This window comes from Gemmatimonadota bacterium (assembly GCA_009838645.1).
GTDB lineage: Bacteria > JAAXHH01 > JAAXHH01 > JAAXHH01 > JAAXHH01 > JAAXHH01.
This window is the reverse complement of record VXRC01000038.1, coordinates 115343-173013: the sequence shown is the minus strand read 5'-3', so window position 1 is coordinate 173013 and position 57671 is coordinate 115343. Positions and strand designations below refer to the sequence as shown.

At 64.2% G+C, this 57671-nt stretch carries 46 protein-coding genes (2 of these 46 running past the window's edge); 17 read left to right on the top strand and 29 right to left on the bottom strand.

Annotation, left to right across the window (positions count from 1 at the left end; translation table 11 throughout):
• The 3 genes in view from F4Y38_11150 to F4Y38_11140 are tightly spaced (at most 17 nt apart) and all read left to right on the top strand, a layout consistent with a single transcriptional unit that may run on beyond the window.
• Positions 1 to 2658 carry the 3' portion of a hypothetical protein gene (locus F4Y38_11150; GenBank protein MXY49834.1) on the top strand. The gene continues 69 nt to the left of window position 1, outside the view, so 2658 of the gene's 2727 nt are visible here — the last part of the coding sequence; the start codon falls outside the window, past its left edge; the stop codon is at positions 2656 to 2658.
• Positions 2645 to 6106, top strand: coding sequence for an AAA family ATPase (locus F4Y38_11145; protein ID MXY49833.1), 3462 nt, complete (start codon positions 2645 to 2647; stop codon positions 6104 to 6106). The genes F4Y38_11150 and F4Y38_11145 overlap by 14 nt, the downstream gene beginning before the upstream one ends.
• Positions 6107 to 6123: 17 nt before the next feature.
• On the top strand, positions 6124 to 7155 hold the full coding sequence (locus F4Y38_11140; GenBank protein ID MXY49832.1) for a hypothetical protein: 1032 nt from the start codon (positions 6124 to 6126) through the stop codon (positions 7153 to 7155).
• Between the two features lie 11 nt (positions 7156 to 7166).
• Here the strand turns inward: F4Y38_11140 and F4Y38_11135 are convergent, their stop codons facing one another.
• The 7 genes from F4Y38_11135 to lpdA form a co-directional block, all read right to left on the bottom strand.
• Positions 7167 to 7913, bottom strand: a complete 747-nt coding sequence (locus F4Y38_11135; protein MXY49831.1) for a hypothetical protein — start codon at positions 7911 to 7913, stop codon at positions 7167 to 7169.
• Between the two features lie 27 nt (positions 7914 to 7940).
• The gene (locus tag F4Y38_11130; protein MXY49830.1) at positions 7941 to 8120 is read right to left on the bottom strand and encodes a hypothetical protein; all 180 of its coding nucleotides are present in this window, start codon (positions 8118 to 8120) and stop codon (positions 7941 to 7943) included.
• 121 nt (positions 8121 to 8241) lie between these two features.
• Entirely contained in the window at positions 8242 to 9126 is an 885-nt protein-coding gene (locus F4Y38_11125; protein MXY49829.1) for a phytanoyl-CoA dioxygenase family protein, read from the bottom strand.
• The gene (locus tag F4Y38_11120; GenBank protein ID MXY49828.1) at positions 9123 to 9569 is read right to left on the bottom strand and encodes a hypothetical protein; all 447 of its coding nucleotides are present in this window, start codon (positions 9567 to 9569) and stop codon (positions 9123 to 9125) included. Before F4Y38_11120 ends, F4Y38_11125 begins: the two co-directional genes overlap by 4 nt.
• A gap of 275 nt (positions 9570 to 9844) precedes the next feature.
• Positions 9845 to 11548: a hypothetical protein gene (locus F4Y38_11115; GenBank protein ID MXY49827.1), complete on the bottom strand. Its 1704-nt coding sequence runs from the start codon at positions 11546 to 11548 to the stop codon at positions 9845 to 9847.
• A 173-nt stretch (positions 11549 to 11721) separates the two neighbouring features.
• On the bottom strand, positions 11722 to 14220 hold the full coding sequence (locus F4Y38_11110) for a thioredoxin domain-containing protein (GenBank protein ID MXY49826.1): 2499 nt from the start codon (positions 14218 to 14220) through the stop codon (positions 11722 to 11724).
• 10 nt (positions 14221 to 14230) lie between these two features.
• A complete protein-coding gene (lpdA, locus tag F4Y38_11105; protein MXY49825.1) occupies positions 14231 to 15625 on the bottom strand; it encodes a dihydrolipoyl dehydrogenase in 1395 nt (464 codons plus the stop codon).
• Between the two features lie 117 nt (positions 15626 to 15742).
• Here lpdA and F4Y38_11100 point away from each other — a divergent pair, with 117 nt between their 5' ends.
• The 5 genes from F4Y38_11100 to mltG are packed head-to-tail and all read left to right on the top strand — an operon-like array spanning position 15743 to position 20621.
• Entirely contained in the window at positions 15743 to 16993 is a 1251-nt protein-coding gene (locus F4Y38_11100) for a M20 family metallopeptidase (protein ID MXY49824.1), read from the top strand.
• Between the two features lie 6 nt (positions 16994 to 16999).
• A complete protein-coding gene (locus F4Y38_11095; GenBank protein MXY49823.1) occupies positions 17000 to 18055 on the top strand; it encodes a hypothetical protein in 1056 nt (351 codons plus the stop codon).
• Positions 18056 to 18101: 46 nt separating this feature from the next.
• The gene (locus tag F4Y38_11090; GenBank protein MXY49822.1) at positions 18102 to 18989 is read left to right on the top strand and encodes a TauD/TfdA family dioxygenase; all 888 of its coding nucleotides are present in this window, start codon (positions 18102 to 18104) and stop codon (positions 18987 to 18989) included.
• Positions 18990 to 19026: 37 nt separating this feature from the next.
• A complete protein-coding gene (gene ruvX / locus F4Y38_11085) occupies positions 19027 to 19629 on the top strand; it encodes a Holliday junction resolvase RuvX (protein ID MXY49821.1) in 603 nt (200 codons plus the stop codon).
• Positions 19626 to 20621: an endolytic transglycosylase MltG gene (mltG, locus tag F4Y38_11080; GenBank protein MXY49820.1), complete on the top strand. Its 996-nt coding sequence runs from the start codon at positions 19626 to 19628 to the stop codon at positions 20619 to 20621. The genes ruvX and mltG overlap by 4 nt, the downstream gene beginning before the upstream one ends.
• A gap of 45 nt (positions 20622 to 20666) precedes the next feature.
• On the opposite strand, the gene F4Y38_11075 is transcribed toward mltG, so the two are convergent.
• Both F4Y38_11075 and F4Y38_11070 read right to left on the bottom strand, forming a co-directional pair.
• Positions 20667 to 21434, bottom strand: a complete 768-nt coding sequence (locus tag F4Y38_11075) for a glucose 1-dehydrogenase (protein ID MXY49819.1) — start codon at positions 21432 to 21434, stop codon at positions 20667 to 20669.
• 300 nt (positions 21435 to 21734) lie between these two features.
• Complete coding sequence (locus tag F4Y38_11070; GenBank protein ID MXY49818.1) at positions 21735 to 23150, bottom strand: hypothetical protein; 1416 nt, start codon at positions 23148 to 23150, stop codon at positions 21735 to 21737.
• 2 nt (positions 23151 to 23152) lie between these two features.
• Between F4Y38_11070 and F4Y38_11065 the strand changes: the two genes are divergently transcribed.
• Genes F4Y38_11065 through hrpA form a run of 3 tightly spaced genes read left to right on the top strand, consistent with a single transcriptional unit; the run spans position 23153 to position 30028 of the window.
• Entirely contained in the window at positions 23153 to 24697 is a 1545-nt protein-coding gene (locus F4Y38_11065) for a glycosyltransferase (GenBank protein MXY49817.1), read from the top strand.
• Between the two features lie 7 nt (positions 24698 to 24704).
• The gene (locus tag F4Y38_11060) at positions 24705 to 25904 is read left to right on the top strand and encodes a NupC/NupG family nucleoside CNT transporter (protein MXY49816.1); all 1200 of its coding nucleotides are present in this window, start codon (positions 24705 to 24707) and stop codon (positions 25902 to 25904) included.
• A complete protein-coding gene (gene hrpA / locus F4Y38_11055; GenBank protein ID MXY49815.1) occupies positions 25904 to 30028 on the top strand; it encodes an ATP-dependent RNA helicase HrpA in 4125 nt (1374 codons plus the stop codon). The genes F4Y38_11060 and hrpA overlap by 1 nt, the downstream gene beginning before the upstream one ends.
• Here hrpA and queC read toward each other — a convergent pair.
• Positions 30023 to 30709 (bottom strand): 7-cyano-7-deazaguanine synthase QueC, encoded by a 687-nt coding sequence (gene queC, locus F4Y38_11050; GenBank protein MXY49814.1) that lies wholly within the window; start codon positions 30707 to 30709, stop codon positions 30023 to 30025. The genes hrpA and queC overlap by 6 nt on opposite strands.
• A 165-nt stretch (positions 30710 to 30874) precedes the next feature.
• On the opposite strand from queC, the gene F4Y38_11045 reads away from it, so the two are divergent.
• The 3 genes from F4Y38_11045 (at position 30875) to F4Y38_11035 (ending at position 35080) form a co-directional block, all read left to right on the top strand.
• Positions 30875 to 31849: a carbon-nitrogen hydrolase family protein gene (locus F4Y38_11045; protein ID MXY49813.1), complete on the top strand. Its 975-nt coding sequence runs from the start codon at positions 30875 to 30877 to the stop codon at positions 31847 to 31849.
• 125 nt (positions 31850 to 31974) lie between these two features.
• A complete protein-coding gene (locus F4Y38_11040; protein MXY49812.1) occupies positions 31975 to 34056 on the top strand; it encodes an NAD(+) synthase in 2082 nt (693 codons plus the stop codon).
• Positions 34046 to 35080, top strand: coding sequence for an isochorismatase (locus tag F4Y38_11035; GenBank protein MXY49811.1), 1035 nt, complete (start codon positions 34046 to 34048; stop codon positions 35078 to 35080). The genes F4Y38_11040 and F4Y38_11035 overlap by 11 nt, the downstream gene beginning before the upstream one ends.
• Positions 35081 to 35105: 25 nt before the next feature.
• Here the strand turns inward: F4Y38_11035 and F4Y38_11030 are convergent, their stop codons facing one another.
• Complete coding sequence (locus tag F4Y38_11030) at positions 35106 to 36125, bottom strand: ferrochelatase (protein ID MXY49810.1); 1020 nt, start codon at positions 36123 to 36125, stop codon at positions 35106 to 35108.
• 128 nt (positions 36126 to 36253) lie between these two features.
• On the opposite strand from F4Y38_11030, the gene F4Y38_11025 reads away from it, so the two are divergent.
• Positions 36254 to 37009 carry a chlorite dismutase family protein gene (locus tag F4Y38_11025; protein MXY49809.1) on the top strand — a complete coding sequence of 252 codons (756 nt, stop codon included), beginning with the start codon at positions 36254 to 36256 and terminating at the stop codon, positions 37007 to 37009.
• Between the two features lie 38 nt (positions 37010 to 37047).
• Here the strand turns inward: F4Y38_11025 and F4Y38_11020 are convergent, their stop codons facing one another.
• The 7 genes from F4Y38_11020 to F4Y38_10990 all read right to left on the bottom strand — a co-directional run bounded on the left by F4Y38_11020 (position 37048) and on the right by F4Y38_10990 (position 43396).
• Complete coding sequence (locus F4Y38_11020; GenBank protein ID MXY49808.1) at positions 37048 to 37599, bottom strand: RNA methyltransferase; 552 nt, start codon at positions 37597 to 37599, stop codon at positions 37048 to 37050.
• 116 nt (positions 37600 to 37715) lie between these two features.
• The gene (pyrF, locus tag F4Y38_11015; GenBank protein MXY49807.1) at positions 37716 to 38528 is read right to left on the bottom strand and encodes an orotidine-5'-phosphate decarboxylase; all 813 of its coding nucleotides are present in this window, start codon (positions 38526 to 38528) and stop codon (positions 37716 to 37718) included.
• Positions 38513 to 39463, bottom strand: coding sequence for a dihydroorotate dehydrogenase (locus tag F4Y38_11010; protein MXY49806.1), 951 nt, complete (start codon positions 39461 to 39463; stop codon positions 38513 to 38515). Before F4Y38_11010 ends, pyrF begins: the two co-directional genes overlap by 16 nt.
• Entirely contained in the window at positions 39460 to 40356 is an 897-nt protein-coding gene (locus F4Y38_11005) for a dihydroorotate dehydrogenase electron transfer subunit (GenBank protein MXY49805.1), read from the bottom strand. Before F4Y38_11005 ends, F4Y38_11010 begins: the two co-directional genes overlap by 4 nt.
• Positions 40357 to 40397: 41 nt before the next feature.
• Positions 40398 to 42188 carry a tetratricopeptide repeat protein gene (locus tag F4Y38_11000; protein ID MXY49804.1) on the bottom strand — a complete coding sequence of 597 codons (1791 nt, stop codon included), beginning with the start codon at positions 42186 to 42188 and terminating at the stop codon, positions 40398 to 40400.
• A 1-nt stretch (position 42189) separates the two neighbouring features.
• Positions 42190 to 42672, bottom strand: a complete 483-nt coding sequence (locus F4Y38_10995) for a response regulator transcription factor (GenBank protein ID MXY49803.1) — start codon at positions 42670 to 42672, stop codon at positions 42190 to 42192.
• A gap of 286 nt (positions 42673 to 42958) precedes the next feature.
• A complete protein-coding gene (locus F4Y38_10990; protein ID MXY49802.1) occupies positions 42959 to 43396 on the bottom strand; it encodes a single-stranded DNA-binding protein in 438 nt (145 codons plus the stop codon).
• 245 nt (positions 43397 to 43641) lie between these two features.
• Here F4Y38_10990 and F4Y38_10985 point away from each other — a divergent pair, with 245 nt between their 5' ends.
• Both F4Y38_10985 and F4Y38_10980 read left to right on the top strand, forming a co-directional pair.
• Positions 43642 to 44868, top strand: coding sequence for a YjgP/YjgQ family permease (locus tag F4Y38_10985; protein MXY49801.1), 1227 nt, complete (start codon positions 43642 to 43644; stop codon positions 44866 to 44868).
• A gap of 67 nt (positions 44869 to 44935) precedes the next feature.
• The gene (locus F4Y38_10980; protein MXY49800.1) at positions 44936 to 46018 is read left to right on the top strand and encodes a YjgP/YjgQ family permease; all 1083 of its coding nucleotides are present in this window, start codon (positions 44936 to 44938) and stop codon (positions 46016 to 46018) included.
• Positions 46019 to 46162: 144 nt separating this feature from the next.
• Here the strand turns inward: F4Y38_10980 and F4Y38_10975 are convergent, their stop codons facing one another.
• From F4Y38_10975 to F4Y38_10925, 11 genes are all read right to left on the bottom strand, one after another.
• A complete protein-coding gene (locus F4Y38_10975; protein ID MXY49799.1) occupies positions 46163 to 47305 on the bottom strand; it encodes a methionine adenosyltransferase in 1143 nt (380 codons plus the stop codon).
• 65 nt (positions 47306 to 47370) lie between these two features.
• The gene (locus F4Y38_10970; GenBank protein ID MXY49798.1) at positions 47371 to 48393 is read right to left on the bottom strand and encodes an NTP transferase domain-containing protein; all 1023 of its coding nucleotides are present in this window, start codon (positions 48391 to 48393) and stop codon (positions 47371 to 47373) included.
• Between the two features lie 134 nt (positions 48394 to 48527).
• On the bottom strand, positions 48528 to 49202 hold the full coding sequence (locus tag F4Y38_10965; GenBank protein ID MXY49797.1) for a hypothetical protein: 675 nt from the start codon (positions 49200 to 49202) through the stop codon (positions 48528 to 48530).
• A gap of 11 nt (positions 49203 to 49213) precedes the next feature.
• Positions 49214 to 50113: a hypothetical protein gene (locus tag F4Y38_10960; protein ID MXY49796.1), complete on the bottom strand. Its 900-nt coding sequence runs from the start codon at positions 50111 to 50113 to the stop codon at positions 49214 to 49216.
• A 2-nt stretch (positions 50114 to 50115) separates the two neighbouring features.
• On the bottom strand, positions 50116 to 50796 hold the full coding sequence (locus F4Y38_10955) for a hypothetical protein (GenBank protein MXY49795.1): 681 nt from the start codon (positions 50794 to 50796) through the stop codon (positions 50116 to 50118).
• A 5-nt stretch (positions 50797 to 50801) separates the two neighbouring features.
• Positions 50802 to 51647 carry a hypothetical protein gene (locus tag F4Y38_10950; GenBank protein ID MXY49794.1) on the bottom strand — a complete coding sequence of 282 codons (846 nt, stop codon included), beginning with the start codon at positions 51645 to 51647 and terminating at the stop codon, positions 50802 to 50804.
• Positions 51648 to 51778: 131 nt separating this feature from the next.
• On the bottom strand, positions 51779 to 52918 hold the full coding sequence (locus F4Y38_10945) for a hypothetical protein (GenBank protein ID MXY49793.1): 1140 nt from the start codon (positions 52916 to 52918) through the stop codon (positions 51779 to 51781).
• A complete protein-coding gene (locus F4Y38_10940; GenBank protein MXY49792.1) occupies positions 52918 to 54717 on the bottom strand; it encodes a methylaspartate mutase in 1800 nt (599 codons plus the stop codon). The genes F4Y38_10945 and F4Y38_10940 overlap by 1 nt, the downstream gene beginning before the upstream one ends.
• Before the next feature lie 4 nt (positions 54718 to 54721).
• Positions 54722 to 55015 carry a hypothetical protein gene (locus tag F4Y38_10935; GenBank protein ID MXY49791.1) on the bottom strand — a complete coding sequence of 98 codons (294 nt, stop codon included), beginning with the start codon at positions 55013 to 55015 and terminating at the stop codon, positions 54722 to 54724.
• 63 nt (positions 55016 to 55078) lie between these two features.
• Complete coding sequence (locus F4Y38_10930; GenBank protein MXY49790.1) at positions 55079 to 55930, bottom strand: phytanoyl-CoA dioxygenase family protein; 852 nt, start codon at positions 55928 to 55930, stop codon at positions 55079 to 55081.
• A 142-nt stretch (positions 55931 to 56072) separates the two neighbouring features.
• Positions 56073 to 57671: the 3' portion of a sulfatase-like hydrolase/transferase gene (locus F4Y38_10925; protein ID MXY49789.1), read on the bottom strand. It continues 12 nt past the right edge of the window; 1599 of the gene's 1611 nt are visible here — the last part of the coding sequence; its start codon lies off the right edge, out of view; the stop codon is at positions 56073 to 56075.

Genomic DNA, 57671 nt, shown 5'->3' with positions numbered 1-57671 from the left:
GCGGCGGGACGGGCTTCCTGGCCTACCGCGCAGATCATGCCGCTGTCCGCATGGCTGGCGGAAACGTGGAAAAATGGACTGTTTTCCGATTGCCCGGCAACGGCGGACCTCGCGGCAGACCCGACGGCAGGCCTGACGACGGAACCGACGGCCGCCCGCCTGCTCAGTCGGGCCGAAGAACAGTTGATCTGGGAAGACGTCATCCGATCCAAGGCCGAAGGCTCCCTGCTGGACGTTTCCTCGACGGCGGAGGCCGCCGCCCGATCCTGGGACCGCCTGTGCAGCTGGGCGATACCGCTCGACGCCGCGGCGTGGAATGAATCCGAGGACGCCCTGGCTTTCCTGTCCTGGGCCCGGGCGTTCCAGACCCGTTGTCAACGTAACGGCTGGATTTCGAGCGCCGAGCTTACCGCGTCTGTCGCGGATCTCATCGACCGCGGCGCGGCACCGGTCCCCGGGGAAGTTGGATTCGCTGGATTCCTCGAGCTTTCACCGGTGCAGCAACGCCTGATCGAAGCCCTCAGACAACGCGGCGTAAAGGTCCGGGAGAGCGCGTACACCGATGAAGCCGGCGACGCCGCGCGCGTGGGCTTTGCCGATGCCGGCCGGGAAATCCGCGCCGCCGCCGAATGGGCGCGCCGCTGCCTGGAGAGCGATCCGAACGCGCGCGACCCGGCGTTCCGGATCGGCATCATCGTGCCCGCCCTCAGCCAGCAAAGAGACGAGATCGAGCGCGTATTCGGCGAAGTGTTGCACCCCCGCAACCGATTGCGGACGGACCTCGACCCGATGCGGTGCTTCAACATCTCCCTCGGACGGCCGCTCGATGAATACCCCGTCATCCAGACGGCGTTCCTGTTTCTTGGATTCGACCCCGGAGATCTCTCCGTCGAATGCGTCGGCCGCATGCTTCGATCCCCCTTTCTGCCCGGATCCTCGGAGGAGATGACCAGCCGCGCCCTGCTGGACGCGGACCTGCGCGCCGGCGGCGCCACGGAGGTCTCCCTTTCGGATGTCATCGAACTGGCCCGGAAGCGAAGAGACAGGGGCGGGGACGGGGGCGGGTGTCCCGGACTCGTAACGCTCCTCGAGACCTGGTCGGAAAAGTACAGAACGCTTCAGCCTTCGCGGCTGCCCGGCGACTGGGCGCCGGCCCTTTCCGCCTTCCTTCGCGACATCGGATGGCCCGGAGACCGCACGCTCGACAGTATCGAATACCAGACCTTGGAAGTCTGGAGCGAATTGCTCTCCGATCTGGCCAGCCTGGACGACGTGTCCGGGTCCGTTCCGCTCCACGGGGCGGTGGACCTGCTGAGGAACCTGGCTGCGGCCAGGCAGTTTCAACCGGAATCCGCACCGGCCCCCGTCCAGATCCTGGGCGTATTCGAAAGCTCCGGCCTCCGTTTCGACCGGCTCTGGTTGATGGGCCTGCACGACGGCGCCTGGCCGGCCGATCCCGTGCCCGACCCGTTCATTCCGGTACGCCTTCAGCGCCGCTACGGCCTGCCCGGGTCTTCGCCGAACCGGGAACTCGAGTTCACCCGGATGCTCACCGGACGCCTTCTCTCGTCCGCGCCTTCCGTCGTCGTCAGCTATCCCGAGCGGGAGGAGGACGCGGACCTGGCCGTCAGTCCGCTCGTCCGCATGCTGCCCGAAACCTCGGCCGCCGGCCTGGGGATCCCGCCGCCACCCGGCGACGAGGAAGGGATACGCGACGACGAGGAAGGATCTCCCGCCGATTCCACGCTGGAGATCCTGCACGACCACTACGGACCGGCGTGCGACGACGTGGCGCTCCGGGGCGGGACCTTCCTGTTCAAGCTGCAGGGGGCCTGCCCGTTCAAGGCCTTTGCCGAACTGCGGCTCGGCGCAAGGGCGCTCGAGGAGCCTGAGCCTGGCCTGACCGCGCTCGACCGAGGAAGGCTCATACACCACGTGCTCGAACGGGTCTGGAGACGGCTGAAGTCTCACGGGCACCTGATCGCGGCGACGGAGGAAGGGCTGACGGATCTGGTACGCGGGCACGTCGAACCCGAAGTTCGGCGGATCCTGGGAGGCCGGTTCCGTCGCAATCCCCGTCTTGCGGAAATCGAGCAGGCCAGGCTGGTGCGCATCATCGGAGATTGGTTGGAACTGGAACGTCAGCGGCAGCCATTCACAGTGGTCGACCAGGAGGAGAGACGGTCGGTTGAAGTCGGCGGCATCGAGGTGAACATCCGGGCGGACCGGGTGGACCGCCTGGAGGACGGGAAGCTGGTCATCCTGGACTACAAGTCCGGGGAATGCGGTCCCGCCGACTGGGCGGGCGCGAGACCGGACGAACCCCAGCTGCCCATATACGCCGTTTCCGCGGAAGCCGCGGTGGCGGGCGTCCTGTTCGCGAGGCTGCGGACGGGAGAACCGGCATTCAGGGGGCTGGCCGAATCCCCGGATATCGCGCCGGGGGTCCGGGTACCGGAAGGGCAGCCGCCGATCACCCAGACCATAGACGCCTGGCGGGCGGTGCTGGACGAGCTCGGCCGCGACTACCGGGAAGGCCGGGCGCACGTGGATCCCAAGGACCCCGCAAAGACCTGCCGGTACTGCGAACTGCCGTCCCTGTGCCGGATCAGCCAGGGGACGGAAGAAGTGGAGGAAGCTGAAAATGACCGTGGTTGAACCCGCTGCGGACCAACAGCAACGTCTCGAAGCGCTCGATACCGCCCGGTCTTTCATCGTCCAGGCGCCCGCGGGGTCCGGCAAGACCGAATTGCTCATCCAGCGGTTCCTGGCCTTGCTGGCACGGGTGGACCGGCCGGAGGCCGTCGTGGCCATTACCTTCACCCGCAAGGCGGCTGCGGAGATGCGCCATCGCATCGTCGCGGCCCTGGGAAGCGCCGCCGGACCGCGGCCCGCGACGCCGCACGAAGCCCACACCTGGAAACTCGCGCGGGAAGCCGTTGCCCGAAACGACCGGCTGGACTGGCGGCTGGCCGAGCATCCGGCGCGCCTGCGTATCCAGACGATCGACTCGCTCTGCGCCATGCTGGTGCGCAGGATGCCCTGGGTCTCCCGCATGGGCGCGGCGCCCCGGCCGGTGGACGACGCGGGACACCTGTACGCGCGCGCGGCCCGGCGTACGGTGTCCATGCTGGATGCCGACGGGGCGCCGCCGGCGGTGTCCGGGGCCGTGGCCGAACTGCTTGCCCACCTGGACAACCACTTCGGGAGAGTCGAGCGGTTGCTGAGCATCATGCTGGGCTCCAGGGACCAGTGGATGCGGCACGTGGCCCATCGTGGGCACCGCAGAGCGTTGCGTGAATCTCCGGCGCTCGGCGGGCCCACCTCAGAGGACGACACCGCCACGTCCGGCGATGCTCCGGCACCCCGCGCGCCCGAAGCACTTCGAGCCCACCTGGAGGCCTCCCTTGAGGAAGTCATCGAAAGCGCCCTGGAACGGGTCCGGAACGGGTTCCCGGAGCGTTTCAAGGAAGAGACCGTTGCCCTCGCCCGTTTCGCGGCATCGAATCTGCGTGCGAGTAACCGGGCGAGTGCGATCGACGCATGTCAGGAGATGACCGGGTTTCCCGGGTCGGATGCCGAATCCCTTCCCTGCTGGACCGGAATCGCGGAGATGTTCCTGACCGGGCGGGGAACCCGGCGCCAGGCCCTGAACGTCAACCACGGTTTCCCACCGACCGATGACGGACGGGCTGCCAAGGAACGGCTTGCCCGCATCGACCTGGACCCGGAAACCGCCGAATCGCTGCACGAACTGCGCACACTGCCCCCTCCGCGTTTCGATGAAAGGCAGTGGGACGTCCTGAACGCGCTGATGCTCCTGCTGCCCGTGGCGGTGGAGCAGCTCAGGATCGTCTTCCAGGAAGAGGGATGTGTCGACTTCACGGAGATCGGCATTGGCGCGCGGGCCGCCCTGGGTCCGGACGAGGCGCCCACCGACCTGGCCCGCAGCCTGGACGATCGCATCATGCACCTGCTCATCGACGAATTCCAGGACACCTCCCAGAGCCAGTACGGCCTGCTCACCCGCCTGATCAGGGACTGGCGCCCGGATGATGGCCGGACGCTGTTCCTGGTGGGCGATCCCATGCAGTCGATCTACGGGTTTCGCGAAGCGGAGGTGGGGCTTTTCCTTCAGGCCCGGAAGAACGGCGTAGGCGCAGTCCGACCGGTCCCCCTCGCGCTTTCGGTGAATTTCCGTTCGCATCCACCCGTCGTGGATTGGGTCAACCGCGTGTTGCGCGAAGCATTCCCCCTGAGCGAGGACTTCCTCTCGGGCGCGGTGACCTACGAACCCTCCGAGGCGTTCAAGGCCGATGATTCCGACAGTTGCGTCCGCTTCCATCCCTTCCTCGACCGCGACCAGGAGGCCGAAGCCGAACGCGTCGTCGAGATCATCACCGAGGCACGGGCGCGGCGACCGGAAGAGACCATCGCCGTGCTGGTCCACGCCCGCAGTCATCTGGCCGGTATCGTTTCCGCCCTGAGAAGGCACGGGGTGAGATTCCGCGCCGTGGAGATCGACGCCCTGGGGGACCGTCCGGTGGTACGGGACCTGCTGGCGCTCACGCGGGCGCTCCTGCATCCCGGCGACCGGGTGGCCTGGCTGGCCTTGCTGCGCGCGCCGTGGTGCGGCCTCACGTTGACGGACCTCGAAGCCCTGGCCGGAGGCGACGTCCCGTCCGCGGTGTGGGACCTTCTTCAGGATCCCGCGCGGCGGGAGCGGCTGTCACCGGACGCACGGTCCAGGATCGACCGAATTTTGCCCGTACTCGCCGATGCCTTCGCCCTTCGCGCCCGGTTGCCCGTCCGCCGGCTGGTGGAAGGCGTCTGGTCCGCACTGGGCGGGCAGGCCTGCCTGGAGACCCGGACCGAGCGCGAAGACGCTTCCGCATTTCTCGATCTCCTGGATCGGGTTCAGGACGGCCTGGGGATTCCGGACGAGAGAGCCTTCGCCGATGACGTCGCCCGCCTTTTCGCGCCTTCCGACATCGAAGCCGCCGGGGACGTACAGCTGCTGACCGTTCACCGGGCCAAGGGGTTGGAGTTCGATACGGTCATCCTGCCCGGCCTGGGCCGTCTTCCGCGGTCGGAGGACCCGAGGCTGCTCATGTGGCACGAATACGCCCGTGGCGGCCGGCCCCGGCTTCTGCTGGCGCCTATTCGCGCCACCGGCAGTGAAAAGGACCCGCTCTACGCCTACCTGGCCCACATTGAAACGCAAAAACGCGAGAACGAAAGGACCCGGTTGCTCTACGTGGCCGCCACCCGGGCCCGGAAATGCCTGCATCTGCTCGGGCACGCCGTACCCGATCCGGAGAAAGAATCCCTGAAGACGCCGGGTTCCCGGACGCTGCTGGCGAGGATCTGGCACGCCGTTGAGCCGGAGTTCATGGAAGCGCTGAAGGACTACGAGGGAAAAGACCCGGAACGCGACACGGCCACGGCGAAACTCCGGGGGGTGCCGCTCCGCCGCCTGGTTGCGGGTTGGACGCCCGACCCGCCGCCCGAAGACATCGACTTCAAACCGCTTTACGATCCGACGGATCCCGACGGCGACGAGTCGGGTCATCCCACCTTCGAATGGGTAACCGAACTTCAGCGCCGGGTGGGCATCGTCGTGCACCAGATGCTCCAGCGCATGTACGCACCGGATCTCCTGGACTTCGACGATTACAGGCTTCGCACGGCGCTCCGGCTGGAAGGGCTGGCCGGCGAAAAGCTGGACGAGGCGGTTTCCCGGGCGCTGGCCGCCCTGGCGAACACGGTTGCCGACGAAAGAGGACGCTGGATTCTGTCCCGGCACCCGCACGACGAAAGAGAACTCGCCCTTACCACCGTCCTCGACGGCAGGATCCAGCGATACGTCGTGGACCGGACTTTCGTGTTCGAAGGCAGGCGCTGGATCATCGACTACAAGACCAGCGCCCATACCGGCGGGGATCTCGAGGGCTTTCTGAATAACGAACAACAACGGTACCGGAGCCAGCTGGAAGGCTACGCGGGCGTTCTGCAGTCGCTGGAATCCGGGCCGGTCAACCTGGGCCTGTATTTCCCTATGCTGCAGGGGTGGCGGACGTGGACGTACCCGGGGAACCCCCATTGAAACCCGTTAAGGATGCAATGCCTGATCACACTTTCCCGCTGATCGAAGTCGAGGGCAGCGGCTACGAGATGGGTTATCAGCACGGCGCGCAGGCTGCCGGTCTCGTCCAGCGGTACTTGCGATGGATCGAGCGGTTGACCGGGATGTCCCGGGATACGCTGTGCCGGAACGCCATGTGTTTCTGGCCGCGGATGGAGCACCTGAGTCCGGCCTTTTCGGAAGAGGTTCGAGGGCTGGCGGCGGGTGCGGGCATCAGCCTGGAAGAAGCGGTCCTGTGCCAGGCCCGCGCCGAGGCCGCGCAGCAGTCGGTCGGGGCCTGCACCGCCTTCGCGCTGACGCGGTCGGCCACGGCCGATGGAAACACGCTGGCGGGACAGAACCAGGATCTCGAACCGGAATACGCCGACGTCGCACTGCTGTTACGGGTCAAACCCGGCGACGGCCGGCCCCGGGCGTTGATGTTCACCTTTGCCGGCCAGCTGGGCTATTCCGGAATGAACGAGCACGGCGTGGCCCATTTCGCCAACGCCCTTTATGGATGTACCTGGAGGATGGGGCTGCCCCATTACCCGATCAAGCGCCTGGTCCTGGAACAACGGACGGTCGAAGACTGCGTGGAGCTTCTTTCTCGGCACCGCACCTGTTCGGCCGCCAACCTGGTGTTGTGCGACGGACAGGGACAAATCGATACCGTGGAAATACGGCCCGAGGGGATTGCCCGGTACCGGGACGCCCATCCGGACGCCTGCCTGCACACCAACCACTACCTGACCCCCGCGTTCGCCGGTCACGAAACCGGATTCCTGCCGGATTCGTGTCCCCGACTGGACCGTATCCGGCACCTTGTCGAGGCGCGTTGGGGGACGATCACCGTCGACACGATCATAGAAATCCTGGCCGATCACGAAAATGATCCCGGCGGGATCTGCCGGCACGGCGCGGTCGGGATGCACTCGATTTCAGGGTACATCGCCGAACCCGAAAAACGGCTGCTTCACGTCCGGCGCGGCCACGGTTGTCTGGGTACGTGGCAGGCGTACGAAGTGTGAGGCATCCGCAATCACGCATCGGCGCTGCCGGGTGTGTGAATTGAACGGTACGCTCCGTCCTTCAACACCGGAACGCAACGGCTCGCGTCCAAAGCCGCGGCAAGCCGCACATCCTCCGCGAATCCCCTGCCGATCAACTCTTTGCCGGAACCCGATCCACAAAGGACCGATTCCAGATCGTCCCTGAACGCCTCGAAAACCCGGGCGGCGGTTTCGGCTTCGGGCGAACGGGTGCCTTCCAGCGCATGGATGACGGCCCCCGCGCCGATCAGATCCTCGATCGCGGGTCTCAGGGTCTGTTGTTGCTTCCAGCGCTCTCCCGCGGGGATGATACTGATGCCGGTCTCGTATTGCCGCAGTACGCCGGCAAGGGCCGTTGCGTTCCGGATACAACCGGCGAATGTGGGCGTATCGCCGGTCGACAAAGATAGCGCGGACCCGTTGGGCGAGGGCAGAACAAGCGCAGTGCCGGCGGGTATGTCCAGCAGGGAGGAGGGGGACAGAGAATAGCCGCCCCCTTCGAATTCCCGGTTGGCATTGGCCAACAGCGCATTCCGGGACCTGGCGTAGGCCGCCGCCGAATGGTCCTTGGTACGAAAAGGGTAGACCAGCGCGCCGTTTCCCGCCGCGATGTCCACACTGGTGGTAAACGACAGGACGTCGACGATGACCACGGCCCGGCTGACGGGCAGCAGTTCCTGAAGCCCCTCCAAGCCCCACTCGCACCGGATATCGAACGAACCCTGGTCAAAGTACATCGAAAGCTCGCGGTCAGGCTGGCCGGCCTATGCGCTCGACTGTTCTTCGCGCGGGTTGTTGCGCAGATACCGGTTCAACTTGTGGGTCTCGTAACGAAAGTCGTCGATGTGCCTGGCGATCGTCGACAGCAGGATGACCACCTCGTGCAGCTCGCCACGCAGTTCATTCAGTACCTCGTTGGTCTCTTGCACTTCCGTGTTTCGCATGAATGCTCTCCCGATTCGGTGCAGACTGGTCTCAGGAATGGGTGCGTGCGGGAACGTCAGCCGGTGCGGACGCCGGGATGCCATCGTTAAACAGGATGTATAGTTACTATATAGTTTATTATTATTTCGAACGGAAGTTTAATTCATTTTTTTTTGTTACAACAGGGGAAGATGCACCCGGTCCGGCCTGAACCTGCTGACCCGCGGTCTCCAGCGTGAAGGTCTTCCTGCCATCCAGACCGCACGCCACCGGATAGGTTTTCTCCCTGGGGCCGCCTTTGCCGGGGACGTAGCGGACATGGGGCGGAAAGTAGGCGTATAGCGCCGTATTGCGTGGTTGGGAGGACCGGTTGGGACCGGACCCGTGCACCATTAGACTGTGGAAAAAGAGCGCGCTGCCGGCCTTCAGCGGCACCTCGATCTGACGGGCATCCTGCAGGTCGCGCTCGTGCGCGGTTTCCGCATCCTGTGCCTGGGCGATAAGACCCCAGTCTCTCAACCCCCAGGTGTGGCTGCGCGGGATGACTTTGAAACAGCCGTTCTCGGTCGTGGCGTCGTTCAGGGCAATGCTGACGGTCACGAGCGCGGGCGGTTCGATGGGCCAGTAGGCCGAATCCTGGTGCGGCGCATGGGCAGAACCGTGAAAGGCCGGCTTGAGCATCAGGGTGCTGCGGAAGAGCAGCAGGTCGGGACCGAGCAATCCACCCACTACCCGGAGCAGCCCGGGATGAACGGATAGATCGCGAAAGAACGTCGAGATCTCCCGCGTTTTTTCGATTTTCCTCAGCACGGGCAGACCGTCCGGCCGGTTCGCGCCCTTCGCGTAGGGCTCGCGCTGAAAACGCGAGGATGCCGGATCGCCGGCGGACTCGAGTTCCGCCGACAGTCGGTGCAGGCGTTCGATTTCCTCGTGGCATGCGGCCAGTTCGTCTACCGACAGCACGCCTTCGACGATCAAGTATCCCTCTTCCTCGAAAAAGGCCTTTTGTTCAGCCAGGCTCATCATCGTTGTGTCCCCTTTATTCTGGACCGTCCGAATATCCAGTAAGCCAGCGCGGAAAGACCGACGAGATCAAATGCGAAAACAGGCAGACGGTATATGGCCACTTCGTCGTAACGCATTACGGCGCCGCTGGCTCCCATGGCGGCGACGAGGAACGAGAAGGCCACGAGCCGCTTTGACCACAGGTTCACGGCCAGCGGGGCGGCCAGGATACCGAACAGCGCGGCATGGAATATGATGAACCCAGCATACCCGTTTCTCGTGGCCTGGGCGATCTCCCATTCATACCGGTAGTGCCAGACCATCAGCACGTGGGCGAAGACGATCAGCGCAACCGGCGTCATGTGTAACGGCCGGTGCCGGCCTGCGGCCACCAGTGCCATGTTCGCGGTCAACCCGGCGTAACCCGTAATCGCGGCGAGAAAGGTAATCGTTTCGATATGCATCGTTCGCGGTGGGTCCTGTTTTGCCGGGAACGTGTATACGTATGGCACGACCGATTTAATGCATCTTTTTCGGCGTTTCGGAGTCCAATAGAGTAGTACAGTAGTACAGGCGGACATCGAACAAGTGATTGCATCACGGCCACGATCGATTGCCCGCCAATGATCAAGGATTCGATATGTCTCCGGCGCCTCGCGGGAGCATATCCAATCATTTCAGCGACGGCATTCCTTGCCGCTTCCCATGCGGCCGCCCAAATGCCGTCGCTTTCTTTTTGCTAAATCCTGCGCATGGCCCGCGACCTGGCGCCCGGAAGCGTCAGGCCCTCCTGGTCCGCCCACATGGTCAGCACGTTCCAGCCTTCCTGCGCGCGGCCGCTATGGGCGTCCGTGGGCCGGCTGTTGCTGCGACCGCGCACCTGACGGATATACTTCCTGTTGTTGAGCAGTTCGATGGTCAGCACGTTTCTGGTCGTTCCGGACCCCAGGTATTCGACCTTCATGGACCAGATGGACCGGGTCCCATTCGCGCAGGAGGTCAGGTACGAGGCCACGCAGTGCTTCATATGCTTGCCCTCGTAAGCCAGGTCCCGGCTGTTGCAGATCTCTTCGATGCGCCAGGTCCTGATCTCCCCCGCCCTTTCGTCCTCGTCCACCCACGTGTAACCATCTACCCCGCAGGATGCCCACTGGCGGGGATTCCTGGGCTGGGATCGATTCAACCCGCGGTGCCAGGCGTCCACCCGCCGCAGCATGGACTCGGGCGTGCGGCCCTTCATGGTGAAATCCGGTTCGGGCGGATCGATGAGACGAACGCTTCCGTCCGGCTCCCTTCGCTCCTGGGCGGCCGTCCGCCGGTGATGGACGTAGTCGACGATCGGTCCCACGTGCGCCACGTCGAGCATGGTATGGTTCACGAAGAAGTGCAGCACGGTCTCCCAGAACGGCCCGTCCTCGAACCTTTCCCCGAGCATCGAATCGCAGACCGCCTCCGCCAGCAGGTCGTCGCCGCCCATCCCGATCACCTGGGCCCAGCGAAGGGCTGCGTCCACCGTGTATCCGGCCGGTGCGGACACGATATACGCATGGGCCATGCGCTTGGTGTAGCGCAGTGGTATGTTGGCCTTGCGGATGTTCTGTCCGGTACCGACATGAACGAACCATTCCTGCCGGGTCTTCGCCTCGGAATCCATGCCCGCGAAAAAGGCCGTGTCCATGCACGCGGGCACGTCGTATTCGGCCAGGAGATGTCGCGCCAGCGCGCCGAACTGCCGCCGACCGTTGTGACTGTCCGGTTTCCATGACTCGACCTCTCGGATCCAGCGGCCGTGCCAGGCGGCCAGCGACGCCAGCCCGTCCACGAAATTGTTGGCCGGCTGCGGTCCGTATTGGGGCACCACCGGCTTGAGATGGAACAGTCTGGCCTGTCTTTCGACGTGGAGGAGGAGCGTCAGGAAGGCGGAACGGGCCTTCGGATCAAGCGGCGCGTTCTGAAAGAGATGGCGCACCCGGAGCAGCACGGGACTGGTGAGTTCCCGGTCGTCGACCTCGCCGGCGGCGATCCGCTTCAGCAGGTCTTTCCGGCGCCTGCGGTGCTGGCTGGCGGACGACCGGTCGGCCTTCTCCCGGCTGCGCGCCTGCCGCCCCAACCGGACCTCCTGCCGGCGTTGCGCCTTGCTCTTCTGCAGGCCGTCCCCGGCGCCGTGCGCCCGGCACCAAGCCTGGTACTCCGCGACCGTACCCAGACCCAGGGCGGTGATATGCGCCTCGAGTTCCGAATTTATCCGGTGCTGTTTCGTGGTCTTTTGCGACGAGGCCAGTTCCCGACGCCGCTGCGGCAGGGTCTTGTTGAGCCGGACGTTGAATCCGTTCTCACGGCACCAGGCCGTGTAGGCTTCCACCGTATCCAGGTGAAGCGAACGGAGATGCCGGCGCATGGGTGCGCTCAGCCGCGGGTCGGCCTCGAGATGGGTCTCAGGCATGGCGAATCCTGTGAAAGTCCGGTCTTCCCGTTACTGTACACCATTGCGGATGTATTCGGCAACTGCTTTCAAGTCCCAAGCGGCGCCGACGGCGGGTTCTGGTCCACCTGGTCCGGGTGTAGGGTTCCAGTCCAACCGGCGCCTGCGGCGGGTTCTGGTCCTCCCGGAGCCTCTCACGGATCGAGCGGGACGGACAGGGCCTTCTCATCCGGCGCAAGGCAGACGGCGTCGTTACAGGCCTGGTAGTACAGGGTCGCGTACAGTCGCACGCCTTCCGTGGGGGATCCGCCTTCCGCGAGAGATCCGGGCTCCGAGAGAGATTCGGCTTCCACTTCGATTCGGGCGCTCAGCTGGATCTCCCCCTGGTACACTTCCACCGGAACATCGGTGAAGCCGAACCGTAACGTATCCGCCGGTGGATAGGAGACCGCGGCGGTCCGGATGGGCAGATCCGCGTTGAACGTCAGGGCCGTGGGAACCAGCCCCGGTACGTCGGTCTTGCCGCCGATAATGTGCCAGCCGTCCTCGATATGGATCGAAACGGTCGCTTCAAACACCCCGTCGCGCGGGCCCGGCACGGCGTTCAGGTAGGCCTCGACCTTCGCGTTGCCGCCGAATTCCGTCTCGGCACCGCTGACCGAGGCATGTGGCCCGCCGACCTCAGCATTGGGTCCGCCGGACCCGCCGTCTGTTCGTACAGCATCCTCTTCACCGTGCAGAAAATCCTGCAGTGCAAGGATCATGGAGGTGAACTGTCCGGGGACCTCCTTCATCGACGCGGCGTAGGCGCCGAAAAGACGGGCGGCCCGTGCACGGTACCGCGGATCGCCGGTGTGGCGCGCGAGTGAAAGCAGCACCCGTGCGGCCACGCCGTTCCCCGATGCCCGGGCCCCATCGAAGGCGTTCCTCGCGCGCAGGAGCTGGTATTTCTCGGCTTCCCCGAAGTAATACCCGCCGGTATCCGAATCCCAGAAACGCTCGTTCATCCGGGCTGTGAGCGTTTCGGCGGCGACGAGCCAGCGGGAATCCGCACTGGCCTCGTACAGACTGAGCAACCCTCCGATCAGGCAAGCATAATCCTCCTGGAAAGCGCGTCTGCGAACCGCACCGTCGGAATAGATCCGGTAGAGGCCGAGTTCGTCGTCCCAGAGCCGGTCGAGCATGAAGTCCGCTGCCCGCGCGGCCGTTTCGATGTACCGCCCGTCTCCGGTCACAAGCCCCGCGTAGGCGAAGGCGTCGATCATCTGGCCGTTCCAGGCCACGATCACCTTTGGGTCCACCACGGGACGCTTGCGCTTCGACCGCGCCGACCGCAGCACTTCGCGCACGGATTCCAGGCCGGCGAAAGGTCCGGTCGGGTCCGCTTCCTCCCGGACGTACAGGACGCCGGATCCGGCGGGAACGTCTGCGACGCCCTCCGACGCGTCTTCGGCAGCAGCACTTCCGTCTGCCGCACTTCCGTCAGCCGTCCTGCCCGTGACGCCCGTCGTACGGGTGGCGGCCACCCCGGGCATCGGCACCAGTCCATACCTACCCAGAAACACGTCGGCGTCCGCGCCGAGCGTCTCCCTGATCTCCGCCTCGGTCCAGAGGTAGTACCGGCCCTCCACAGCGTCGGTCTCGGAATCCACCGATGCGTGGAAAGCACCGTCGACGGACCGCATCTCCCTCTGGACGAAGGCGAGCACGTCTTCGGCGACCGCCCGGTAGGCGACGTCGCCGGTCATGGCAAAGGCCAGCAAGTAGACCCGGGCGAGATCCGCCTGGTTGTACAGCATCTTCTCGAAATGGGGGATGCGCCAGGCGGAATCCGTGGCGTACCGGTGAAATCCACCGCCCACGTGGTCGTAGAGGCCGCCCTGCATCATGACGTCCAGGGTGTGGGTGGCCATGGACAGCAGGGACCCGTCGCCGGTGCGTTTGTATTCCTTCAGCGCGAGTTCGATACGCAGGGGCGCCGGGAACTTGGGCGCGGGGCCGAATCCGCCGTTTACGGCGTCGTAACGCGTCTTCAGATGGGACCGGGCGCCGGACAGGATGGCGTCATCCGGTTCCGCCGTCCCGTCGGCCGCGACCTGGTCGCGCTGAAACGAGCGGATTGCTTCGGCCACCCGGCCCGCCTGTTCGACCAGGTCGTCCCTGCGGGTCTCCCAGGCCTCCCTCAACAGGTTCAGTATGCGGGGGAAACCTGGCCGGCCGGGGAGATCTTCCGGCGGGAAATAGGTACCGGCGAAAAACGGCTCGAGGTCCGGCGTGAGGAACACCGAATTGGGCCAGCCGCCGCCGCCCGTGATGAGCTGGGTGGCCGTCATGTAGATCTCGTCTATATCCGGCCGTTCTTCCCGGTCTACCTTGATGTTTATGAAATGGGCGTTCATGACCGCGGCGATGTCGGGGTCGGAGAACACCTCGCGCTCCATGACGTGGCACCAGTAGCAGGTCGCGTAACCGACGGACAGGAAGATGGGTTTCCCCTCCCCGCGGGCGCGTTCGATCGCCTCCGCGTCCCAGGGATGCCAATCCACCGGATTCCGGGCGTGGGCGCGCAGATAGAGACTGGTTTCTCCGGACAGCCTGTTTAAGGGAGGTCCGGGTCCGGCATCGCAACCCAGGACCACAGTCCCGGCGATGAGGACGAAGGCGGCGTGGCAAAAGCGGGCCGAGCAAGGCATGCGGGCAGCCCTAGATGTGGATCGCCGCGCCTTCCATCCCGGCGGCGGCTTCCATGACCAGTTCCGACAGCGTGGGGTGGGCGTGAATGGTCTTGTGGAGTTCCCGGGTGGTCGATTCCAGCGTGCGCGCGGTGCAGATCTCCGCGATCAGTTCGGTGGCGTCCGCCCCGATGATGTGCGCGCCGAGGATCTCGCCGTATTTCGCGTCCGCGATCAGCTTGACCATGCCGTCCGTCTGGCCGGCGGCCACGGCTTTGCCGCTGGAGCGATAGGGCATTCTGAAAACCTGGATTTCGCGTTCCGCGGCGGCCTGCGCCTCGGTCAGGCCGACGCTGGCGACCTGGGGCTGGCAATAGGTGCACGCGGGGATGTTCTCGCGATCGATGAGCGCCGATGGATGGCCCGCGAGCCGCTCCACCAGGTTGATCCCTTCCGCGGACGCCTTGTGGGCGAGGAGGGGCGGACCCGTGACGTCGCCGATGGCGTACACGCCGGACACCGTCGTCCGGCACTCGTCATCCACCCTGATGTAGCCCCGGTCGGTCTCGACGCCGACTTCTTCGAGCCCGATATCCTCGACGTTCGCGTCGCGGCCGATGGCCAGGAGCGTGACGTCGGCTTTCAGCGTCTCTTCTTTCCCGTCGACGGTTACAGTCACCGAGGTGCCGCCCGAACCCGATTCGGCCGAATCGACACGTGCCCCTGTCTTGATCCCGATGCCCAGTTTCGCGAAGCTCTTTTCCAGCGTTTCGCTGATCTCTTCGTCTTCCAGGGGCAGCAGGTGAGGCAGCATCTCGACGATGGTGACCTCGGTTCCGTAGGCCGCGTAATAGTAGGCGAATTCCACGCCGATCGCACCGCCGCCGATGATGGTCATCGACCCGGGCGGCTCTTCGATCAGCATGGCCTCGGTACTGGTGATGATCCGATTTCCGTCCACCGGGACGGCCGGGATCTCCTTGGAGCGCGAACCCGTCGCCAGGACGATCGAACGGGCGTTAACGGTCTGCGTCTCACCCTTGCCGTTCGTCACGTCGACGGAAGTGTCCGAAGCCAGGCGGCCGCGGCCGCTGACGAGATCCACTTTGTTCTTCTTGAGGAGGAACTTGATGCCGCTGGCCAGTGTGTCGGCGGCCTTGCGGCTGCGCTGCACGGCCTTGCCCATGTCGAATTGCAGGTTGTCGCAGGAAATGCCGTAATCTTCGGCGTGGCGCAGGGTCAGTACGAGCTCGGCGTTCTTCAACAGCGCCTTGGTGGGTATACACCCCCAGTTCAGGCACACGCCGCCGGGCTTGTCCTTCTCGATCACCACCGATTTCAAGCCCAGCTGGGCCGCCCGTATCGCCGAAACGTAGCCCCCGGGGCCGCCGCCGACCACTGCCACGTCGTAGATCTCTGATGCCATGTCTGACTCCGGTAAAATGAATGAATCCCAACTGTCCCTGAAGCGCTGGTATAACTAACGCCCACGGCCCTGTATGTCAAGATAATTCTCTTGTCTGCCAGGGATTTACGTTGTATCATGAGAAGGAGCGGAGGACAGGTGTATACGGGCCTCGTAGCGCGTACCGAAACGGCCGGACACATGACCCTGGAAGCCATCACCAAGTCTATCGCACACGGGCGAATCACCGAGCTGATCGAAGAGTTGGTCGCCATTCCGTCGGTCACGGGAAACGAACGGGCACTGGGCGACATGCTCCAGGGGTGTTTCGGCGAGATCGGTCTTGCCGGGATTCACCGGATTCCGGTGGAGGATTCGGGCGACACCCTGGCCGTGCGGATTCCCGGTCGAGGGAACGGCCGAGGGAACGGCCGCGCGTTCATGCTCAATTTCCACCAGGACACCTTCGACGCGTGCGACGGTTGGGAAACGGACCCGTGGTCGCCCGTGGTCAAAGACGGATGCATGTACGGGCTCGGCGCACACGACATGAAGGCGGGTGCGGCGGCCGTGCTCGTCGCGGTGGAGGCCATCGTCCGGTCCGGGACTGAACTGGCCGGCGACCTGATCGTCTCCGCCACCACCGACGAGGAGAACTGGTCCCGGGGCGCCCACGCCCTGATCGACAGCGGGCTGCTCGAGGGGTGCGAAGGCTGCCTTATACCCGAACCGACGCCACCGGGGCGTCTGCGCATCGGTTCGCGGGGCCGGCACGTGATCAAGATCGACCTGGCGGGTAGGACGGCCCACGCCGCGTACACGGGAGAAGGCGTCAACGCCGTTCATGACGCCGCGAAGATCATCACGGCCCTGGACCGGATCGAACTGGGCTGGAACGAGGAGTTCGAACTTGGCGGTACAATCTGCGTCATCGAAATCAGCGGGGGAAGGAACATCATCCTTGTACCGGAACACGCGCAGGTCGTCCTCGACCGGCATATCCTGCCCGGACAGTCGATCAACGAGGCCGCGGAGGACGTCGAGGCGCTGATCCGGTCTCTGTCGATCGCGTCCGAGTGGCGCGTCACGTGGGACGACCGTCCCACGCCCGCGCCGGCGCCTTACATCGTGGATCCCGGGTCGAAGTTCGTCCAGTCCACCCGGAAGCGGGTCGAGGAGCAGCTCGGTCGGCCGGTGCGATATGCCCTGGCAAGGAGTGTGGCCGACACGAACCACTTTGCCGTGACCGGGTGCATCCCGACGCTGGTGTACGGCCCCGAAGGGGGAAACACCTGCCAGGCCAACGAATTCGTCAGTATCGAGTCCACTCTACGTGTCGCACGGGCCTATTGCGGCATCGTGATCGACATGCTGGGAGTCATGCGTTAGCCCATCATGTTTCAACGCCTTCTCATCATCGCCCTCTTCGTTGTGGTCGCGATCCTGCTCGTCCGAACAATCGCGAACTGGTTCAACCGGGGCGGCTGGATCGGCCGGGGACAGTCCGAAATAAAGGGCAGTTGGGCGGTGGTCGAACCGCTGGGCAGGCTCGGCAAGGCCGCCGAAAACACCCTGAAATCGTCGTTGAAGCTCGAAGACGGGGATGATCTGCAGAAGGTGGCGGTGCTGTTCGACGTGGCGCACCGGACCGTCCATAGCCTTCCTCTCGATGCCGCCGAGTTGCGTATCCTTGCCGATGAGGCGTCCGAGCCTATACGCGGCGTACTATACCGGGACGAGGCTGTATACGCGCCCGGCTGGTTGCTGTTCGCCGCGGATCTCGTGCAGGATGCCCATCCCGCTATGTATGCGTACGAGGTCAAGCGGCTCACCCTAACGGCCTACCGGAAAGTCTTCCCGTCGGACGAGGAGACAGTACTCCCCCCGGAGCGGACCCTGGCGCCCGTCGCGTACGGGACGCCGCCGCCGGTCGGCGATCAGTACGGCCACCTGGGCGGCCTGGGTGCGGAATATACCCGGGACGCGGCCTATGTCTCCCTGCTCGAGTGCCCGGTAGAGGCGCTGCCCGACGAGGCCATGGTGCCCTTGTTGCAGTTGCTGTTCAAGACGGAGGACGAACCTGTACCGGATGGCGAGACCCAGGTAGACGAACTGCTGGCGCGGTACGAAGACCGGCTTTACACGGCGGCCGTCCACGTCATGATCCGGCCGGAATCGTCTGCGTCGGCCAGACCGCCTGCAACGGACGGGAAGACCAGACCGCCTGCAACGGACGGGCAGTCCGGACCGCCTGGGTCGCCTAGACCCGGCGCCTATTCGCCGGCGCTGTTCCGGGTGATCGGCGCGTGGCCGCGGTCATCCGCGGAACCGCTTTTCCGAGCGGCCCTCGAATCGGGTTGGAACGACTGTGCGCGCTTTCTGCCCGAATCGGGATGGGCGCGGGACCTGAAGGCCGTGTTTCGAGACAGTCCCTACGGCGCTCCGGCATAGGACGGCGTATTTGAGATGGCGCCTTGAGAAACGGAAGGTGACCGCCATGCGAATTTCCACGAAACCCCTGCCCGGATTCGGCATGGAGATATCCGGCGTCGATCTGTCGGAACCCCTGGAACCGGAAGTCATGCTGGAAATCCTTCAGGTGTTTCACGTTCATGGACTGATCGTGATTCCTGACCAGGAAATGACCTTCGATCGCTACGACGCCTTCACAAAGGAGTTCGGCGCGCAGAAACCGCATTTCCTGGATCACCTGCGCCACGAAAACCATCCGGCCATACTCAACCTCTCCAACATTTTCGAAGACGGGCGTCCGATCGGTGTCTACGAAGGCGCGGCCTTCTGGCACACGGACGTGGCGTACCAGGACCCGCCTAACAGTTCCACGGTCGTTTACGGCCGGCAGTGGCCGGAAGGGGGCTGTCCGACCTACTTCGCCGACCAGATGACCGCCTACGACGATCTGCCCGTGAAGATGAAAGACACCATCGACAACCTGTCCGTACTGCATCACTACGGGAACCGGGCGGACATGAACGAGGAATCATCGACCTCGGCGGAGAAACTGACGCTGGACCAGAAGGACCGGGTCGAAAACGTCTACCATCCCCTGGTCAAGCGCCACCCGGTCACCGGCCGCAAAGCGCTCTACGGCGTCTGCGGCAGCTCATTCGGCATCGTCGGCATGCCGGACGACGAGGCCTTCGACCTGCTGGATGCGCTGGCCGCCCACGCCATCAAGCCGGAATACGTAACCGAGTACGACTTCAGGGTGGGCGACGCGGGTGCGTGGGACACTTTTTCGACCCTGCACAAGGCCACGGTGCTGAAACCGGCCACCGGTCCCCGCGACAGCCGACTGCTCTGGCGAATCAGCGTGACCGGACTGCCGCCGATGATCGAACGGGAGAGGGCGGTAGAGCACTGAGCGGCTTCCGTCGCCACATCAAACAGGCAAGATTGTCATGCCCAGGAAAAACAGACCCAACAGCGCCACGACGCCGCGACGTCAGAAGTCGAAGCGCGGCCGGCAGTCAGGCCTCCGGGCTCATGCCGCCGATGGCCTGACAGGTGATTTCGCAGATACCGTCGCTCCCTCGGGAACCGGAACGGGCCAACCTCCGGCGGGGCGGGTGCTCGCCGTGGATTTCGGAGAGCGACGCGTCGGCCTCGCCCTGAGTGATTCGGCCGGTCTGATCGCCCAGGGGCTGGAAACGCTCCAGACGGCAGACACGGTCGAAGCCCTGGCATCCATCGTGGATTTCGTCGAGGAACGGCAGGTGCGGGAGATCATCCTGGGATTGCCGGTCCATATGGACGGAACCGCGGGCGAAATGGCCGGGAAGGTCGAGGCGTTGGCAGACGAGCTGCGGAGGAAGGTGTCCTGCGATGTACGTACGTGGGACGAACGGTTGACCAGCGTTTCGGCCCGTCGGGCCATGCATGAAATGGGCAGCACGACCCGGGGAAACAAGGGCAGTCTGGACCGGATCGCCGCCACGCTGCTGCTGCAGAACTATCTGGATTACTGCCGGGGGAAGGCAATGGAACCGGATTCACGCGCATGAAAAAGCTACTTGCCGTTTCCATCGTCCTCGTCGTGCTGATCGGAACGGCCGTGCTGGTCGCGGTCTACCAGTTCTCCAACCTCGCGGTCGAGCGCGATACCGTCGTCCAGTACACCGTCGAACCCGGCATGACCCTGTCCGACGTCGCCGGGGACCTGGAAGACCGGGGCGTGGTACGTCACGCGATCCTGTTCGAACTGCTGGCGCGTTACAGGGGGGTCGGGCACGGCATAAACGCGGGACGATACGAAATCGAGACCTACATGGACGCCGGCCAGATCCTGAGCATGCTCGTCGAGGGCAAGATCGTGGTCAATCGCGTCAATGTCCCGGAGGGCCTGACCATCCCAGAAACGGCCCGGATCCTGCGGACGAGGATCGGCATCGATTCCACCGCGTTCGTACAACGGTCCGTCGATCCGGAGGCCGTGCGATCGCTGGGAATCGAAGCGCCTACCCTGGAAGGATACCTGTACCCGGCGACCTACAACATGTACCCGGACATGACGGTCGATGACATCCTCAGGCAATTGACGTCGCGACATCTGCAATCCATCACCGAGGAGTACCGTAAGCGGGCGGAAGAACTGGAGTATAGTCTACACGAGATCGTCACCCTGGCTTCCATCATCGAGCAGGAAGCAATGGTGGACGATGAAAGGGACATCATTTCGGGGGTATTTCACAACAGGCTGCGGAGGGGCATGCGACTGGAGGCCGACCCCACGGTCCAGTACGGGATCGGCAGGCCGAACATGAGACTCTACGAGAAGCACCTGTCCCACCCCTCGCTCTATAACACGTACCTGCATGCCGGGCTGCCGCCGGGACCGATCTGCAGCCCTGGCGAGGCGTCCATTCGCGCCGCGCTCTACCCGGAGGACGTGCCCTATCTCTTCTTCGTAGCCCGCGGGGACGGCAGGCACATCTTTTCCGAAACCAACCGCGAGCACAACCGGGCCCGGGCCCAGGTCAGACGGCTGCGGAATTGATCCCGACAAGCGGAACTTATCTTATTCTAGGATCGCTGCGCGCCGTCACACGGCCGTGTAACCGCCGTCCACGACCATGGTGTGGCCCGTTACCATGGCGCTCGCGTCGGACGCGAGGTAGATGATCGAACTGGCGATTTCGTCCGGTTCGGCCAGCCGTCCCAGCAGGATCTTCTTGATATTAGCCCGGAACCCCGGGTTCTCCATCGCCTTCTCTACCATGGGGGTTCGCGTCATGGTCGGCGCCACGGCGTTCACGGTGATGCCGTGCTCCGCCCACTCGGCGGCCATGGACTTGGTCAGCGTGCACACGCCGCCCTTGGCCGCCGTGTAGGCCGCCCGCAGCGGACCGCCGACGACGCCCACCTGGGAGGATATGTTGATGATGCGCCCGCCGCGGCCCCGTTCGATCATGTGCGCGGCGAGGGCCTGGCTGAGGAAGAAGACGCTTTTCAGGTTCACGTCGATGATCTCGTCGTACACTTCCTCGGTGACTTCAAGCACCGGCATGATCCGGTTGCACCCGGCGTTGTTGACCAGGATATCGATGTCTCCCGCGTCCGCAAGCACGTGGTCTACAAACGTGCGGATCGAGTCCAACTTGCCTACGTCCACCGTATGAACGACGCAGTCGCGGCCCATCGACCGGATCTCGGAAGCCACCGGCTCCAGGTCGGCCCGGGTGCGGCTTCCGATCGCCAGGTCGGCGCCCGCGCGGGCGGCCCCCAGCGCGATGGCTTTGCCGATGCCCTTGCTCGCGCCGGTGACAATCATTTTTTTGCCTTCCAGGGAAAACAGGGATGTATCGGACATTGAATCCTCCGGTCAGATTGGTCTGGCTTAGTCATGCTTGGACAGGCTTGGTCAGACTTGGACAGGCTCGGATATGCATAGGATACACGTGGGCCGTTGGCCGTGGAAACCACGCGGTAAACAGGCTGAGTACGGCGGAGGAGTGTATATCCAGGAGCTGTTTCCGTCAATCGAATTCGGCCGTCGCCGCCGCACCGTGCGGCGCCTTAGCCCTTGCATCCTGCGCTGGCGCCGGTTACTTTACGCCGGTGCGCCGCCATGGTTGCGCGCCTCTGGTTTAACCTTGTAATCCCGTGTGCTTCAGGAAGCCGGTTTCAGCAGTTTTCGCCACGATCTGTCCCTCACCGACCGCGCGATCAACAGGCCGTAGAAGGGGACGTACTGCACATAGCGGACCCAGATTTCCTCTTCCCAGTTTCCAGTGAGGACGAAACCGATCACGACATGGTACGAAAGGGCGGCCAGGCCGGATAGCAGGATCCATGCAGGGTTTGGGTAAAGGCAGAGGAAAGGGATGATCCATACCAGGTACCAGGGCTGCACCGTGGGCGTAAGCACGAGGTAGCCGCCGAGCAGCACGAAGGCCGAACGGAACGGATCGGTTATCCTGACCGCGCAGTACGCGACCAGGACGGCGAAGAGCAATGCCGCGATGATCTTGGACGCGTTCAGCGAATCCGTCAGGTAAAAGAAGATCGAGAAGAGACTGTCGTTGAACCGCCATTTGTCGCCGTAGACCAGGAGTCCGCTGAACAGGTCCGGGCCGGCGCCGAGGTAGGGCAGGTAGCCGGCGAGCAGCAGGGCCGGTATCAGCCAGAACGGCCTGATGCCGCGTATTTTCCGGTAGAAGGACGGGACAAGCATGGCGGTGAACCACTTGGCGAGCATGGAAAGGGCAAGCCAGGCAACCGCCCGGACCGGACGGAGGCCGTCCACGGTCAGCAACGCGGCGAGCATGAGGACGACCGGCAGCGAGTCGTTGTGGCCGCTGCCCGCGATTTCGACCAGGACGAGGGGATTCCAGGCATAGATGAGCACGCGCTCCCGCGGTAGGTCCCGGCGACGGAGCATCAGGACCGTAAGGATGATCACGCCCACGTCGCACAGGGTGAAAATCAGTTTCATCGAAGCGGGACTGTACCACAGATACGCCGCGGCCATGTAAGCCGCCTGCATCAGAGGCGGATAGACCGTGGGGACGTCCTTGTTGTTGATGCCCTCATGGTATTCATCGCGCAGGTGGGCGATTTCGTCGCTGTCTGGAGCATATACGTAGGGGTTGACGCCCTGGAACTGCATCCTGGCGTCCCAGAGGTACCGGTAGATGTCGTCGGACAGGGTGGGGGGACTGAACTGCAGGATGACGCGGCAGAGGATGGCCGCGGCCAGGATGAACCAGAACGTATTCCGGCCCGACGACGCACCGGCCTTGACCTGGTGGACGACGGCGACCGTATACACGATGAATGCCGCGGCGAAGGGGATCCAGAACAGCAGCAGGACGTCCGGCAGGATCACCCAAGAGGACAGGAAAGCAGGCAGGAATGCGTCGGGGTCGTACGGTCCGCTTTGTCCGCCTGGTCCGATCAGACTCTCCCGCAGATCCCCGATGGCCGCTATGACCGCACAGGCGGCCACGAGCAGGAGACCGGGGATGGTGATCAGGGCAGGCAGGCCGGTGAATCCGGACAGGATGCGGTAAGCAGAAACGGACATGTATGAGCTATCTCTCGCTAATCTTCATACTTCTCTACTTCCTCGTCCTGTTCCTGCTCGCGGTCTACGGGGTCCACCGGTACCTGATGGTGTATCTGTACTACAAATATAAGGACCGGGCAAGGCGTGTAAAGCCGGAAGCCCTGGGAGAACCGCCCCCGGTCGTTACCGTGCAGTTGCCCCTCTACAACGAACAGTACGTGGTCGAAAGGCTGATCGACGCCGTCTGCCGCATCGACTATCCCCGCGACCGGCTGGAAATACAGGTACTGGACGATTCGACCGACGAAACCCGTGATCTTGCGTCCCGTTGCGTCGAGCGTCACCGGGCGGCCGGCATCGATATCCACTACCTGCACCGGAAGGAACGCACCGGATACAAGGCGGGCGCGTTGCAGGAGGGGCTCGAGGTGGCGCGCGGCGCGTTCATCGCGATTTTCGACGCCGACTTCATCCCTCCGCCGGACTTCCTCAGGAACACCATGCACCGGTTCCGCGACGAGCGGGTGGGCCTGGTACAGACCCGGTGGTCCTATCTCAACCGGGGCTACTCGATCCTGACCCGGGTCCAGGCGATCATGCTGGACGGCCATTTCGTCATGGAACACGGCGCCCGGAACCGGTCGGGGCGGTTTTTCAACTTCAACGGGACGGCGGGGATCTGGCGTCGTGAATGCATCGAGGCGGCCGGCGGCTGGCAGCATGACACGCTGACCGAGGACCTGGACCTGAGCTACCGGGCGCAACTCCGGGGCCAGCGCTTCGTATTCATGGAGGAAGTCTCCACGCCGTCCGAACTCCCCGTGGAGATGAACGCCTTCAAGACCCAGCAGCACCGGTGGTCCAAGGGGTCGATACAGACCGCGAAGAAAATGCTGCCACCGGTATGGCGCAGCGCGCTGCCCTTCCGCTTCAAGCTGGAGGCGACCTATCACCTCACGAACAACATGGCCTACCTGCTCATGCTGCTGCTCTCGGTCCTGATCTTCCCGTCCATCGTGATCCGGGTGCAGGCGGGATGGATCAATTCCTTCTGGATCGACCTGCCCTTTCTCTGCGCGGCCACAGTTTCCGTATCGCTCTTCTACCTGTTCGCGCAGTTCGAAATAAACCGCTCCCGGTGGATATGGTCCCCCTTTTACCTTCCCGTACTCATGTCCATCGGTATCGGCATCTGCCTCAACAACACGCGGGCTGTCCTGGAAGCGCTGCTGAACCTCAAGTCGGGTTTCCAGCGTACGCCCAAATACGGTATCCTCGGAAAGGCGGACCAGGCGGACCAGGCGGGCCAGATGGACAAGGGCGACCAGTCGGCCCCTTTGAACCAGGCGACTCGGGCGGCCTCATGGCGTGACCTGCGCTACCGGGGCAACCGGAACTGGCTACCCGCGCTGGAACTGCTGTTCGCCGTGCATTTCGGCCTGCTGATCTACTACACGGCCATCAACGGCATTTACGCGTCCATCCCCTTCCTGTGCCTGTTCTTCGCCGGTTACCTGTACGTCGGCCTAGCCTCACTGTGGCCGGGAACCGCCAGCCAAGGATAGCCCGCCCATGGAACGTGTCTTCGGCCTCTTCGGACTGGTCGTCCTCCTGGCCATCGCCTGGATTCTTTCGGAGAACCGCAGCCGGCTGAACTGGCGGCTCATCGGCAGCGGCCTGGCGCTTCAGGGCCTGCTGGCTCTGCTTCTGTTGCACACGGCGCCGGGCCAGGTGGTGTTCGACGTGGCCCGGCTGGCCGTCAACAAGGTGATCGCCTTCTCCAACGAGGGCGCGCGGTTCGTCTTCGGCGACCTGGTGGAAGCCGCGCTGTTCGGTTTCTCCGTGCTCCCGATGATCATCTTCGTATCCTCCATCACCTCGATCCTGTTCTACCTGGGTTGCATCCAGTGGATCGTCCGGCAAATGGCCCGCGTCATGGTGCGCGTCATGGGCGCTTCCGGATCGGAATCCATGGCCGCGGCGGCGAACGTCTATCTCGGGGCATCCACCGCACCGCTCGTCATTTTGCCCTACCTGAAGACCATGACCCGGTCCGAGATCATGGCCGTGATGACCTCCGGCATGGCGACCGTGGCGGGTTCCGTGCTGGCCGCCTACGTCGCCCTGGGCGCCGACGCCGGCCATCTCCTGGCCGCCTCGCTCATGTCGGCGCCCGCGGCGTTGGTCGTCGCCAAGATCATGACCCCCGAGACCGAAACCTCCCGCACCATGGGCGTGGTGACCGTAGACGTTCCGAAACCGGGAGTCAACTTCATCGATGCGGCCTGTAGCGGCGCGTCGGACGGGTTGAGACTGGCGCTGAACGTGGCGGCCATGCTCATCATAGCCATCGCCTTCGTCAGCCTGTTCAACTGGGTGGTGGGGCTCGCCCCCTACGTGGGCGGCGAACCACTTTCTCTTGAACGGATGCTCGGATGGCTCTGCGCGCCGCTGGCCCTGTTCATGGGCGTGGCGTGGGAAGACGCCCAGGCCGTGGGCATGTTGATCGGCAAGAAGACCATCCTGAACGAATTCCTCGCCTACCAGGACCTCAGCGCCATGCAGGCCCAACTGTCGGAACGGTCGTTCGCCATCGCCACGTACGCGCTGTGCAGCTTCGCCAACTTCGGGACCATCGCGATCATGATCGGGGGGATCGGCGGACTGGTGCCGGAACGGCGCAAGGACATCGCCCGGTTCGGTATCCGGTCCATGATCGGCGGCGCCCTGGCCGCCAACATGACCGCCACCGTGGCGGGCCTCCTGATGTAGTGGATACCTCCACGGACCATAGGCTGGCGGCCGAGATACGGGACCTGCTCCCCCGTTGCACGCTCAAGGATCGGCGGGACATCCAGCGTGGGCTGAAGAGGTCGCGCGGTGCGCGCAGCAGGAGCGGTTCGCGCGGCGGGAGCGGTTCGCGCGGCGGGAGCGGGGACCAGGGCCGGCTTCGCAGGTTGAAGGACCAGGCGGCCGCGTCGGTCCGCCTCGTGGAGGCGCGCCTTCGCTCAGACACGTCCTTCGACATCGATCCCCAACTGCCCATTTCAACCCGGAAAGATGAAATCCTCGAAACCCTGCGCGGCCACCCGGTGGTCATCGTGACGGGGGAGACCGGTTCGGGCAAGACGACGCAGCTGCCCCGGATCTGTCTCGAAGCCGGCCGGGGCGTATACGGCCGCATCGCGTGCACGCAGCCCCGGCGCGTCGCCGCCTTGTCGGTCTCGCGCCGCATCGCCGAGGAACTGGGCGCGACCTGGGGGCGGGAAGTCGGATGCAAGATCCGGTTCACGGACGAGACCGTGGCCGAGACCCGCATCAAGATGATGACCGACGGCATGCTCCTCGCCGAGATACAGCACGATCCGGACCTGCTTGAATACGACACGATCATCATCGACGAAGCCCACGAACGCAGCCTGAACATCGACTTCCTGCTCGGTTACCTGCGTCTGCTGATCCGGCGCAGGAAGGACCTCAAGATCGTGGTCACCTCGGCAACGATCGACGCCGCCGCTTTCTCGAACGCCTTCGGTCAGGCGCCGGTCGTCGAAGTATCCGGACGCCTGCACCCGGTGGAGATCCGATATCTGCCCCTCGAGGATACCCGGGGCGAAGCCGAAGTATATACCTATGTCGATGGGGCGGTGGACGCGGTCGACCGCATCATGGAAGAACCCGGCCGGGGCGACATCCTGGTGTTTCTCCCCACGGAAAAGGACATCCATGAGACGCGCAGGAGACTGGACGGCCGGTCCTACCGACACACCGACGTGCTTCCGCTTTTCGGTCGGCTGACCTACGCGGACCAGCAGCGGGTCTTCCGTCCGGGGAGCAAACGGCGCATCGTCGTAGCCACGAACGTCGCCGAGACTTCGCTGACCATACCGCGCATCAAGTACGTCGTCGATACCGGTCTCGCGCGGATCAGCCGTTACGCCGCGCGCACCCGCACCCAGCGCCTGCCCGTCGAACCCATTGCGAGAAGCAGCGCCCTGCAGCGGGCCGGACGGTGCGGTCGCGTGTCGGGAGGCGTCTGTCTTCGGCTCTACAGCGAGGCCGACCTCGAAAGCCGGCCGGAGTTCACCACGCCCGAGTTGCAGCGCGCCAATCTCGCCGAGGTCATCCTGCGCATGCTGGCGCTGAAACTGGGCGACGTCCACGCCTTCCCCTTTCTCGACCCGCCCACGCCCCAGGCGATCCGGGACGGGTTTCAGTTGCTCGCCGAACTGGGGGCTATCGACCGGGAACGGCGATTGACCGGTCAGGGCAGGGAGATGGCGAGATTGCCGGTATCGCCCACGGTGTCGCGCATACTGCTGCAGGCCCGCCAGGAAGGCGCCCTGCAGGAGGTCCTCGTTATCGCGTCGGCGGTCAGCATCCAGGACCCTCGCGTCAGGCCGCTCGACCAGCAGGAACAGGCAGACGCCGAACACCGCAAATTCAGGAACCGGACATCGGACTTCCTGACCCTGCTCAATATCTGGGAGGCCTTTCATCGCACCTTCGAGCACCTGCAGACCCAATCCGCCATGCGCAGGTTCTGCCGGCAGCACTACCTGTCCTACAACCGTATGCGCGAGTGGCGCGATATCTACGTGCAACTCCGCCGCGCGCTGCGGGAATCCGGCGGTTTCCGCGGAAGGGCGGGACGTGCGGGAAACACGCACTACGACGCGATCCACCGGTCGATCCTCAGCGGACTGCTCAGCCAGGTCGCTGAACACCGGGAAGGCAATCTCTACGCCGGGGCCCGGAACCGCACCGCAATGATCTTCCCCGGATCCGGCCTCTTTCGAAGAAATCCGGTCCAACAGCACCCGGAGAAAAGATATGCCGGACGGGGGCACGAGGATCCCGGGAAGGAGGGTTTGAAAGGACCACGGAACGGGTCGGGCGCCGCGCCCTGGATCGTAGCCGCGGAGATGGTCGAGACCAACCGGCTCTATGCGCGCACGGTGGCCCGGATACAACCCGGGTGGGCCGCCGAACTGGGCCGCCACCTGTGCCGCGCTTCCTTTTCCGATCCGGGCTGGGACCGGTCCGCCGGGCGGGTGACGGCCACGGAAACGCTGCACTTGTACGGCCTGATGGTCTCCCGGCGAACCGTCGACTACAAGAAGATCGATCCCGATGACGCGACGCGTATCTTCATCCGCGAGGCACTGGTCGGCCTGGTCGGCCTGGTCGGCCTGGTCGGCGAAGACCTGGAAGCCCGGCATGACTTCCTGGAGCATAACCGTGGGATACGGCGGGATGCCGAGACCTGGCTGCTGCAGCACCGAAACGCCTATCGTGTCGATCTCGACGAGGCCGCTTTCCGTTTCTACGAAGAACGGATTTCCGGGGTATCGTCGGTGCACGACCTCAACCGCCTGATGAAGACTGCCGGCGCGGACAACGCTTCCTTCCTGCACATGGAAATCGGGGATCTCACGGGTACCGAGGAAGAAGAGGGCAGTCCGGGCAGTCCGGGCAGTTCGGGCAGTTCGGACCGACCGGGCCGACCGGGCCGACCGGGCCGGCCGGAGGGTTTTCCTGAATACTTCAACCTGGAAGGCGACCTGCTTCCCCTTCAGTATGCCTGCCGGCCGGGCCGGGAAGAGGATGGGGTCACCCTCTCGATACCGGCCGACAGGGTCCATCTGGTGGATCCCGAAACGCTGGAATGGCTGGTGCCCGGCCTGCTGCGCGAGAAGATCGAAGCCCTGCTCCGAGGACTGCCCGGAAGGAAACGCAAGCAGCTCGTGCCCATACCGGAAACGGCCCGGAAAATCGTGGAGGACCTGGATCCTTCCGCTTCCTCCCTGACCGATGCGCTCGCGGCCTACATCGACCGGCGGCACGGGATCGAAATCGACCTGGCGGACTGGTCGCCCGATTCCGTTCCCGATCACCTGTGCATGCGCGTCCTGGTGACCGCGGAGGACGGGAGCACCGTCCTCTCCACCCGCGATCCGGACCGCCTGCACGCCGAAGTCACAGGCCGCGCCGCCGCCGTTGAATCGGAAGGATGGCGGGAAGCGGTGGAAAGGTGGGAGAAGTACGACCTGAGGGACTGGTCGGTCGGGGATCTGCCCGAAAGGGTCGAAATCGGTCTGACGGGAACCGTGCCCCAGTATGCCTATCCCGGACTGCAGGCCGATGACGACCTGGTGGACCTGCGCCTGTTCCGGGATCGGCATGAAGCGCTGCGGGAAAGCCGCAGGGGACTGGTTCGCCTGCTCGAACGCCGGATGGGCGACGAAATGGCCTGGCTGCGCCGGGACCTGGCGTTTCTGCGGAGCCTCCCCGGCCTGGCGGACCATGCCGGCGGGTCCGATGCACTGCAGGATTCCGCTTACGACCACCTCCTGGCCGCCCTGTTCACCCGGGAACCTCTATATCCGCTGACGGCCAAGCGCTTCGAGGAAGACGTGGAGACCGCGCGGGGGCTGTTGAAGAAACTCCCCCAATGGTTTCGGCAACAGATAGAGGCGCTGGAACGGGTTGTCGGGGGAGACTTCGGAAAGGCCGGTGCCTATTTCGGCGTGGAAGACGATCTCGACAGGCTGTTTCCACCCGATTTCCTTCGGAAAACGCCCGCCGTCGAATTGCCCAACCTTGTCCGATACCTCAAGGCGGTGGAAATTCGTTCCCGCCGGGCCCGGGAAGACCGTACGAAGGATCTGAAGAAGGCGGAGCGGGTCACGCCCTTCGACGAAGCGCTCAAATCACTGAAGAACCGGGATGACGTGGATCCCGCCCAGCTGGATGAATTCAGATGGATGCTTGAGGAATACCGCGTGTCGGTGTTCGCTCAGGAGCTGGGGACCGCACGGACCGTTTCGCCGAAGAGACTGCAGGACCTGTTAGCCCGGATCGACGCGGGCTTCCGCGAACCGGAAGCTTCATGAGGCGTATCGCGTCGGATCCTCGATACCGGCTTCTTCGAACCCGTTTCGCCGCAGGATGCAGGCGTCGCAACTGGCGCAGGCCGCCCCGTCGTCCGCCGGGTCGTAACAACTGGTCGTGAGGGCGTAGTCCACTCCGAGCCGGACGCCGGTACGCAGGATATCGGCCTTGGACATTTCGATGAGCGGCGCGTGGATGTTGAACCTGCCCTCGCCGGTCACCCCCGCGCGCGTGGCCAGGTTGGCCAGTTGTTCGAAGGCCGCGATATACTCGGGACGGCAGTCGGGATAACCGCTGTAATCGATGGCGTTGGCGCCGATGTACAGGTCGAATGCGCCGAGCACTTCGGCCCAGCCCAGCGCGAAGGAAAGGAAGATGGTGTTGCGGGCGGGGACGTAGGTGGACGGGATCTGCCCGGCCATGGTCTCGGGATCCTGGTCCCTGGGCACGGGGATGTCGTCCGTCAGCGCGGACCCGCCGATGGCCCGCAGGTCGAAGGGTATGGTCACGTGGCGTCCCACCCCCATGGCCGCGGCGACCTTCTTGGCCGCGGCGAGTTCGAACCGGTGCCGCTGGCCGTAGTCGAAGGTGATGGCGTGGCACGCGAATCCATCGTGCCGGGCCATGGCGAGCGTGGTCGCCGAATCGACCCCGCCGCTGAGCAGGACGACGGCAGCCTTCATGGCGGTCCTATCCTTCATGAGGTGTACAGCAGACTGGCGATGATGGATCCGGCGATGACGACCAGCGCCAGCAGGAGCTTGTTGGCGGCGACGGAAATCCGCTTATCGGTTTTGTCGTCCATCGCGGAAAACCGCTCGTCCATTGTGTAGATCGCGGGGTAGATCATGCCACCGTTGCGAAGACGCGATCGGGCGCAATATATTGAGTTAGTCGCAAAACCGCAATGCTTCAAGCCTGTAAACTGGAGGCGAAACATGTTCAGAGAGGTGCGCGTCGCGGCGATCTCGTTCAAACCGGTCAAGCTGGACCTGCAGGGCAACGCGGTCCGGCTGGAAGAGATGTTTCGAGAGGCGGCGGCCGGCGGGGCCGAACTCGCCGTCGCGCCGGAGGGCGTGCTGGAAGGCTACGTGGTCAACGAAATCTTCGATGGAGAGATCTCACCGGATGAAATGAACCGCGTCTCGCTGACCATGCGCAGCCCGGTCATCGGGCGGTTCCGGGAACTCGCGAGATCGTTGAACATGTGCCTCGCCTTCGGCCTTGCCGAGCGGATCGGGGGCGAAGTCTACAACTGCGCGGCATTCCTCGACCAGCGGGGACGGCTGCGCGGCAAGTACCACAAGATGCAGCTGGCCGAGGGCCATCACCGGTCGTGGTGGTTCAACCGCCTCGGCAAGCGGAGTCGCGCCTTCGACACCCCCTTCGGCCGGGCCGGCATGGTCATCTGCAACGATCGGTGGAACCCCGATATCGCCCGCATACCGGTGCTCGACGGCGCCCGCTACCTGCTCATTCCTTCCTTCGGGTCGACGGCCCGCGCCCAGGACCGGGCCGTGCTCGCCCGTGCGCGTGAGAACGGCGTACCCATCGTCGAAGCCAACGTCGGCGTCACGCTGATCGCGAGCAAGGGGGAAATCGTCGCCCTGTCCCGCAAGAAGACCGCCATCACGCATGGGACCATCGCCATTCCGGCGCCGCCGTCGCATCGGAACCGGGACCGGCATGAGCGCGGATTCCTCGCCTGGCGCCGCCGGGAAATGCCCCTGCGGTACCGGGACAGGATGGGCAGAAGGAGGCAGGGCCGGGACACCGTGGAGGTCGGCCATGACGCGAAAGGCCGGCTGATCGAGAAGGAATGACGGCCCCGGAACCCGTTGGTGCGCCGTAAATTGCGTCTTGCCTGTCCAATCGCTGATCCCTTATCTTTTTCGTGACGGTCAGCCTGCCGGCGTGCGGCAGGGACCGCTGGCCGGGATGCCGGATCGTGCCGGTACGCAATGAATCGCTGCGGAATATGGTGACCATGGCCCCGATGTTTTCACCCGACCAGTTCCTCGACATTCGCAGCCACGGCTTCGTCCGGCTGGCCATCGCCGTACCCCGCATACGCGTGGGCGATCCCGCGGAGAACGTGGCCCATCACCTCGAGCAGATCGAAGCGGCCGGTGAGCAGGGGGCTTCCTACGTCCTCTTCCCCGAATTGAGTCTCACCGGCTATACCTGCGCCGACCTCTTCCACTCCCAGTCGCTGCTGGAAGGCGCCCTGGAGGCCCTGGATGCGATACTCGCCGGCACGGAGGGGCACGACCTGACCTTCAGCTTCGGCATGCCGCTGCGGCTGGACCACGCGGTCTTCAACGTCGCGGTTACCGCCAGTCGCGGGAAAATCCTGGCGGTAACGCCCAAGACCTACCTTCCCCAGTACCGCGAATTCTACGAGACGCGGTACTTCGCCCGGGCGGCGGAGGCCCAGACGGAGACCGTATCCCTCTGCGGCCGGGACGCGTCTTTCGGAACCGACGTGCTCCTGCGCACGGATGATCCCAGGGTGGTGATCTACCCGACGATCTGCGAAGACGACTGGGTGCCGGTCCCCCCGGCCAGCCGGGCGGCGCTGGCGGGGGCGACCATACTCGCCAATCTCTCCGCTTCGAACATCGTCATCGGCAAAGCGCAGTACCGCGAAGACCTCATCCTGGCCTCATCGGGACGCAACGAGGCCGTACACATGTACGCCGCGGCGGGTTTCGGGGAATCGACCATGGACGTGGTATGGGACGGCCACGGGTTCATCACCGAGCGCGGTTACATGCTGGCCAAAACAGAACGCTTTCAACTGGACGGGACCTGCATCACGGCGGACGTGGACGTGGAGGCGCTGGTGCTGGAGCGCGGCGTCCAGGGCTCGTTCCGGCAGAACGCCATGGATTACAAGTCATCCTGGCGGTCCGTCTCGTTGCCGGGCTTCCGGTCCGGTCAGGCCGGGGATGCGGATACCGATACCACGGAAAGGGGCCGTGAACAGGCGCATCGGACCTTCCATCGCGACATACCCGCTCATCCCTTCGTACCCCAGAATCCGGCCGAACGCAGCCAGCGATGCCGCGAGGTATTCATGATCCAGTCCACCGGGCTGGCGACCAAGCTCAGATCGCTGCCCGAAGACGCCCAGCGCGTCGTCGTGGCGGTCTCCGGCGGCCAGGATTCGACCCACGCCCTGAACGTGGCGGTGCACACCATGGATCTTCTAGGTCTGCCCAGGTCCCGCATCGTGGCCCTGACCATGCCGGGACTGGGCACCACGGAGCGTACCTACGCGAACGCCTGCGCCCTGATCCGCGCCGTCGGCGCCACGTTCCGTGAGATCGACATCAAACCCGCGGTGCGGAAGTTCTTCGGGGACATCGAGCATTCGGAAGACAAGAAAGACCTTGTCTACGAGAACACCCAGGCTTGGACGCGGAAGCTGGAGGAACTCGCCACGGCCGCCCAGGTCAGGGGCATCGTGCTCGGCACGGGAGACCTTTCGGAACTGGCGCTGGGCTGGTGCACCATGTTCGGTGACCACGCCAGCCACTACGGAGTCAACGCCGGGATACCCAAGACCCTCATTTCCTATCTGATCAACTGGACGGCCGACGAGGTCTTCGAGGAGGAGCCGGAGGTCCGCGAGGTACTGCTGGACATCCTCGATACGCCCATTTCGCCGGAACTGCTGCCCCCGAGCGATCGCGAGATCGCACAGAAAACCGAAGAAGAGATCGGGCCTTACGAGCTGCACGACTTCTTCATCTACTACTTCCTGCGTTTCGGCTTTTCGCCTTCCCGGATCGCCCGGATGGCGCTGCACTCCTTCGAGGGCAAGTACGGACTCCCTGAAATCAAGGCCTGGCTCCGCGTCTTCATCGTCCGCTTCTTCCAGAACCAGTTCAAACGGAATTGCCTGCCCGAAGGACCCAAGGTCGGCATGACCTGCATCTCTCCCCGCGGCGACTGGCGGATGCCGTCCGATGCTTCGCCGGCGGCCTGGCTGGCGGACCTGGAACGCATCCCCGATGTGCAATAGACCACCCGGCGAATTGCCGCCCCACTACCGGCCCGAATCCGTCGAGGCCTTCTGGCGCGTCCCCTACGAAGAACGGGCGGCCGATGCCCGCGCCTGGGCGGTGGAACACGGCATCCGACCCTCGGTCGAAGATGAATGCCGCACCGCGCTGCTCCTGGTGGACTGCCAGAACACCTTCTGTCTCCCCGAGTTCGAACTCTTCGTGGGAGGCCGGAGCGGCCGGGGCGCGGTGGAGGACAACAAGCGGCTTTGCGCCTTCATCTACCGCAATCTCCATTTCATATCGGAAGTCATCCCCACGTTGGACACCCACACGGCCCAGCAGGTCTTCCATCCGGTGTTCTGGGTAGACCGGGACGGCGAACATCCCACCGGGGGCGAGACCATCATCACCCCTGACGACGTGGAAGCGGGAACCTGGCGCGTCAATCCGGCCGTGGAGGCCGGGTACAGCGGACGGGTCGATCTTTCCGCCTACGCAATGCATTACGTCCGGCGCCTCACGCGGGACGGCAAGTATCCCCTCATGATCTGGCCTTACCACGCCATGCTCGGGGGGATCGGCCACGCCCTGGTGTCCGCCGTGGAGGAAGCGGTGTTCTTTCACGGCATCGCCCGGGTCCGGCAGACGCGTTTCGAGATCAAGGGGAACCATGCCCTCACGGAAAACTACTCCGCGTTGCGCCCCGAAGTGACGGAGGACGCCGAAGGCCGCCCGCTGGGTGTGAAGAACACCCCGCTGGTCGACCACCTGATGACCTTCGACGCCGTCATCGTGGCCGGGCAGGCCAAAAGCCACTGCGTGGCGTGGACGGTGGAGGATCTCCGGTCGGAGTTCGTTGCGCGCAAACCGTCCATGAACGCGCGCGTCTGTCTGCTGGAGGACTGTACCTCGCCGGTCGTCGTGCCTGGTGTGATCGACTTTACCGAAGAGGCGGAGGAGGCCTTCGGCCGGTTCGCCGACGCGGGCATGCGCCGGGTGCGTTCCACCGTACCCATGGACCGGTGGGGGATTCCGGACTAAGGACGACCGGCATGCGACCGCTGCCCTACCTGCCGAGAGGACAGCAGTCCGGCGGACATCGATCGGGCCAGGAACCCAGGACGCCTACGGCCGGTCTGGCCGCCGACGGGGACAACCGCTCTTCGACGAGCTCCACGATCATGTCCACGAAGCGGGGATGGGTCCCCGCCGTCTCCGCCCGGACCATGCGCACCCCGAGTTCATCGCAGCAGGCCCGCGCTTCCACGTCCAGGTCGTAGGCCACCTCCATGTGGTCGGAGATGAATCCCACGGGGATCACCACGATTTCACGGTCCGCCTGATCCGCCGCGGCGGTTTCGTGGAACCATCGGATGTAGTCGCAGACGTCGGGTTCCAGCCAAGGCTGGGCGGGCGGACCGCTACGGCTCTGGAAGGTCAGCGCCCAGGAGGACGCGCCCACGCGCTCGCTGATGAGCCGGGACGCTTCGCGGAGCTGCGCTTCGTACGCGCAGCCGCCGGCCATGGCCAGGGGTATGCTGTGGGCGGTGTATACGAGGTGCGCCCCCGGACGGCGTTCCTCCGGAAGGCGATCCATAGCGGAGCGAACGCGCGCTGCCATCGTTTCGATGAATCCCGGATGATTGAAAAAGGGCCTGATTTTCTCGATCACCGGTGCGCCGGACCCCGCGTCGCGACGGGCATCCTCGATGTTCTCCAGGTACTGCCTGCAGTTTGACCAGGAGCTGTACGGGGACGTGACGAAGGCCAGCGCCCGCTGGATCCCGTCCGCGGACATGCGCCCGGCCGTATCCGAAAGCAGGGGATGCCAGTTCCGGTTTCCCCAGTAGACCGGCAGGGAAAGGCCGCGGGTTTCCAGCGCCACCTCCAGGGCGGAGATCAGCGCGCGGTTCTGGCCGTTTATCGGGCTGACCCCGCCGAAATGATGGTAGTGTTCCGCGACCTCCATCATCCGTTCCCGGGGGACGCGCCGGCCCCTGAGCACGCGCTCGAGGAAGGGGATGACATCGTCTGGGCCTTCGGGGCCTCCGAAGGATACCAGGAGCAGTGCGTCGTAGTTCGGCAAGCTTCCTCCCCGTATGGTGTTCAGACCCCGTATTTCCTTGCCATGCTACCTCGACGCCAGTAATTTACGCACGGCTGGATCCATCGGAATATCACGTGATATCGCGGAATTTGCAACAGGGAAGCGCAGTGAGTGAAGAAACCGGGAAAACCCCCGACATCCTTGAACACGGAGCGCCCGTTGACGGGCAGCCCCAGACGGCCGAAACGCGGCTGTATATGCAGCTCAACGTGTTCACCCTGTCCGGCACCGGATCCGCCGGCCAGCCTGGCCAGCCCCGGCAGAACCGGACCATGGCGAACGACATCGCGGCCAGGCTCAAGGATTCCGGCCTGGACGCCGCAGTGTACCTCGATGTCAACGATCCCGTGGGCATCGGCGTGCTGTTTCTCGCCGAAGATCCCGACACCTTCGTATCCGATGTACGGAACCTCCTGACGGAACGGCCATTCGATGTCCTGGACCGTCGCGGGTCCATGACGATGCTCGGCAGGACCTACTCCATGGGATACGAGCCGGATTTGATGGAATCGCTCATCCACCGGCCGCGCAACACCGTGCTCAATCCCGACTGGACCTGGGCCATCTGGTACCCATTGCGGCGCAACGGCGCCTTCGCGAGGCTGGAACACAAGGAACAGCGCCAGATCCTGATGGAGCACGCCCACATCGGACGAGCCTACGGCCGGGCCGACTTCGCCCACGATATCCGCCTGGCCTGCTACGGGCTCGACGAGGCGGACAACGACTTCGTCATCGGGCTTATCGGCAAGGAACTCTACCCGCTGTCAAGGGTCGTGCAGGACATGCGCAAGACCCAGCAGACCGCATTGTACATCGATTCGCTCGGACCGTTCTTCGTCGGCAAGAAGATCTGGCCCTAGCGACCCGTAACGGTCGAGCGACCCGTAACCTACCAGCGTCATCCTCCCGAACCGTCTCGCGCCCGTTCCATAGTCTCCAGCGCCTTGAATCCCAGGACGGCGCAGGCGGACGCCACGTTCAGTGAATTCTTGTAGCCCCGCGTGGGGATCTCGACCAGGCAGTCGCAGCGCTCCAGTACGTCCCGGCTCACCCCGAGCGCTTCGTTGCCGAGCACAATGGCCAGTTCGTCCGGAAACACCGCGGCGGCGTACGACACCGACTCCGACGTGGTTTCGGCGGCCCACACCGCGATGCTCTGATCCTGCAGGTAGTCGACCGCATCGACGGCCGTTTCGAAGTAACGCCAGGGGACGTAGTCGATGGTGCCCAGGGCGGTCTTCTCCAGTTTCGCGTGGGGCGGACAGGCCGTGTATCCGCACAGGAAAAGGCCCTTCACCCGCAGGATATCGCAGGTCCGGAAGATGGAGCCCACGTTGAATGCGCTGCGCAGGTTTTCCAGGACGAAGTAGAGAGGCAGCTTGGGCAGCCGGTCGTACGCTTCCTTCGTGATCTCCGCGTCGAAGCTGCGGACCTCGAAGTTCGTCTCCATGTCTCCGGTTCTCCAGGATGGCGCGGGGCGTTCATTCCCGCGGGGCGTTCATTCGCGCGGGGCGTTCATTCCCGCGGGGCGTTTATACGCGCGGGGCGTTGATTCCCGCGGGGCGTTCAGGGCAGCAGGTCGTTGATCTCGTCCCTGAGCCTAAGGGTGGCCGCCCGGGCGGACTCGGCGAAGTCATGGCCACCTGAGGAGTAGAGGATGCTCCGGGAGGAGTTGATGAGCAGCCCGCCGCCATGCTCGTCGGCGCCTTCGCGGATGACCGTTTCCAGGTCGCCGCCCTGGGTACCGATCCCGGGGATCAGCAAGGGCATATCGGGCGCGACGGCGCGGATGCCCGCCAGGGATTCCGCCTGTGTGGCCCCCACGACCAGGCCCGCGTTCCGGGAGGTGTTCCATGACCTGGCCGCGCTGGCCACCTCCAGGTACAGCGGGTGTCCGTTGACGGACAAGTACTGAAATTCACGCGCGCTTTCGTTGGAAGTCAGGCAGAGGATGAAAACCCCCCGGTCGGTGTAGTCCAGGAAGGGCTGCACGGAATCCCGTCCCTGATAGGGATTGACGGTCACCGCGTCGAAATCGAAATGCTCGAACAGCGCCTTTGCGTACATGCGGGCACTGTTCCCCATGTCTCCCCTCTTGCAGTCGCAAATGACCACGACCCCATCCGGTATAATCGTGAGCGTGCGCTCCAGCGCTTCGTAACCCCTGGAGCCCATGACCTCGAAAAACGCGATGTTCAGCTTGTAGGCCGAAACGAGGTCCGATGTGTGCTCGATGATCGCCCGGTTGAAATCGAATACCGCGTCCGGTTCCGACCTGAGGTGCTCCGGGAATCGATCCAGGTCCGGATCGAGCCCCACGCAGACCAGGCTGTTTGCTGCGGCCCGGGCGCGGTTCAGACTTTCTACGAACGGTGACATGGGGCGTCCTCATGTGAAGGGATTTGAATGCTTCCGATCAGCGAACGGACCGAGTGCACTTCCGACGCGGCGCACCATTCGGCCAGCGCACGCGCTACAGACGGTCCGGCACGGGGTTCGACGAAGGTGGCCGTGCCCACCTGGACGGCCGTGGCGCCCGCAACGAGGAACTCCACGGCGTCTTCTCCGCTCATGATGCCGCCGATGCCGATGACCGGGACGGCCACCTGGCATGCGATCCGGTAGACGGCCGCAACGGCCACGGGCTTGATGGCCGGACCCGACAGACCCCCCGTGACGGCGCCGAGCATGGGGAGGCGCGTGCGGATGTCCACCGCCATGCCTCGCAGGGTGTTGATGGCCGATATGGCGTCGGCGCCGGCCTCTTCGACGCTGCGGGCGATCTCCCCGATGTCCGTGACGTTCGGCGTGAGTTTGGCGATGAGCGGCAGTTCCGTGATGCCCCTTAGCGTGGAAACCAGTTCCGCCGCGCGCCGTGGATCGGTACTGAAGTCCATGCCCCCGGACACGTTAGGGCAGGACATGTTGATCTCCAGGGCGTCGATGCCCTCGCAGTCCGACAGGCGTTCGGTCACGTAGACGAACTCCTCCACCGGACCTCCGCCCACGTTGACGATCAACGCGGTGTCCACCTCTCTCAAGTACGGCATCTTGTCCCGGATGAAGGCCTCCACGCCCACGTTCTGCAGTCCGATGGAATTGAGCATGCCGGCGGCCGTCTCCGCGGCCCGGGGTGGGGGATTGCCCGGCCAGGGCTCGGGCGTGAGCGTCTTCGTGACGATGCCGCCGAAATCGGATAGATCCACGAACCGACCGTATTCCGATCCGTATCCGAAGGTGCCCGATGCGGCGAGCACGGGATTCCTCAGCTTCAGCGCACCGATGTTTACCGTCAAATCGGGTGGTGCCGTCACAGCACGACCTCCTGCATGTCGAACACCGGGCCAGCGTCGCAGACCCGCTTGTAGCGTCGGGACGAAGACGGTTCACCGTGGACGGCGCCGGGAGCGGCGCCTGGGTCAGCACCGGGGGCGGCGCAGGGCACGACACAGGCCATGCACACGCCCACGCCGCAGGGCATGATCCCCTCGAGGGAGACCTGTCCGTCGATACCGGCCTCCCGGGCGATTTCCTGGCAACGCCGCATCATGGGCGTCGGTCCGCAGGCATAGAGATAGGCGCATCGCCGGGGCGAGGAGGCCAGTTCCCGTTCCAGCAGGTCCGTCACCAGGCCGTGATGGCCCGTCGTGCCATCGTCGGTCGCCAACCTGACGTCGACCCCGTGTTCGCGGAATTTCTCTTCCCCGCTCAAGAGGCTCGCCGTGGCCGCACCGAAGAGCACCGTTATTTCCGAGGGTCGCGCATGTCCATCCCTTACCGTCTCCTGGACCAGGGAGAGAAAGGGCGCTACGCCGACGCCCCCGGCGACCATGATCACCGGCCGTCCCGCGCGCACCGGCTCGAACGTCCTTCCCAGGGGTCCGAGCACGTCGACCCGTTCTCCGCGGCGCCGTGTCGCCAGGATCTCGGTTCCGCCGCCGACGATCCGGTATATGAGCCCGAAAACGCCGCGTTCCGGATCACGTTCGGCAATGCTGAAGGGTCGCCTGAGCAAGGGGGTGTGACGGAGCCAGGTCTGCCGGCTGCTGTCCTCGGAGACATCGGAAGCGATCAGGTGTACGAAGTGACCGGGCAGGGCGTGTCGTGTGATTTCGGGTGCCAGCAGGTCGATCCAGTACAGGCCGGGACCGATCTCACGGTTGGAGAGGATCTCGGCGTCGTACTGGCAGATGGGGATGGTGGACATGCTCCACTACAATACAGCCGGCCGGGCCGGATGTCAACGCATCATTTGTCCGGGTCCGGGTCTGGGTCCGGGTCCGGGTCTGGATCCGTGCTCGGGTCCGGGTCAGCAGCGGCGCGCAGTTCCTCCATGAGGCGAATCTTGTCGCGGACGGAACTTGCCTGTTCCGATCGGGGATGGCGTTCCACGATTTCGCGATAGCGGTCGAGGGCGGTATCCGGATCGTCGAAATGCGTTTCGGCGAGCCAGCCCAGTGCGAAGAGCGCACGCGGTGCGTATTCACCATCCGGATACCTTTCGAGGACCCGTTCGTAGAGCCCGCGCGCGGAGTCCGGCCGGTCGGCTTCGAAAAGCAGCCGTTCCGCCTCGGCAAAGAGCCGGTCCGGGGGAAGTTCACCTGCGATGGGCTTCGACCGCAGGATGGCTGCTTCCATGGCGTGCGCGGTCCCGGGATACCGCACGGCAATGGAATCGAAGACCGAACGCGCGTTATCCGTGTCATTCAACATCTCGTCGAGTATCCAGCCCCGTGCGAAAGCGGCCTTGGCGGCCATGGAGGGATCATTCGACACATCTTCTATGGCGCGGTACTGGCTCAGTGCCGAATCGGCCATCTCCAACTGAAACAGGTACAGTTCCGCCACCTGGTATCGCAGGCCGACCGCGTCCGCCGTCAACTTCTCGTAGTTCGACGAGGTTGTCGATTCGGGATCGCCGGTGGTTTCCAGCGCTTCCATTGCGGCCAGCAGGTTTCCGAGGTTTCCGTCCAGACGTCGCAGTTCGCGAATGGCGCGATGCTTCCGGTCGGACTCATCGCCGACCCAGAACGAACGCGGACTCTTGCGCCGCGCCTCGTCATACCATTTTTCCGTCAGATCGAGATCCCCCGCGATCCGGTAAAGTTCCCCCAGTTCGAACATGGACCGGGAGACTTCCTCGGCGTGGTTCCGGTCGGACTCGAAACGGGTGATGAGCGACTCGTACGTGGAGACGGCCGATTCATTCAGGTCCATTTCGGCCAGGCACGCGGCGCTCGCCAGCATGACCTCGGGGTGGTATTCGCTGAAGGCGCGCTGATCCAGCAACGACTCGTATACACCCAGCGCAGCCGGCAGATCCCCCTCGCGCCGCAGGCTTTCTCCGAACATGAAAGCCGCCTGAAACTTAAGCTTCCGGGTCCGTGCATGCTCAATGGCCTGTGTGAGATGTTCCCGGGCTTCGGCGAACCGATGCGCTCCAAGCCTGGCGCGTGCGATGTAGTACCGGGCCTCCGCCTCCCGTTCATCGCCGGGGCGCGTTTCCAGCACTTCCTGGAACCGCGCGACGGCTTCCCCGTAACGGCCGCCGCCCAAGGCGATCTTTCCCCGAAGCATCAGGGCGTCCGGAAACCGGTCGCTGCCGGGAAACTCCCTGACGAAGCGGTCCAGCTGTTCATCGGCCCGGGTTGAATCTCCCGCGTTGAGGAGGCTGTAGCCCAGGGAAAAAACGCAGTGGCCGGTAAATTCGCCGTCGGGGAACAGCCTCAGCACCTGCTCGTACCGCTTGATGGCCTGCAGATGCTGTCCCTGGATCGCCCGGACGTCGCCGATCAGTACCAGCGCGTCGTCTACATAAGAACTTCCGGGGTGATCCCGCAGGACAAGACCCGCGTTTTCGACGGCAAGCTCGTAGGAGGCAAGGGCCAGGGGCGGTAAGGCGCCATCGGGAGTTTGCTGGTTGAGACGAATCCGCTCCCCTTCCTTGAACGCTTTCCTGGCGTTGTAGAACGTATTGTAGTACGCGCATCCGAAGATCACGCACACCAGAGTGAACAGGATCAAGGAAGTCCTGCGCATCTCAATCTCCGAACTTGTAGCCGACGCCCCGGACGGTCGTGATGATATGCACGCCGTGGCGTTCGATCTTCATGCGCAGCCGTCTCACGTGCACGTCCACCGTCCTCGTACCGCTGAAATAATCGTATCCCCAGACGGCGGTCAGCAACTCGTCCCGCGTGAACACCCGTCCCCTGTGCCGGGCCAGGTGCTTGAGCAACTCGTACTCCTTGAGGGTCAGGTCGATCGCCTTGCCCCGGATCGTGACTTCGTAGTTGCCCAGGTTGATCAGCAGGTCGCCCCAGACGATCATATCCTGGATCTGCACGCTGTGGCGCCGCCAGAGGACGTTCTTGATGCGAAGATCGAACTCGCGGACGTTGTACGGCGCGCAGATGAAATCGTCGATTCCCCGGGTGACGTCGAGGTCTCCAATGGCGTCACAGCCGGTCAGGACGATGACCGCGGGGGCGTGCCGGAACCCGCGCGACCGCAGCTCGTCCATCACGAAGGGAAGGACCGACCGGGGCCGGTCCGTCTGGATGAGCAGGACGTCCGAATCGGGTATGCGAGCGTGGAGGTCTTCAACAACGGTGTAATGCAGTTCCGTTAAGGGGTAACCTGCGCCGCTCAACCACCTGATCAGCGGTTCGACGGGTTCCTGGCGGGCAATAAGGATCGATATTCGGGGAAGCCCGTTGCCGCTAAGTCTAACGGTCATGGGGTCTCACTACAGGCCCACGTTGGTAGGAGCAACCGGTTGCGACGAACGGGCTATCCCGCGAATGGCGTCAGAACGGAAGATCGTCGTCGGAATCGGACTCGGGCGAAGAAGGCGGCACTTCCGTCGCCGTGCTTGTGGTTCCTCCGGGCGGGTCCGATGCAAGCTCATTCTGCTGGCGGGCACTCAGCATTTGCATCTCGTTCGCCACGATCTCAGTCATGTACCGTTTCATCCCGTTCTGATCCTCCCAGGAACGGGTCTGCAGCCGTCCTTCCACATACACCGGTGCGCCTTTCTTGAGATACTGGCCACAAATTTCCGCCAGTTTCGAAAAGGCCACGATCCGGTGCCATTCCGTTTCTTCCCGCCGTTCTCCGTCCTGCGTGTTCCACTGGCGCGTCGTGGCCATGCGGAAGTTGACCACGGCCCGGCCGGCAGGCGTGTACCTCATCTCGGGATCCGCGCCGAGATTACCGATCAGAATGACTTTATTCAAACTGGCCATTGGGGATGCTCCTTATATGAAAAAGAATGAAGTGAGTATAGCGCGATACACAGAGCGAGTCAAGCGAATTTCCCGCTGTCCCGGGACTGCCGCGCGGGATAAAACCGCTTGCTTATCCCCGGAATCGCGCGCTATATTCGAATAGTCGAGGGACCTTTGAAAAACATCGTAACTATTGTTGACGGAACCCGACATCGGACGCGTCGGAACGCCCTCCCCCGGCCCTTTATCCGCCCGATTGGCCCATGACCCTCCCGGTTCACCTCTACCGATACGTGTTCAAGGCGCACGTCGGTCCCTTTCTCTTCTCCTTCGTGATTACCACGTTCATCCTCGTGATGGACATCATATTTCAGATCGCCGACCTCATCATCGGCAAGAACCTCGACCTGTTCATCGTGCTCGAGGTGTTTTTCCTCAATCTGGCCTGGATCGTCGCAGTATCGATCCCCATGTCCGTGCTGGTCGCCAGCCTCATGGCATTCGGCCGGCTTGCGGCCGATAACGAGGTCACCGCGCTCAAGGCAGGCGGCGTCAGTTTCTTCCAGATGGTATCGCCGGTCCTGTTAGCCGGGATCCTCCTGGGGAGCGGCCACCTGTTCTTCATGGACGTCATACTGCCCGAAGCCAACTACCGGGCGCGCTCGCTCATGAACGACATCCACCGTGCGCGTCCCACGTTGCTCTTCACCGCGGGCATATTCATGAAGGAAATTCCGGGATACAGCATCCTGATCGACCGGGTCAACCCGAGAAACAACGAAATCGAAAGTATCACCATCTACGAGACGGAGAACATGCGCTACCCGCGCCTCATGACGGCGAAGTCAGGGGAATTCCACGTCAACGAGACGGGCAGCCGGCTCGATCTCATGCTGTACGACGGAGAACTGCTTCAGCAGGACGAATCTTCGGGGCGCTATCTCAAAGAGATCTTCGAGCGGCAGCGGTTTACGATCCGCACCGAACCGGCCGGAGTCCAGCGGTCGGAGGCAGGAGTCCGGGGCGACCGCGAGTTGAACATCCAGATGATGCGCGCCAGAATCGATGAGTGGCAACAGGAGATCGACGAAGCATCCTCGAAATTGGTACCTGGGCCGGTTTACCCGGATGCGAAGGCGGATTCCCTTGAAGCGGAGAGGGACCGGGCGGAGCGGACGGTCTCGCTGAGGCAGCGGCAGAAGAACAGCTACATCGTGGAGATCCACAAGAAGTACGCCATTTCAGCGGCCTGTTTCGTCTTCGTGCTGATCGGCGCGCCGCTGGGGGTTCGCATCCGCCGCGGCAGCATCGGCGTCGGCGTGGGCGTCAGCCTGTGCTTCTTCCTGCTGTACTGGGCCTGTCTGCTCGGCGGTGAAGAACTGGCCGACCGCGACATGATCGATCCCGTCTGGGCGATGTGGGCGGCGAATATCGTCATCGGCGTTCCCGGCGCCGTCCTGGTCTGGGTTACCGGCAGGGACCGCATCTGACGGACATGCTTGGATCCGCTTCGACTCGCTTCGACTCGCTTCGATACCACCGGAGGAACGCCGTTACATGTCCCTGATCACCCGGTACGTGCTCCGCCTGTTCATCACCGCCATCGCCGTCAGTCTCGTTGCCTTCGTCAGCATCTTCTTCGTGGTCGATCTCATCGAGCAACTGGATCGTTTCCTCGACCGCGAGGTGGCCCCGGTATACATCGCGCTCTACTACGTCTATTACACGCCCTATATCTTCGTACTCACGATTCCCGTCAGCCTGCTGCTCGCCAGCCTGTATACCTTCGGTCAACTGACCAGGCTGGGCGAGCTGACCGCCATGAAGGCATCGGGGCTCAGCATGTACCGGCTGCTGCGGCCCCTGCTCCTTGTCAGCGCAGTGGTAAGCGGGTGCCTGTTCTGGGCCGGTGAGTGGCTCGTTCCCCATTCGAGCATGAAGCGGGCCGAAATCCAGTCGGAACACGTCGACCTGCAGGGCGGAGCAGGTCAGCACGTCCGGAACGACGTGTATTTCAGGGGAGAGGGAGGGCGCCAGTTCTATATCCGCGTATTCGACGGACGCGACGCGCAGGGCACGGGGGTTTTCGTCACCGAATTCCGCGACGGACTCGTCTCCAGCGTGCTCTCGGCGGAAAGCGCCGTCTGGATGGACGGGCGCTGGCTGCTTTCCAACGGGGTGGAACGTCGGTTCCGGACGGGAGGTGGATTGTCCGAATACACTGCATTCGCCGAACTGGAACCGGACGGATGGTCCGAAACACCGGAAGATTTCATGCGGGGGCAGAAACGGCCCGAGGAGATGAGCTACGGCGAACTCGACCAGTTGATTCAGAACGTCGAGCTGGGAGGCGGAGACGTGCAGGGCTACCTCGTGGACCTCAACCTGAAGATCGCCTTTCCCAGCGCGGGCCTGATCATCGTGCTGCTGGGTGGCGCGCTGGCCTCTCACCTGAGACGGGGCGGCGTAGCGGTGGGATTCGCCCTGAGTATCGGTATATGTTTCGTCTACTGGGGGCTGCTCCGCTTTGCCCAGGCCTTCGGACACGCCGGATTGCTCGAGCCCATGGCGGCGGCATGGGGCGCCAATGCCCTCTTCTGCCTGGTGGCCCTGATTCTGCTAGTCCGAGCGCCTAAATGAGACTCGCGTCGCGCGGCAACACCCTGGTCCGAGCGCCTAAATAGGACTCGCTTCGCCCGGCAGCACCCTGGTCCGAGCGCCTAAATAGGACTCGCTTCGCCCGGCAGCACCCTGGTCCGAGCGCCGAAGTGAGATCCTTACGGCTCAGGCGTGGTTTCTGAGCTCCTCCGCCTTGTCGCAGTTCTCCCAGGTAAAGCCCGCCTCGTTGCGCCCGAAGTGTCCGTAGGACGCCGTGGGACGGTAGATCGGCCGGCGCAGGTCGAGGCTCTCGATGATGCCCTGGGGCGTCAGGTCGAAGTGCTTGCGGATCAGACGGGTGATCTCCAGGTCGTCGACCGCGCCGGTGCCGAAGGAATTGACGTTGACGGAAACCGGTTCCGCCACGCCGATGACGTAGGCGAGTTGGATCTCGCATTTCTCGGCCAGTCCGGCCGCGACGACGTTCTTGGCCACGTAGCGGGCCGCGTAGGAAGCCGAGCGGTCCACCTTGGTGGGATCTTTGCCCGAATAGGCCCCGCCCCCGTGGCGGCAGTAACCGCCGTAGGTGTCCACGATGATCTTCCGGCCCGTCAGGCCGGCGTCTCCCTGGGGTCCGCCGGTGACGAAACGACCGGTCGCGTTGACGTGGTACTTGATCCGGCCCGGGTCGATCAACTCCTCCGGTAACGCGGGACCGATCACCTCGTTGACGATGTCCTCCCGGATCTGCTCGTTCGAAACGTCCGGGTCGTGCTGGGCGGCGATGACCACCGTGTCGATCCGGCGGGGCTGGCCATCGACGTATTCCACCGTGACCTGCGATTTGCCGTCGGGACGCAGATAAGGGGCCGTGCCGTTCTTACGGATCGCCGCGAGATTCCGGGTCAGCCGGTGGGCCAGGGTGATGGGCAGGGGCATCATCTCGGGGGTCTCGTTGGTCGCGTAACCGAACATCATGCCCTGGTCGCCCGCGCCCTGCCGGTCCACCCCCATGGCGATGTCGGCCGACTGCTGATCGAGGGAGACGACCACGCCGCAGGACTCCCAGTCCAGCCCGAACCCGGAATCCGTATACCCGATGGATTTGACGGTCTCGCGGGCCACACTTTGCGCGTCCACGTGGCCGTCCGTCGTGATCTCCCCGCCAACGACTACCAGGCCCGTGGTGACGAAGGTTTCACAGGCCACGCGGGCGTAGGGGTCCTGTTCGATGACGGCGTCCAGCACCGCGTCGGAAATCTGATCGGCGACCTTGTCGGGATGGCCTTCGGTAACGGATTCGGAAGTGAAGAGGTAACCAGGTGTCATGCGTCTTGCTCCTAACGAGCTGCCCGTGGGTCGGGAACGATCGGTTTAGTGGTTTCGGTTAAGGGTCAGACGAATACTTCGCATTGCGCGCCGGCCGGGCCGTCGGGGCTGTCAGGGCTGGCCGGGTTACCCGGGCCGACCGGAACACGCCTTACCGTATCGGCCAGGACGGCATGGGGGGCAACGATGGACCCTCTGAGGTCGCAGTTCTCGATACGGGCGTGGCTTTCGATGATGGCGTCGCGGATGACGGTGCGCGCGACGGAAGCCCGGGACGAAATGGCGACGTGAGGACCGATGACCGACCGGTGGACACGGGCGTCGGACGCGATGTCTACCGGCGGAATGATTACGCTGCCGGGTATGTCACAACGCCCCCCGTTCAGATCGAGCAGCCGCCTGTTGGCCTCCAGCAGACGGTCCGGTGTGCCGCAGTCGTACAAGTCGTCGACTTCAAAGGGGACCAGGTGTTCGCCCTGTTCCACCATCCACTGCAGGGCGTCCGTCAGCTGATACTCGTTCCGGGTCCTTCGTCCGGACCGCACAAGTGTTTCCAGTCCTTCCATGAGCGGCCGCGGACTGGAGAAACCGTAGATTCCGGCGATCGCGAGATTCGATACGGGATGGTCGGGTTTCTCCACCAGCCGGGTAATCCGCCCGTCCTCGATTTCAACCAGTCCGTACCGGCTCAGGTAACCGGCGACCCGCTTGACGCCGATGGCGTTGCCGGACGGCTCCCCGGCCAGGAAAGCGAAATCGGAAAGGTAGATGACATCCCCCAGCAGGACCAGGAGCGGATCGTCATCCACGAGGTCCGCACACAGGTGCACGGCGTGTCCGATCCCGAGCGGCTCGCGTTGCACGACGTACCGGGCTTCGAGGTCGTCCCGCCGGTCGACGAACCGGCGGATGGCGTCACCCGAAGGCGAGATCACCAGCACGACGTCGCGGATGCCCATGCCGGTTACCTGGTCGAGCAGGTATTCCAGCACCGGCTTGCCGGCGACGGGGACCATGGCCTTGGGAGTTTCAAGCGTGAGGGGGCGCAATCGGCTGCCGCTGCCAGCGACGGGAATGATGGCTTTCATGTAACTTCCTTGCGCGTGTGCACCCTCTCCCGGCGGAACGCGCCGGGACCGAAAATAACGGTTCAGTAAGAAACAGCGGCCCCGTGCCGCGCGCAACAGAAATCATGGTTTCCGGCGCCGGACCGCACGGCTGTTCAGAAGATCGAACCGAGCCAGGCGCCCAGGGCCTCCATCCGGCCGGTCAGCAGGGAGATGCGCGCCATGACCGTGTACCCGAAGGCCGCGCCGAAGGTCACCATCAAGACCCAGATACCCGCGCGGGACACTTGTCCCAGCACGCCTTTGTGCTCCACGGAGAAGAAGAAGTACACCAGGCCGCAGATCACGCCCAGGACGAGCACGATGTGTGAAAAGCTGGCGCCCCAGAGCAGGTTGCCTGATGCGTCGAGCACCACGAGGGGGATCATGGTGCTCTGGACCTGGATGATGAAGTCCGAATCGAGGAAGCGGGGCAGGTTGAATCCCGCCGCGCCGCCGACGATGAAGGCCAGGGCCCAGCGGCTGAGCCAGGCCCAGCGGTCGATCAGGCGGGTGAGCAGCAGCAGGCCGAAGACGGCGGGGATGATGTAGTAGTAGTCCGGCGACCGGCCCTCTGCGCCGGGCACAACGCCCGACATGAGCGAAGGGAACAGCTTGCCGAGCAGATTCGGCACCAGGTGGTCCCAGAACCCGACGGCCATCAGGTAAGCGGCCGAAACGCCGACGAACAGGTGTTCGGCGAACTTGTAGAAGGGATTGTCCCGGTAAAGGAAACTGAGGATCATCAGCGTGAGGGCCGCGTCGATCCAGAGCATCAGCGTTACATCCATTAAAAGGTCCTCTATGGCCGGCGTACCGCCCGGTTACCCTGGCCCGTTCGGCCTGCCCGGGCCGCCCGGCCAGACCGACCGAAGAAATAGGCCAGGTTGCCCAGCAAGACTAGCAGGACGATCAGCACGTGGGTCACGACCTGGGGACCCATGCGCATGGTGGCCTCCATAGTGGCGTTCCGGTAGGCCGGATACCGGTCCACCAGGGCGGACTCGTACTCGGAAGCCCCTTTGAGGCCGCCCATCAAGCCGACCAGTTGCTGGGGATAGTAGGGATAGAGTTCCGGCGCCACCACGGCCGTGCCGCCGCCCATGACGGGAATCCCCGCGATGTCGCCCGCGAACTGGATCCACTCCTTCAGTCCGGGGTCCCCAGCGGTCAGGCTCAGGATGATGACGTAGTCCACCATCTCGTCCACGTCCGCGGTTATGGGCAGGTCGTCGAGCGGCGTGCCCTCCGCGTCGGCGTTGACCAGCGTCCTGAAGTTGACCACCATGGTGTTGATGGCGCCGCCCAGACCGGCCTTGTACCCCAGGTTCACGTAGTCCCGCCCGTACGCCTTGTCCGGGAACTCCACGGGCAGCAGGTTGTCCGTGATCTTCTTGATCTGTCCCACCCCTTCGGGGAACAGGGTGAAGAAGGACACTTCGTGGCCGCGTGTCATCGTATGCCGCACGAGGGCCTTCGCCATGGGATCCAGCTCGGGCGCGGTGTCCGGGCCGTAATCGAAGGAAAGGAACACCCGCGACCCGGACGGAAGCCGTTCCACGGTGTCGAAGATCGACTGGACGATGGGCGTGGGGCTGTCCTGGAAGCGGGGTTTCAGGAGCAAGGGGATGCAAACCGCCGCCCCGATCAGCAGGAAGATGATCCGGCGGTCGATCTGCAGGATGGAATCGGGAATCCGCATGCTCATTCTCCCCGGCCCAGGTAGTTTCGTTCGATCCCCAGGATGATGCGCAGCGAAGTCGCGATGACCCCCAGGGCGATTCCGATCATGATGGCCCGCTGGCCGGCCGTATTGGGCCAGGCCATGATCCAGTTGGCCAGGTTCGGCAGTTCGAGGAATGCCAGGCTTTCCGGCATCCAGGCCGTCAGCCACGCCCCTACGGGGGTCCTGCCCAGCAGGATGACCATGGCGGCCGACAAGAGGATGGTGGCCTCCTTCGTGCGCGCCCTGAAGGCGCGGTAGGAAGCCGAGGCGACGAAGAAGGCCAGCAGGGAGAACATGGTGGCCGACAGCGGGTTGTAGACCCCGTCGAACATGAACCGAAGCCAGGAACCCGAGGCCAGGATCTCCCCGCCCATCCCGCCGGGGTTGCCCACCTTGAACAGGCCGATCACCAGGGTGACGAGGAAGGCCACCAGGGTGACCACGCTGTAGGGCCAGTCCGCGGCGCGGCTGGAAACGCGTTTCAGGTGGATCTTGAGCAGGCTCCCTCCGCCGAGGATGAACGCAAAGACGGTAATGATGGCGAAGTAGTCCGAGAAACTCTCGTAGAGCGTATTGAAGGGGCCCCGCGTCACGAAGTATCCCGTAATCAGGACCACGCCGATGATGAAGGTGATGATAAGGGGTATTCTACGGCGCATGGGATCTACCTGAATAGCCAGAGTACGATTTCGGAGACTTCGCGGACGGTTTCACTTCCGGTAATGGATTCCAGGGTGGCCAGCGCACTGCCGGCCAGGATGAATACGATGGCGATGCCCTTGCCGGCGTCCTGTCCCTTCAGGCTGCCCAGCATGCGCGGTTCCTTGGACAGGTACGCGCTGGCGGCGAACAATTCCTCTCCGATCAGCGTATAGTCGCAGGCCGCTACGAAGAAGGGCAATTGGGGAGGCCTTGCCGTTCCCGCGATCTGTATGGCCCCGATGGAGTTGCCCGTTTCCGCCAGGATGAGGGACTCGGCGTAGAACCCGCCCAGGTAGAAGCAGGCGGCCGGCTTTTCCCGTACGATGATGCCGTCGACGGCCGCCGCGTATGCGAACTGCGCATCCGAGACGTAGTGGATGTCGTCCTCCTGGTAGGCGTCGGGGCGGCCCGCGGTCAGGTAGGACTGCTGCACGGTTTCCCGGGCCACGCTCATGACGAGGGACTTGCGTACGGGCACGTGCAGCCTGGAATCGTAGCCCGCGATGATGGTGGCGAGATGACCCAGCAGGTTCATGGACGCGATGGTCTGCACCTCGTCCATGTCGTTCAGGCCCGGGACGTAGAGGATGGGTTTGCCCATCTCCGTCGCCCGTCCCACGGCTTCTTCCACCGTCTCCAGGCCGGCGATCTTGCGTATGAAAAGCGGCCGGCCCGCGGAGGCCAGCACGACGTAAAGCAAAATAGCGCCCGTCAGGATGATCCCCAGGACCAGGGCCTGGGTCCGGTCCGCGTTGAACCAGCCGGATTCGGCGCCGGCCTGGGCTAGAACGGGGTCCGCCTGCAGCAAGGAGAAGATCGCCGCGAACGCAAAGACTGCACGCAGCAGGGAAAAGACTGCCGCATACGCGGAGACCACATGATGCGGTTTGGTCGAGTGAGATACACAATGCGGTATGCGGGGGGTTGGGCAGAGGTGCATCAGGTCTCCACGATTTCCACGTTCGCCCGGGGCACCGTCACGAGCGCTCCGTTCGTCCTGCGGGCTTGCAGCACCCGGGCGAAGGCGCCCGTGGGAAGCCGCACGGGTTGTTCGGGCAGCGAGGCCACCGTGGCGAGTTCCCCGAACCAGGGCTCGCGGATCAGGCGGACCAGCGAACCGGCTTCAAGGCCGCGGCCGGCCTTACTCACCCGTTCCGAGGACGCCTCATCGGCGGACGCCTCGCCACCGGCGGACTTGATGATGATCTCGGGCCGAATCACGCCGGCCCGGATCTGCGTGGCGCCGCTCAGTGAAGCTTCGCGGTCCTGCAGGGAACGGAGCAATTCGAAGGTGCGTTCGGCCATGGGCAACCGTCCGAAGCCCTCGGTGACGATCATGGTCAGTCCGATTTCCTCCCCGCCGGTCACCGCGACGCCGATCTGGTATCCCAGGAGGTCGCCGATATCGTGGTACAGCATGCCGCCCACGACCACGCCGGACGCACCGACCTCTATCAACTTACGCAACGCGTCAAGGGTGATCATGGATCCGCAGCAGGCGATCCGGCCCCGCAGGCGTTCATCGATCATCTCAACGGTGACCTCGTCTTCGGGCGATTGGACGATCTGGCTTATCGGCGCGTGCGTTTCGCCCCCTACGCCGAAGATACCCTGAATGCAGGCGCCGGCCGTTTCCACCACGACGCCCTCACCGGGCAGTGTTTCGGTGACCGTGCCGTCGAGGTAGGCATTGATCCGCACCGGGGTCGACGGTTCCCGGATGAGCACCTGTCCGGTCACTTCCGAGACCATTTCGATGGTGCCGCTTTCGGGACACCGGACGCTGGACTTGAACAGACCGAAGATCCCCCTGGATTCGGCGATCAACTCGCCTTTCGCCACCGGTTCGTCCCGTTGCTTGAGCATGCAGCCCGGCACTTCCTCCGGCACGATGGCCAGGGCATTGGCCACATTGACGTTGTGCACCGGGCCGGGCAGGTAGGTTTCGGCGACCACCGTGTCGGGCCGTACCCGGTCGCCGACATCCACCAGCACCTGGCCGCTCAGGGGCAGCCGGCGCGTCCTGGCGACGACGGTCCGCGGCGATACGCGCAGGCCGGATGTATAGGCGTGGGCCATCAGCCGGACTCCGGATAGAGGTCGAGTGCGCGGTAATCCCTCTGCAGCGTTTCTACCCGTTCGGCCGCGTCCTCCGGCTGTTGAAGCGGCCTGCCTCGGGTGTCGATAATCACGCCCAGGGGGCCGTTCCGCACGGTACGGGAGACGGTCACACCCCGTCCGGCGCCGGCGTCGAACCCGCGGGCGGGCGCGACCTCCAGGGCGACCTCCTCCTCCCCGGCCGGAATCGCGGCCAGTTCGCCCACGGCCGCCTCGTGCGTCCATTCCACGTCGTCCGACCTCGCCCTGACGGTCGCGCATGGGGTGCCGGACGATCCGGTGCCCACGGGCGCCACGCACGGCCCAAGGTGAACGAGGCAATCCCGGTCGAATACCTCCAGCGCCGCGGTTTCATGCACGGTCGACAGCACGCCCAGGTGGGGCATCATGAAGATGCTGTCCACCGCCAGGTTCGTGATGCCCTCGGGCTGGAAGGCGTCCACCATCATCAGCGCGGCCTGCGACCGGCCCGGCGCGTGGGAGAGCACGCCCCCGCTGCCGATGATCAGGTCCAGGTTCATCAGGTCGACCAGGGTCCGGCCGCCCGTCTGCTGTTCGAAGGTGTCCGATATCGTTCGGAGCTGTTGCACGCCCTTCAACTCGACGGCGAAGTTCCTGTGCTGCTCGAAGGCCAGCCGCAGGGCCTCCCGGGCCACGGCCTGCTCGATGATCAGCTCCTCCATGGTCTGGGGAATGCTGGTGGGCCGAATCATCTTGTTGCCCATGCGGTCCTTCAGGTCGGCGTCGGTCATTTCAAAGGGCAGCCACCGCGCTATGGCCTCCAGTCCCGCCTCCGTCAACACGTTGGAAATGCTGTAGCTCATGCCGAGATTGGCGCTGACGGTCCGGTTGAACGCGCCGCCGAAGACCGAAAACACGTCGGTGGTCGCACCGCCGATATCAACGCCCAGCACGTCGATTCCGTTTCGTTCCGCGACGACCCGCACCATCCGTCCCACGGCGCCGGGCGTGGGCATGATCGGCACGTGGGTCCACGCCATAAGGTCGCCGTACCCGGGCGCCTGGGCCATCACGTGTTCCATGAACAGGGTGTGGATCTGTTCCCGGGCGGGGCCCAGGTTCTCCGCTTCGAGCACGGGCCGCAGGTTGTCCACCTGGCTGAGTTCCGTCCGTTCGGCCAGGATCCGGGCAATGTCTTCGCGGGCGTCAGCGTTCCCGGCGTAAATCACCGGCAGATCGTAGCCGCTGCCCAGCCGGGGTCTCGGGTCCGCCGCGGCGATCAGTTCGGCCATCTCGACCACGTGGGACTTCGTGCCGCCGTCCACGCCGCCGGACAGCAGGATCATGTCCGGACGGAGCTGACGTATGCGTTCGATGCGCTCGTGGGGCCGACGCCCGTCGTTGGACGCCAGGGTTTCCATGACGATGGCGCCCGCGCCCAGGGCCGCCCGTTCGGCACTCTCGGCGGTCATGCTCTTGACCACGCCGGCCACCATCATCTGGAGCCCGCCGCCCGCGCTGCTCGTCGAGACGTAGACGTCCACCCCACGGTTGCCTTCCGCCGGCGACACGATCCGTTCTCCGTCGAGGATCTCGCGGCCGGACTGCTCCTCCACCTCGCGCACCGCGTTGAGGACGCCCCGCGTGACGTCCTCGAAGGGCGCTTCCACGGTCGTCGGCGCCTCGCCGCGAACGACGAGACGGTAAGCGCCGTCACGCCGCTCGATGAGGATGGCCTTGGTGGTCGTGCTGCCGCAGTCCGTGGCCAGGATGACGTTGATTTCCGATGGTAGGGACATGAATTCAGTCTGCCGTATCATCCGCCCCGGAGGCGTGATGCTCTATGCGCTGGATCAGGAACTCCACGTTCTCCCGGCGCTCGATGGCCTCGGCGATCCGGTCGTAGTCCGACGCATCCACCACCATGTGAATGAAGGGACTCAGGAATGCCATGAACTGGCCGCCCAGAAACGAGAGGGGTTTCATGGATTCCAGGAAGAGGACCGCGGGCGCGGTCAGTTCGCGCGCGGATATGGCTTCGGCAATCCGGTCGAGCAGGGCCTGTTGTTCCGCCAGGGTATCTGATGAATCAGGCAAAGTACTGATCACCTCGCAGCGACCGACGCGAACGCCACGGACCGCCGGGTTGGCATGGCCGCCTCAGTTTACCACGAATTCCCGGCCCGCATGTTCAGCGATCCATTCGCGCAGTGGGATGTCTTCGGTCAGGGGCGAGGTATAGCCATGACCGCCCGATGGCCCGGCGCCCAGGAGCTGCCTGCGTATGGGGTCGCAGCGGTCCATGTAGTGATCCACCGTCATGTTGTCCCGGGGACGCAGCCAGCGGTAACTGTATCCGTAGAACAACACCTTGCGTGTGATATCGGAGTAGTTGATCCCCGAGGCGTGCCAGAGGCGTCGATCGAAAAACACGGCGTCGCCGGCCGCGGCACGGATCGGAACGGCGCCTTCGGGATCCAGCTCGGCGTTTTCGGGAAAGTCGATCGCCTCGCATTGGTGGCTGCCCGGAATGGCGTGGAAGTTGCCCCGGTCGGTCGCCGTGCAGTCGCTCAGGAAGAAGGCCACTTTCAGCGACACCCGCGGTCGGGGCGTGGTCTCCAGGTCGATATTGAGCCTGCCGCTGTCCTGGTGCCAGCCCAGACGCCGTTTTTTAGGCTTCTGATCCGAAGGCGACGGCGGCGAAACGATTAAGTGGGAATGATACAGCTGGATGTGCCACCCGAGAATGCCCCAGACCTTGGGGAAGGTCTTCGGCCAGTCGAGCAGTTCAAGCAGCAGATCGTCCTGTCCGATGATGTCGAAGTGGTTCTTGATACTGTTGGGACTGCCCCCCATGTTCGGGCGGCGTTCCGCGTCGATGCGGTCCGCGATCCGGCCCAGTGCTTCGACCATGTCACCCGGCAGGACGTTCTCCACGATGAAATAACCCTGTTCATCGAAGAGGCGCCGCTCTTCGTCCGTCAAACGGTAGGCAAGACAGGAAGGGTCCATGGCGGGGCTCCGGGTTCGAAACACCTGAACTTCGCGTAACGTGCTTGTATTTTCTTAATGATTCACCACCTGATGGTCAACCTCTTTGAAGACGGGGCCTTAGCGCAACAAGGCATCGGCCCGTCTTACGCTGTTGCGCCGGTCATGCTTCCCGAACCAGGAACTTCGCCCGGATCTCGGGACTTTCTTTGTACCCGATCCGAATTGCCCGGGCCCGCACCCGGTACTCGCCGACCTCGAGCCGCAGCGGTTCGGTGTACAACAGCCAGTGGGGGTCGTCCCCGGCCTGGAGCGTATAGGCGATGGAAGCGCCCTGCGTGGCGCAGTGAAGCTGCAGTAGCAGGGGTCCGTCATACGACCCACCCTCCAGGGCCGGTTCAATCCCGGGACTTTCAGGGCATACGGGTACGCAGACCACAGGGGCGGTCTTGGGCTGGCGGCCGTCCGGATACCAGTCCCGGACCATCTCGCTTTCAGAAATCCGGCCCAGGTCGCCCACTACCTCGAGCCAGGCGTCGAGCGCCCCGCGCATCCGCTCCAGGTCACCGAGAATCCGGGGATCGTCGGCCAGATTGTGTACTTCATGGGGATCGGCTTCGGTGTCGTAAAACTCCTCGACGGGCCGGGGGTACCGGAAAAGGGCCGACTGCGTTCCGTCGAGCCCGCCCTCTACGTGCAGCCGCCAGATCTCCTGCATGATCGGATGGCGGTTGCGGTAGGGTATCCAGGAAAGATACGGCAGATCGGGCCGATAGTTCCGGATGTACTTGTACCGTCCGTCGCGCACGGCCCTGACCATGTCGTAGGAGACGTCGTGGCGGTCCCTGCTTGCGTAGACATATTCACGTGGCGGTCGCGCCTGCTCCCCGAGAAAGGCGCGGCCCTGGATATGGTGCGGGATTCCGACGCCCGCCAGGGACAGCATCGTGGGACCGAGGTCGACTGTGCTGACGAGGTCTTCGCACACCTGCCCGCCTTCAAGGTCCGGTCCCCGCGCGATCAGCGGTACGTGGATTCCCGCGTCATATGGCCACCGTTTTCCGCGGGGCAGGGGTCCGTGGTCGCTCCAGTTGAAGACATACGTATTCCCGGCGAGTCCGTCTTCTTCCAGCTGCCCCAGAATGGTACCGAACTCCCGGTCGTTGTGGGCGATATGAGTGTACATGCGGGCCAGGGCCTCCCTGACCTTCGGCGTGTCGGGCAGGTGGGGCGGCGGCTCGATGGCTTCGGAATCGAACTCGGGCGAAGGGCACTTCTCCGGCCACATCCCGCTTTCGTGGCTGCGCATGAGGTTGAAGACGGCGAAGAACGGCTGTTCCGGATCGGGCCGGTTGCGCCAGTGGGCATCCTTTCCCTGGTCGTCCCAGGCCGTCAGCGGCGGATCGAACTGGTAGTCGGTCTTGAAGTTGTTCGTGCAGTAGTAGCCCGCCGCACGCAGGTATTCGGTGAAGCACTTGACGTAATGGGGCGGGACCGCGGAATATGGCGTGGGCATCTCCGGGGTATCGGCGTGTACGTGGGTGGTCCGCATGTGGTGCGTGCCGATGGAGGTGGCGTACATCCCGGTTATGATCGCAGAACGGGCAGGGGCGCAGACGCCCGACGTGGAGAAGCAGTGCGTCCACCGGCATCCCTCGGCCGCGATGCGGTCTACGTTCGGCGTGCGCGCTACCGGGTCGCCGTAGCAGCCGTAATAGGGGCCCGTATCCTCAAAGGAGATCCACAGGATGTTCGGTCTAGA

Excerpts from the sequence above, each read along its gene's own strand:
- lpdA (MXY49825.1), bottom strand. The coding sequence starts at position 15,625 with ATGGCATCAGAGATCTACGACGTGGCAGTGGTCGGCGGCGGCCCCGGG.
- F4Y38_11145 (MXY49833.1), top strand. The coding sequence starts at position 2,645 with ATGACCGTGGTTGAACCCGCTGCGGACCAACAGCAACGTCTCGAAGCG.
- mltG (MXY49820.1), top strand. The coding sequence starts at position 19,626 with ATGAAAAAGCTACTTGCCGTTTCCATCGTCCTCGTCGTGCTGATCGGA.
- F4Y38_11075 (MXY49819.1), bottom strand. The coding sequence starts at position 21,434 with ATGTCCGATACATCCCTGTTTTCCCTGGAAGGCAAAAAAATGATTGTC.
- F4Y38_11095 (MXY49823.1), top strand. The coding sequence starts at position 17,000 with ATGTTTCAACGCCTTCTCATCATCGCCCTCTTCGTTGTGGTCGCGATC.
- F4Y38_10965 (MXY49797.1), bottom strand. The coding sequence starts at position 49,202 with ATGGATGTAACGCTGATGCTCTGGATCGACGCGGCCCTCACGCTGATG.
- F4Y38_11005 (MXY49805.1), bottom strand. The coding sequence starts at position 40,356 with ATGTCCACCATCCCCATCTGCCAGTACGACGCCGAGATCCTCTCCAAC.
- queC (MXY49814.1), bottom strand. The coding sequence starts at position 30,709 with ATGAAGGCTGCCGTCGTCCTGCTCAGCGGCGGGGTCGATTCGGCGACC.
- F4Y38_11070 (MXY49818.1), bottom strand. The coding sequence starts at position 23,150 with ATGTCCGTTTCTGCTTACCGCATCCTGTCCGGATTCACCGGCCTGCCT.
- F4Y38_11020 (MXY49808.1), bottom strand. The coding sequence starts at position 37,599 with ATGGAGACGAACTTCGAGGTCCGCAGCTTCGACGCGGAGATCACGAAG.
- F4Y38_10975 (MXY49799.1), bottom strand. The coding sequence starts at position 47,305 with ATGACACCTGGTTACCTCTTCACTTCCGAATCCGTTACCGAAGGCCAT.
- F4Y38_11130 (MXY49830.1), bottom strand. The coding sequence starts at position 8,120 with ATGCGAAACACGGAAGTGCAAGAGACCAACGAGGTACTGAATGAACTG.
- F4Y38_10985 (MXY49801.1), top strand. The coding sequence starts at position 43,642 with ATGACCCTCCCGGTTCACCTCTACCGATACGTGTTCAAGGCGCACGTC.
- F4Y38_10930 (MXY49790.1), bottom strand. The coding sequence starts at position 55,930 with ATGGACCCTTCCTGTCTTGCCTACCGTTTGACGGACGAAGAGCGGCGC.
- F4Y38_10970 (MXY49798.1), bottom strand. The coding sequence starts at position 48,393 with ATGAAAGCCATCATTCCCGTCGCTGGCAGCGGCAGCCGATTGCGCCCC.
- F4Y38_11120 (MXY49828.1), bottom strand. The coding sequence starts at position 9,569 with ATGCATATCGAAACGATTACCTTTCTCGCCGCGATTACGGGTTACGCC.
- F4Y38_11100 (MXY49824.1), top strand. The coding sequence starts at position 15,743 with ATGAGAAGGAGCGGAGGACAGGTGTATACGGGCCTCGTAGCGCGTACC.
- F4Y38_11125 (MXY49829.1), bottom strand. The coding sequence starts at position 9,126 with ATGATGAGCCTGGCTGAACAAAAGGCCTTTTTCGAGGAAGAGGGATAC.
- F4Y38_10995 (MXY49803.1), bottom strand. The coding sequence starts at position 42,672 with ATGGACGAGCTGCGGTCGCGCGGGTTCCGGCACGCCCCCGCGGTCATC.
- F4Y38_11110 (MXY49826.1), bottom strand. The coding sequence starts at position 14,220 with ATGCCTTGCTCGGCCCGCTTTTGCCACGCCGCCTTCGTCCTCATCGCC.
- F4Y38_10940 (MXY49792.1), bottom strand. The coding sequence starts at position 54,717 with ATGTCCCTACCATCGGAAATCAACGTCATCCTGGCCACGGACTGCGGC.
- F4Y38_11135 (MXY49831.1), bottom strand. The coding sequence starts at position 7,913 with ATGTACTTTGACCAGGGTTCGTTCGATATCCGGTGCGAGTGGGGCTTG.
- F4Y38_11060 (MXY49816.1), top strand. The coding sequence starts at position 24,705 with ATGGAACGTGTCTTCGGCCTCTTCGGACTGGTCGTCCTCCTGGCCATC.
- F4Y38_11000 (MXY49804.1), bottom strand. The coding sequence starts at position 42,188 with ATGCGCAGGACTTCCTTGATCCTGTTCACTCTGGTGTGCGTGATCTTC.
- F4Y38_11140 (MXY49832.1), top strand. The coding sequence starts at position 6,124 with ATGCCTGATCACACTTTCCCGCTGATCGAAGTCGAGGGCAGCGGCTAC.
- F4Y38_11035 (MXY49811.1), top strand. The coding sequence starts at position 34,046 with ATGTGCAATAGACCACCCGGCGAATTGCCGCCCCACTACCGGCCCGAA.
- F4Y38_11090 (MXY49822.1), top strand. The coding sequence starts at position 18,102 with ATGCGAATTTCCACGAAACCCCTGCCCGGATTCGGCATGGAGATATCC.
- F4Y38_11065 (MXY49817.1), top strand. The coding sequence starts at position 23,153 with ATGAGCTATCTCTCGCTAATCTTCATACTTCTCTACTTCCTCGTCCTG.
- F4Y38_10980 (MXY49800.1), top strand. The coding sequence starts at position 44,936 with ATGTCCCTGATCACCCGGTACGTGCTCCGCCTGTTCATCACCGCCATC.
- ruvX (MXY49821.1), top strand. The coding sequence starts at position 19,027 with ATGCCCAGGAAAAACAGACCCAACAGCGCCACGACGCCGCGACGTCAG.
- F4Y38_10990 (MXY49802.1), bottom strand. The coding sequence starts at position 43,396 with ATGGCCAGTTTGAATAAAGTCATTCTGATCGGTAATCTCGGCGCGGAT.
- pyrF (MXY49807.1), bottom strand. The coding sequence starts at position 38,528 with ATGTCACCGTTCGTAGAAAGTCTGAACCGCGCCCGGGCCGCAGCAAAC.
- F4Y38_10945 (MXY49793.1), bottom strand. The coding sequence starts at position 52,918 with ATGGCCCACGCCTATACATCCGGCCTGCGCGTATCGCCGCGGACCGTC.
- F4Y38_10960 (MXY49796.1), bottom strand. The coding sequence starts at position 50,113 with ATGCGGATTCCCGATTCCATCCTGCAGATCGACCGCCGGATCATCTTC.
- F4Y38_10955 (MXY49795.1), bottom strand. The coding sequence starts at position 50,796 with ATGCGCCGTAGAATACCCCTTATCATCACCTTCATCATCGGCGTGGTC.
- F4Y38_11115 (MXY49827.1), bottom strand. The coding sequence starts at position 11,548 with ATGCCTGAGACCCATCTCGAGGCCGACCCGCGGCTGAGCGCACCCATG.
- F4Y38_11045 (MXY49813.1), top strand. The coding sequence starts at position 30,875 with ATGCCACCGTTGCGAAGACGCGATCGGGCGCAATATATTGAGTTAGTC.